This is a genomic window from Burkholderia sp. WSM2230, assembly GCF_000472445.1.
Classification (GTDB): domain Bacteria; phylum Pseudomonadota; class Gammaproteobacteria; order Burkholderiales; family Burkholderiaceae; genus Paraburkholderia.
The window spans coordinates 859,010-916,680 of the sequence record NZ_AXAJ01000001.1; the positions used below are offsets into that span (position 1 = coordinate 859,010).

The window sequence follows — 57,671 nt, forward strand, 5'->3', positions numbered from 1 at the left end:
GAACCGGACCGCATCGTGACCCCGCCGGGTGCGGCCGACGACGATGGCCTCGACGAGGACCCGAGCGGCCTCTAGACGGCTCGCGCAGTTCGCTTTACGTTGCGCCGCCGGGCCCGCCTGCTGGGCCACGCGGCGCGCGGAAGCTCACGCCTGAGCGGCAGGCACATGCCTTGCTGCGACTCAGTTGACGAACAGCTAGTGACGGGGGCAGGCGCTGCGCGCGCGGCCCCGCATTCGAACGAAGGAGAGAACACATGGCTAACAGCCTCGACGGTCTGAAGGTAGCGGTACTCGCAGTGGATGGTTTCGAGCAGGCGGAACTGGTCGAGCCCAAACGCGCGCTGGCCCAAGCCGGCGCGACCGTGCATGTGATTTCAGAGAAGCCCGGCAAGATTCAGGGCTTCAGGCATGTCGATAAAGGCGACGCGGTCGAGGTCGATGCGACTTTCGACAAGGCCAGCGCGGACGACTACGACGCCGTCGTGTTGCCCGGCGGCGTGGTGAACGGCGATGCGATTCGTCTGCTGCCGCAGGCGCAGGCGTTCGTCAAAGCAGCCGACAGCGCGCAAAAGCCGATCGCGGTGATCTGCCACGGCACGTGGCTGCCCGTGTCGGCGGGAATCATCAAGGGCCGCACGGTGACGAGCTGGCCTAGTCTGCAGGACGACATTCGCAACGCGGGCGGCACATGGGTCGACCAGGAAGTGGTGGAGGACAGCAACCTGATTTCGAGCCGCAAGCCCGACGACATTCCCGCATTCAACAAGGCGCTGATCGGGCAACTGTCGAAACGCAAGGCGGCATGAGCGGCGCGATGCGCGTCGCGCAGGCGCGAGGTCGGTGCGGATGTGTGTGCTCGAGCAGCGCGGATGACTCCGTAAGCAAGGGAGAAAAAGCATGAAACTACGGTATTCCCTACAGGTGATGGCGGTCGCGCTAGGTCTCGGCGTGGCGTCGGCCGGCGCGGTGCATGCGCAGGCAAGCGACGCCCCGGCGAGCGCCGCGCCCGCGGGCGGCACGAGCCTCTCTCCGGCGGATCAGCAATTCATTCAGGACGCCTCGCAATCCGACGCTACCGAAATCGCAGCGAGCAAGATCGCGCTGAAGAATTCGCGCGATCCGCGTGTGAAGAAATTCGCGCAGCAGATGATCACCGATCACACCAGGCTCTCGCGCAGCATGGCCGCGCTTACGGCGAAGAAGCGTTTGCCCGCGGTGCCTGCGGCCGATTCGGCGCTCGTCGGCAAGCTGCAAACGCTCAAGGGGCAGCAGTTCGACGAAGCGTACGTCGAGCAGATCGGCGTCGAGGCGCATCAGCGGGCGGTCGATCTGTTCCAGCAGCAGAGCCAGAGCGGCACCGACTCGCAACTGAAGGCCGCAGCCGCGCGCGCGTTGCCGATCATCCAGCATCATCTCGAGATGGCGAAGCAGCTCGCCGGCGCCATGAAGGGTTCTTCATCATGAATGCAATCCTGCCGCGGCCTGCCTACGAGGACTCCCTTATGCAGATCACTTTTCCCGACGAGGAACCGACCTTCGATGGCGCGAACCTGACGGTTCGCTTCATGGCGCGCGTAGACGGCGAACCGGTTGTTTGCGCGATTACCGTCGAAGCGCTCGAGGATCATTTCGGCGCCGAGTCGCCGCTCGAAAGCGCGTTGATGGAGGCCTTCGAAAAAGGCCGCAACCGGATCCGCTCGGTATGCGCCGAGGCGCTCGACCAGAACAACGGCGAGGGCGTCATCCTGCATAGCGGACTGTTCAGGGTGGAAGGCATGGAACCCGATCGCGGCACCGCCGCGTAGCGCCGGCACTTCAGTCGCGACTCAACGCGCCGTTCAGTCGCCGTTCAGTCGCCGTTCAGTCGCCGCTCAGTCGCCGCTCAGTCGCCGCTCAAGCCGCCGCTCCTCGCCAGAAGGCGCAACGCCGTTCGCGAGCGTCGTCCGTAAAATCGCTATCACGATGCAAGGAGGCCTTATGTCACTCATCGTTGCAGCACGCTTTACGACTTTCCCAGCCGCGGAAGAAGCGGCGCAAAAACTCTTTAATGCAGGCTTCGTCGAAGAGGACGTCACGCTCTTCTTCGTCAACCCGCGCGGCCAGCACGCGCGTTTTCCGATTGGCGGCGACACGAGCACCGACGCGGGTGCGAAAGGCGCGCCGAAGGGCGCGGGTCTTGGCGTGACCATCGGCGCGGTGGTGGGTGCGATCATCGGCGTCGGCATCTTCGCTGCGTTCTCGGCGCCGTTGCTGGTTTCGGTAATCGCCGCAGGCGTCGGGGCCTATATCGGGTCGCTGGCCGGCGCGATGTGGCGCACGCGAGAGAGCGCCGAGGCCGGGCACCGCACGCCGTTTCATGAAGAGACGCGCGATTCGGGCGTGCTCGTCGCCGTGCACGTGTCGACGGACAACCAGCTCGAGGCGGCGCGCGTGTTGCGCGAAGCAGGCGGCGTGTCCATCGAACGCGCGACGGGACGTTGGCAACAAGGCCGCTGGGCCGACTTCGATCCGCTGAAGCAGCCTGTGCCGCTCAACGAATACAACGAAAAGCGCGCTTGAGGACGCGAGTTTGGTGCGAAAACGGCAAGGGCCCGACTGTGTCGGGCTCTTCGTCTTCTGGCTCTGGCCGACGACAGGCAGCGCGTGCCGTGCTGTTCGCAGCCGCTCGCCGCTAAACCCAGATGCGTGCAGCGCCACGCTGCGGCAGCGGCGGCGCATGTTCCGCCGGACGTTGCTGGCGCGCCGGTTCGCATGACGCCGGCATGACGCCGCTGCGAAGACTTCCGCACGACGAAGGCGCTATGTCGACGCTTTGCGGCGCGCTCGTCGCCACGCTGTCATCGGGTCGGACGTGCTGCTGAAGCTGCGCTACCGCGGCTGACGTGACTATGGCCACGGCGGCGAGAAACTCTGCGCTGCTGATCTTCATGATGTTGTTCTCCCTGTCGTTGTTGCGTGCCCATTCTTTTCAATTCGTCTGTACGTCATGCAGTTTTTCGCTTGATGCGCTGCATGACATAGCGCGGGCCAAGCGGCTTGAGCAACGCATATGCCAACGCGAAAAGCCTTGCCGCGCCGGGCGTGCACGCGGCTGATCGAAGATCGCGCCGCGCAACATTTACTCTTGCTTGCAGGAACGGCCGCGGCGCGCTCGCGGCACACGCGCAGGCGCGTCACGCAACGTTCCAGGCACGCGCCATGCGGGTATCGAATGAACCCCGTTGCTGATGCAGCTCATGGCCGACGACACCCGCGTCCGCTAGGGCATACATGCAGGCCGGCGACGGAATTCGCGATCAACGAAACCCCTGGAGGTAATGAATGGCTACGAACGTTGTTTCCGTGCTGAACGATCTGGTCGAAACATCGAAGGATGGAGAGAAGGGCTTTCGCAAGGCAGCCGAAGATGCGCGCGACGCCCAGTTGAAAACCCTGTTCCTCGCGCGAGCCGAAGATTGCGCGCGCGGCGCACGCGAACTGCAGGACGTGGTGCAGCGCCTGGGCGGCAAGCCGGAGACGGGCGGCAGTGTAAGCGGTGCGTTGCACCGCGGCTGGGTCGATGTGAAGTCGGCCGTGACGGACCGCAGCGACCATCAGATACTCGTCGAGGTGGAGAAGGGCGAGGACGTCGCGAAGAAGAACTATCACGACGCGCTGGAAAAGGAATTGCCGGCGGACGTGCGCGCGATTGTTGAACGCCAGTATCAGGGCGTGCTGCAAAATCACGACCGCGTTCGTGATCTGCGCGACCAGTATGCCGCGAAGAGCTAACGCCTGAGCTCACGCGTCACGCAAAAAAGCCGTCCGCATGCGGACGGCTTTCTGTTTACCGGCACGCAATGCACTGAGTGCACCATGAGTGCACCACGCGCTGGCGCGCCACAACCGGACTTATTCAGCCGCGACTTTCAGGCGGTTCTTCACGCTGCTCACGCCCTTCACGCCTTCCACGACTTCCTGCGCGGCGAGCTTGTCGTCGGCGGAAGGCACCGTGCCCGTGAGCCAGACCACGCCCTTACGCGTCTTCACGTGGATGTGCGTGGACTTCACGTTCTTCGCGCCCAGCAGTTCTGCCTTGACCTTGGTGGTGATGGTGCCGTCGTCGATATGCTGGCCGAGGCTTTCGGATGCAGCGGGCGGTGCCGAGGCGCTGGTTTGTGCCGTCGCGTTCAGCGCGAATGCAAAACACGCGATGGTGCCTGCGGTCTTCAACATCTGGATGGTCTTCATGGTCTCTCCTTCGGGTGTTGATGAAAATTGCGGTCTTGTTGCCTGCGGTCGATCGCGGCGAAAGCCGCCGATGACTCGCGTGGGATCGTTGCCGCTACGGTTCCGTCAGGGCCCGTTATCGACACCGGCCGGGTCCCCGCAGTCGTTGCGCGATTCGCGCGGGATGCGAGGAAACGCGTCCGCTCCACAACCAGCGAGGCGCAAAGTCCGTGCCCGGCGTTCGCTTACGTCCGCACGAGGCGTGGCGAGCCCGTCGAGACGAACGCTTTCAACTGATGAATTCGCGGAGGGCGCGTTGTCAAAGGCTTCGCGGTCGAGTGCGGGCGAACCCGTATTTGCCGCCTCGCTTGTAAAAATGGCGCCGCGCGAGGCCGCAATCCCCGAGCCCGAAAAAACAAAGGCTAGAAAAAACAGCGTGTTGCGAAAGCTGGTACGGCTGTTGCTCCGTACGGGTTGCTCTCTACTTCAGCTATTAACGGGACCTCAACACGATGCCTTCAATTGAACTTCGCACAAGGCAGTCTCTTGCACTCACGCCGCGTTTGCAGCAGTCGGTGCGTCTGTTGCAGCTATCGTCTCTGGAGTTCCAGCAGGAATTGCGAACCGCGCTCGACACCAATCCGTTCCTCGAATACGACTCGTCGGAGACGGAAGACGTCGCGCTCGCAACCCCGACGCCGGGCGACGAAGCCGGCGCGCTGCCCGCCACCGATGCCGTCGCAGCAGCCGAGCCCGATGCGCTGCCGGCAGAAGCGGTGACGAGCGAAACACTCGACAGCGGCGGCCCGGACGATATGCCGGGCGACTTCTCCGGCGACTACAGCAGCCGCAGTTCGGCCCGCCAGAACGGCGACTCTGACGCCAGCGATCCTGCCGAATGGGCGCGTTCGCAGCCGACCTTGCGCGAGCAGTTGCACGACGCACTGCGTCTTTACCGGCTGGACGACCGCGATCGTGCCGTGGCGCGCTTCATCATCGAGGCGCTCGACGACGACGGTTATCTACGTCAGAACCTTGCGGATCTCGCCGACAGCGTCGATCTCGAGCCCGAGTTGACGGAAGAAGAACTGCTGGTCGCTCTGCGCCTCGTGCAGTCGCTCGATCGTCCCGGCCTCGGCGCGCGTTCGCTGTCGGAATGCCTGCTGCTGCAACTGAACGCATTGCCTGCGCAAACGCCGGGGCGCGAGGTCGCGCGGCAGATCGTCGAGCATCATCTCGAGCGACTCGCACGCCGCGAGCAGGCCGAACTACAGAAGCAGATCGGCTGCAGCGCGGAAGAACTGCGCGTGGCCTGCGCGCTCGTGCGCAAGCTCGACCCGAAGCCGGGCAACTGTTATGGCCGTACCGAGGACAACTACGTCGTGCCAGACGTGATCGTGCGTCAGGTGCGCAACAAGTGGGTCGTGACGATCAACCCGGCAGTGCAGCCGCGCGCGCGGATTCACCGCATGTACGCCGAGCTGTTCGCGCAGTCCGCGGGTGCAAGCCGTTCGCCGCTCGCCCAGCAGCTTCAGGAAGCCCGCTGGTTGATCAGGAATGCACAGCAACGTTTCGATACGATCCAACGTGTGGCCGAATGCATCGTCGCGCACCAGAAGGCGTTCTTCCAGTACGGCGAGATCGCATTGAAGCCGATGGTATTGCGCGATGTCGCCGACGAACTCGGCTTGCATGAATCGACCATCTCGCGCGCGACCGGCAATAAATATATGGCCACGCCCCGCGGCATTTTCGAGTTCAAGCATTTCTTCCCGCGCGAACTCGGCACGGAAAGCGGCGGCACCTGTTCGGCGGCTGCGGTGCGGGCACTGCTCAAGGAAATGATCGCTGCGGAAAACGCCCGCGATCCACTCTCCGACGTGACGCTTGCCAAGATGCTCGCGGACCAGGGCGTGCTGGTCGCGCGCCGCACGGTCGCCAAGTATCGTCATCTGATGAAGGTGCCGCCGGCGGAACTGCGCCGCCAGGTGTGAACTCGCTGAGTCCCTGCACGCAGGGACCCGACCGAAACTGAAGCGCCACGCGAGGCTGTCCGCTCGCGTGGCGCTTTTTCGTATCTGGACGTTTCGCGCTGGCCCCATTACATTGGCGGGTCAAATCGAAAATGGGTGAGCGCGATGAAGTATTCGAGTCGGGTCGAGGGTCTGCAAGGCAGGCGCACGTCGGCGTGGGAAATTCATCGTGTGGCGCAGCAGGCCGAGGCGAAGGGCGAGGACGTGATCGTGCTGAGCGTGGGCGACCCCGACTTCGCGACGCCCGCCCCTATCGTCGAACGCGCGATTGAAGCGCTACGCGGCGGCGACACTCACTACAGCGCAGTGTCCGGCCGCGATCCGCTACGCGCGGCGATTGCCGGCGAACACTCGCGCATGAGCGGTTGCGCCGTCACGGCGGCTAACGTCATTCTGACGGCTGGCGCGCAAAACGGCGTGTTTGCCGCGTCGCTGTGTTTGCTCGAAGCAGGCGACGAGGTCATCGTTCCCGAGCCGATGTACCTCACTTACGAAGCCTGCGTGCGTGCAGCCGGCGCGACGCTCGTGCCGGTGCCGGTCGACCCTGCGCGTGCCTTCCACCTGAACTGCGATGCGCTCGAACGCGCCGTCAGCCCGCGCACGAAGGCCATTTTCTTCGCGACGCCGTGCAACCCGACGGGCGTCGTGATGCCGCGCGCGGACCTGGAGCGGATTGCGCGGCTCGCGTGCAAGCACGATCTGTGGGTGCTGTCCGACGAGGTCTACGCCGACCTCACATTCGAGCGCGAACATGTGAGCATCATGTCGATGTCCGGCATGGGCGAGCGCACCGTCACGCTCGGTAGTCTGTCGAAATCTCATGCCATGGCGGGTTGGCGCGTGGGCTGGGCAATCGGCCCGACGCAGCTCATAGAGCACATGGGGCGGCTTGCGCTCGCCATGCTGTACGGCTTGCCGGGTTTCATCCAGCAGGCTGCACTGACGGCGCTGCACGACAAGGCGCGCATAGTCGCCGGAATGCGCGAGATTTACCGGCGCCGCCGCGACGTCGTATTCGAGCATTTGAGCCGCATTCCTGGTTTGCGCTGCCTGCTTCCCGAAGCCGGCATGTTCATGATGGTCGACGTGAGCGGCACAGGCCTCGATACGGTGGATTTCACGTGGCGGCTGTTCCGCGCGCAAGGCGTGTCGGTGCTCGACGCGAGCGCTTTCGGCGAGACGGCGAACGGCTTCGTGAGATTGGGCTTCGTGGTCGACGAAGCGCGACTGGCAGAGGCGTGCAAGCGCATTGCGGCGTTTGTCGCGACGGTATAATTCATGCGCCACGCGCAGCTACCTTGTGCTCGCTAACGCACCGCCCTGAACAATCCGGCTTTATTAGCCGCAGCTTATGCACTTTCGCCCGATCCAGTCCTTCACGCGCAAACGGCTTTCCGACGTGGTTGCCGATCAGATCAAGCAATTGATCTCGGACGGCACGCTGATGCCGGGCGACCGTTTGCCGGCTGAACGCGATCTGGCCACGCAGCTTGCGGTGTCGCGGCCTTCGCTGCGCGAGGCGTTGATCCGGCTTGAATCGGACGGCTATATCGCCACTTCGGGGCGGGGCGGCTTTACCGTGGTCGACCTCACGGCGCCGATCATTTCGCGGCCGCTCGCCGAGCTGCTTTTGCAGAATCCGCGCACCAGTGCCGACATTCTGGAGCTCCGCCAGGGGCTCGAATCCATTGCGACCGTATATGCCGCTGAGCGCGCCACCGCGGCCGACCTTCGCAAGATCAGGGCGGCGTTCGAGGCATTGAAGGCGGCGTCGCAGTCGCAGGACCGCGTGAATCTCGCGGAACTGGATGCCGCGTTTCATCTCGCGATTGCCGACTCCACGCACAACATCGCGCTCGCGCATGTGATGCATGGCATCCATACGCTGATTGGCGAAGGCATGCGCCAATATCATCGGCTGATCGACTACGACGAGGCGATGGAAAAGCAGTTGATGAGCCAGCACCAGGCCATCTACGACGCGGTCATGGCGCGCGACGCACAAAAAGCGCGCAAGGCCGCCGAACGGCATCTTGCGTTTGTGCGCGAGATCTATCAGGAGGATGCGGCGAAGCTGTAGGCTTCGCGCGCGCCTGTCTTTTCTCCTTTATCTCTGTCGGAGCGCATCGGCCACGCGCGACGTGCGCCCGATTGTTTGGACACGCCCGTCGCCAGCCAACATCTTCCAATTGACACCCACCGGCGACTTCCCTATATTTTGGTCTGACCACGCTGACCAGCCTTGCCGTCATGGCCGGGTCGTATCCGCTCACACCGCGTTTTCCCCGTGAACTCATGAACTGATGAAAGTCGCCCTCTTTATCCCGTGTTTTATCGACGCGTTCTATCCGGAAGTCGGCATCGCCACGCTCGAGTTGCTCGAACGCTTCGGCATTTGCGTCGACTATCCGCAGGAGCAGACCTGTTGCGGCCAACCGATGGCCAATAGCGGCGCGCACGCCGACGCTGCCGGCGCCGAACGCGTGTTCGCGCGCAACTTCGCGGGCTACGACTACATCGTCGGTCCCTCGGCAAGCTGCATCCACCACGTGCGCGAGCATCTCACCGCAATCGGGCAGACGGACGAAGTCAGGAAGGTGCGTGCAAGCGCTTATGAACTGGTCGAGTTTCTGCATGACGTGGTGGGTGCGCGCGAATTTCCGTGGGCTGAATTTCCGTATCGCGTTGGCCTGCACAACAGTTGCAGCGCGTTGCGGCATCTCAAGGAAGCGTCGATCTCGGAAGTGGCGGGGCAGCCGTTTTCAAAACCGCGTACTTTGCTCGAAGGCGTCAAGGGCATCGAATTCGTGAAGCCGTCGCGGCCCGACGAATGCTGCGGCTTCGGCGGCACCTTCTCGGTGACCGAAGAGCCGGTCTCCGTGCGCATGGGGCAGGACAAGGTGCGCGATCATCTGAACGCGGGCGCGCAATACATCGTATCGGGCGACATGTCGTGCCTGATGCACCAGCAAGGCTGCGCGGAACGCATGAAGGCGGACGCCCGTTTCATCCATATCGCGCAAGTGCTGAACGGAGCGCGCGCATGAGCCGCATTGACCACGAGAAGGCAGCCGGCGAGTTCATCAAAAAGACGGAGCACGTTGCGTTTCACGACAGACGTCTGTGGGATTTGCGCGAAAAGCGCGATGCGCAGGCGCACGGCATTGCCGAATGGGAGACGTTGCGCGAGTTGGCCTCGGGCATCAAGGAACATACGCTGTCGCATCTGTCCGAGTACCTCGAACAGTTTGCCGCGGCGGCTGAGGCGAACGGCGTGGTGGTGCATTGGGCGTCGACTGCCGAAGAACACAACGCGCTCGTGCACCAGATCATGTCGGAGCGCGGCATGACCACACTCGTCAAAAGCAAGTCGATGCTCACCGACGAATGCCGGATGCGCGAATATCTGGAACCGCGCGGCATTACGGTCATGGAAACCGATCTCGGCGAGCGCATCCAGCAGCTCGATCATCAGGACCCGAGCCATATGGTCGTGCCCGCGGTTCACAAGCTGCGCGCCGATGTCGCGCAACTGTTCGGCCGAACCATCGGCACCGATCCGGGCAATAGCGACATTCACTACCTCGCGGAAAGCCAGCGCATGAATACGCGGCCTTATTTCGTGCGCGACAAGACAGCGGGTATGACCGGCTGCAATTTCGCCGTGGCCGAGACGGGTACGGTCGTGGTGTGCACGAACGAAGGCAACGCCGATCTTTCGGCGAATGTGCCGCCGTTGCATATCGCGTCGATTGGTATCGAGAAGCTGATTCCCAAGGTCGCCGATCTGGGCGTGTTCATCCGCATGCTGTCGCGCAGCGCCCTCGGTTCGCCGATCACGCAATACACGTCGCATTTTCGCGCGCCGCGTCCGGGCACGGAGATGCATTTCATCCTCGTCGATCATGGCCGCTCCGAACGGCTCGCGATGGACGACTTCTGGTACTCGCTGAAATGCATCCGCTGCGGCGCATGCATGAATACGTGTCCGGTGTACCGGCGCAGCGGCGGGCTCTCGTATGGCGGCACGTATTCGGGGCCGATCGGCGCGATCATCAACCCGACGTTCGATCTGAAACGCTATAGCGCGCTGCCTTTTGCGTCGACGCTCAACGGCAGTTGCACGAACGTGTGTCCGGTGAAGATCAACATTCATGAGCAGATCTACAAATGGCGCACGGTGATTGCCGAGCGTCACGAAGTGCCCTTTGTGAAGCAGGAAGTGTTGAAGATGGCAGGGCGCCTGCTGGCGAGTCCAACCTTGTATCGCGCGACGGTCGCGTCGATGAGCGGTGCATTGCGGCGGCTGCCGAACTTCCTCCTGTATAACCCCCTGAATATCTGGGGCAGGCAACGCGAGTTGCCCGAAGCACCCAGGCAGACCTTCCACGCCTGGTACAAGAAAAACCGCGGAGGTGACAATGGGAACGCGTGAGGCTTTTCTCGCCAAGGTGCGGCAGGCGCAACCGGCCGCGCGGGCGCGTCCCCAAGTGCCGCTGTTCGACGCAACAGGCGGCGATCTGCGCGCCCGCTTTACGGCTGCGTTGCAAACGATGGGCGGTACATGCGTGGAAGTGCAGGCCGCATCCGATGTGCTGGACGTGATCCGCGAGCGCTTTGGCGCAACGGTGTCTATCGCCTCGGCCACCGCTGAAGTGCCTGGCACCCGCGAACTGACCGCCAACACCGAGCCAGCGTCGTTGCACGACGTCGATGTCGGCGTGGTGCGCGCACGTTTCGGTGTCGCGGAGACGGGCTCCGTGTGGTTCAGCGAACGCGAGTACGTAGTCAACGCGTTGGGCTACATCGTGCAGCATCTGGTGGTGCTGCTCGATCCGTCGCAACTGGTGGACGGCTTGCAGGACGTCTACCGGCGCGACGACTTCCGCGACGCCCGCTACGCGGCGCTCGTCACGGGGCCTTCCGCGACTGCTGACATAGAAGGCGTGCTGATTCGCGGCGCGCAGGGCGTGCGTTCGCTGACAGTCGTGTGGCTGCCGGGCAACCCGTAGCAGCAGTGGAGTTTGCTATCATCACTGTATAAACATACAGGTCATGCAAACTCCGTGGCAACCGATGCTCCGCCGGATTCCCTCGCCGGCGTTCCTTACTATCTGCTGAACTTAGAGCGTGCGCTCGCATGGCTCGCGCAACGTTACGACGACTTGCTCGATGCAGGCGAGCGAGCGTTTTTCGGCGCGTTTGCATTACTGCCTCAGGCTTCGCGGGCCTTGCTGGTTCGCATGCTGATGCGCAAGGGCACGCTGTTTCGCGCGAGCCGCCTCGCTTATGAGGAAATCGGCTGCCCCTTGCAAGCGGCCGCGCCGATCATCGCGCTTGGCTGGCTGGACGCGGCGCCTAACCTGACTCTCGACGATCTGTTCGCGCTCACCACGCGTGCCGAACTGCTGGATATTTTCGCGGATGCACTCGCATTGATTCCCGGCGCGCGCAGCCTGCGCAAGCCCGAGTTGCTGGACGCATTGCGTCCGTTTCATGCCCAACGGGATGAGCGCGAGTGCGGCAACGACAGCGGCGGCGCTGCGCGTCCGTTGTCCGCGTGGCATCCTCATTCGGGCGATTGCGTGTTTCGCGTGGACATCGCGCCGCTGTGCGAGCGTTTGCGGCTGATGTTCTTCGGCAATTTGCAGCAGGATTGGTCCGAGTTCGTGCTCGCGGATCTTGGCGTGTTCCAGTATGAGAAGGTCGCGTTCGCGCCGTCATCGCGTGCATTCCAGCGGCGCGCGGATGTCGACGTGTATCTCGCGTTGCATGCATGTCGCGAGGAACTGGAGTCGATAGAGTCGTTCGGATCGCTGATCAATTGCGAAGAAGAGGAGGCGGCGCTCAATGAGCTCGTCGCGCGCGTTCGGGCAGTAGAGGCCTCAAATTCATGGCTTGAAATGCGCCGCGCGAAGCTGCTCTTTCGCATCGGCCAGCATTGCGAACGGCGGCAGATGTGGCCTGCGGCACTGGCCGTCTACGAGCTATGCGCCTGGCCCGGCGCGCGTCATCGACGCATGCGCGTGCTCGAGCGCAGCGAGCGTTTCGACGCAGCGCTTGCGCTCGCGTCACAGGCTGCCGCGTCGCCTGAGAGCGAGGAAGAGGCGCAGCGCATCGCGCGTATGCTGCCGCGCTTGCGGCGCAAGCTGGGTGAGCCGGCGGTCCGCGTGCGTGCTGCACGCGCCGCTGAACGCAGCATGTTGATCTTGCCGAGGCCGCAAGCGCCGCACGCGGGGCAGCCGTCGCACGCGCCGCAGACGGTCGAATATGTCGTGCGCGATCATCTGACTTGCGAAGCGGCGCCGGTTCATTACGTAGAGAACGCGCTGATCAACTCGCTGTTCGGCTTGCTTTGCTGGGAACCGGTGTTTGCGGCGCTGCCGGGTGCGTTTTTCCATCCGTTTCAGCGCGGTCCGGCCGATCTTCACGCGCCGGACTTTCATGCGCGCCGCGCCGTACAATTCGCCGCGTGCCTTGGGCAACTCGATAGAAACGTGTATCGCGAGACAATTTTGCGGCATCTGCATGAGAAGGCCGGTGTGCAGTCGCCGTTCGTATTCTGGGGACTGCTCACGCCCGAACTCGTCACGACCGCGCTCGACTGTCTGCCGGCCGCTCATCTGAAGCTGTGGTTCGAGCGTTTGCTAAGGGACGTGCGCGCCAATCGCTCCGGTCTGCCGGACCTGATACGCTTCTGGCCCGCCGAACGCCGTTACGAACTGATCGAAGTGAAGGGCCCGGGCGATCGTCTGCAGGACAACCAGATCCGCTGGCTCGCGTACTGTGTGCAGCACGGCATGCCGGTGCGCGTGCTGGACGTGCGTTGGGCCGACGAAGCGCAGGGCGATACGTGCGACGATTCAGCTATAGATAAAGCCGTCGATGCAGCCCTCGATCCAACCGCGTCTGCCGCGTCCATAGCGGAGCGCGCCACATGACCTACGTCGTCGCCGTTCGAGCGATGTGCGAGTTCACCGCAAGACGGGGCGACCTCGATCTGCGCTTCACTCCGGCGCCCACTTCGCTGGAAGGCATGGCGGGCCATGTGACCGTCGCCGGGCGCCGCACGAGCGGCTACGAAAGCGAAATCGCGCTGACAGGTACGCATCGCAACCTGACCGTTCGAGGCCGCGCAGACGGCTACGATCCAGCGGCGAACCGTCTCGAAGAGATCAAGACGCATCGCGGCGATCTCGAGCGGATGCCCGCCAATCACCGCGCGCTGCATTGGGCGCAGGCACTGGTGTACGGCCACTTGCTGTGCCGCGCGCGAGCCCTTGCGGAGTTGAATGTGGCGCTCGTGTACTTCGACGTCGGCAGTCAGAAAGAAACGGTGCTCACGCAAAAGCATACGGCGCGCGAGTTGGAGATTTTTTTCGTCGAGCACTGCGAGCGGTTTCTCGATTGGGCCGTGCAGGAGGAAGCGCACCGTGCCGCGCGCAACGCGGCGCTCAGCGCATTGCAGTTTCCGCATGCGCAATTTCGCAGCGGGCAGCGGGAACTGGCGGTGTCCGTCTATCGCGCCGCGCGCGACGGCAAACCGCTGATGGCGCAGGCGCCTACCGGCATCGGCAAGACGCTCGCCACGATTTTTCCGTTGCTGAAGGCGTGCGCGGCGGATCACATCGACCGGGTGTTTTTCCTCACCGCAAAAACGCCGGGTCGCGCGCTGGCGCTCGACGCAATCGACACGCTGCACCAGAGCGCGGCGCCCTTGCCATTGCGAACTCTCGAACTGGTCGCACGCGACAAAGCCTGCGAACATCCGGACAAAGCCTGCAATGGCGAGTCGTGTCCGCTCGCGCGCGGCTTTTATGACCGGCTCGACGCGGCTCGCAGTACGGCGCTCGCGCGAGCGCGTCTGGATCGTGCGGCGGTGCGCGAAGCGGCGCTCGCGCATGACGTCTGTCCGTATTACCTGGCGCAGGAACTCGCGCGCTGGGCCGACGTCGTGGTGGGCGACTACAACTATTACTACGACAGCAGTGCGATGCTCCATGCGCTCACGCAGATCAACCAGTGGCGCGTCGGCGTGCTCGTCGACGAGGCGCACAATCTTTTGGACCGCGCGCGCCGCATGTACACGGCGTCCCTGGATCAGGCGGCGTTGCGGCTTGCGCGCAAGACTGCGCCGCTCGCGTTGCGCAAGCCGCTCGAACGTTTGCAACGCGAATGGAATGCGGTCAAGCGCGGGCAAGACGCGCCGTATCAGGTCTATGCCGACGTGCCGGCCAAGCTGCTCGCGGCCGCGCAGAATCTGATCGGCGCGGTTACGGATCAGCTTGCCGAAGCGCCGCTTTCAATCGACGAGGCATCGCTGCGGTTTTTCTTCGACGCTATGCATTTTGTTGCGTTGGCCGAGCAGTTCGGCGAGCATTCGATTTTCGACATCACGCTCAGCACGGATCGCCACGCGCCGCGAGACAAAACGAGCTGCGTGCTGTGCGTGCGCAACGTGATTCCCGCGCCGTTTCTCGCGCCGCGGTATGCAGCGGCGCGTACCACCGTCCTGTTTTCCGGCACGCTCACGCCACATCATTTCTACCGTGACACGCTCGGGCTCGCCCAGGATACGCAATGGCTCGACGTAGAAGGACCGTTTCGCGCGGAGCAGTTGCGCGTACGGGTGGCGGGCAATGTATCCACGCGTTGGCGCGATCGCAACCGTTCGCTGGAGCCCATTGTCGATCTGATCGCGGCGCAGTACTCGGCGCAGCCCGGAAATTACCTGGGGTTCCTGAGCAGTTTCGAGTATTTGCAGCAGGTGGTTGCGCTAATGCGCGAGCGGCATCCCGGCCTGCCCGTGTGGGCCCAGGAACCGCGCATGGACGAGGCGGCCCGCGACGCCTTCCTCGCGCGCTTTCGCACCACGAATCAGGGCGTCGGCTTCGCGGTGCTCGGCGGCGCGTTTTCAGAAGGCGTCGATCTGGTCGGACAGCAGTTGATCGGCGCCTTCATCGCGACGCTCGGCTTGCCGCAAATGAACGAGGTGAACGAACAGATGCGCCGCACGATGGAGGCGCGTTTTGGCAACGGTTACGAATACATGTACCTGTACCCCGGTTTGCAAAAAGTCGTGCAGGCGGCCGGGCGGGTAATACGCACGGAGCACGACGAGGGCGTCGTGCATCTGATCGACGACCGTTACAGGCGGCCCGAGGTGCGCCGCCTGTTGCCCCGCTGGTGGCAGGTTCACTAGAGCGTTAGCGTCCGCCCGGTGCGTCACTCATGCGGCGAGGTCGAACCTGGATTCGCGGGCGTACCTGGGCCGCCTGCTGGCTTCGAGTCGACAGGAATCTGATCTTCCACTGGCGCGTCGCCTTTTGACGCGCCATCGGACGAAGCACCGTCGGCGGACGAATGGCTCGAAGGCGATTGTGCCGATTCTGGCGGCCGCTGCGATTCCTGCTTCGGCGGCTCGGCTGCTTCGACGCGCGGCGCGACGCTTTCCGGGTCCCACGTCAGCAGGTTGCGTTGCGGGTTCGCGATCTCGATGCCACGCTCTCGGAACTGGTCGAGAATGCGCCGGTTGAATTCGCGCTGAACGCCCCAGCGTGCGGAGTCGCGGCATTGCATCTGGCCGGCCAGCGTCACAGCCGAGCCGTCTACTGCATCGACACCCCAGAAGCTGAAGTCGGACAGAATGCCGTCCTTGAACTTCTCGTCCTCGCGCAGCGCGGCGCCGATTTCCTTGAGCGTATCGATTGCGAGATCCACATCCTGTCCGAACACGATGTTCACGCGCACCGCCGCATTGCCGATGCCACGATTCGTATTGTTGACCGTCGACACCGAACTGAACGGCACGGTGAACAGCGAACCGTCGCTGCCGCGCAAACGTACCGTGCGGATCGACAGATACTCGACGGTGCCGGACACGCCCGCGACCGTCACCCAGTCGCCGACCTGCATGGCGTTTTCCATCAGCAGAAAAATGCCGGTAATGAAGTCCTGCACGAGCTTTTGCGAGCCGAAGCCGAGCGCCACCCCGAAGATACTGGCGCCCGCAAGAAGCGGCCCGATGTTCACGCCGAGTTCGCTCAAGCCGGTCAGCACGACCACAAGCGCGATCGCGCAGAAGAGGGCGGTACGCAGCATCGGCAGCAGTGTGCGCAAACGCGCGGCGCGCACCAGATCGCCGCTCGTGGTCCAGCGGTCGAGCCGCCGTTCCACCGACACGTTCACGCTCTCCCACACGAGCAGCGCGATCACGGCCGCCACGCCGATCGTGACGAGGGCCGACGCGAGGCGGTGGCCGATACTGCCTTCGCGGAACAGTTCGCCGATGTCCACGCCCCACACCGCCAGCAGCGCAAACGCGGTCACGATACCGATGATCCACGAAACGACCCGCCTGAGCAGCGGGTAGTAGCGGTACGCGTGCTGATGCACGAGCGACCTGTCGGCGTCTTCGCGCCCGTTGAAGAGCCGCGCCAGTCCGCCGAAGATCACGATGGCGAGCACGCGCGCGCCAACCAGAACCGCGAGCGACATGCCGCCCAGCTGCAGCAACGCGTGGTACCCGTTCTGCACGTCGAGCGCCCAGATGAACCACAGCGCCATCACGACGAACACCGCGAGCCATGCCCACGCATCGGCGAGTGCATTGCCGGCCATTTCAAGCGACTTGCGCGCGGCGGCGCGCTGCCGGATCAGCTCGCCCACCGGCTTCGCGCATTGCACGATGAGGATCGACAGCATCACATGGCCGGCGAGCGCGACGACCTTCATCAAAGCGAGGTGCGCGGCCTCGTTCAGGCCGAGCGACCTGGCGATTTCCGCCATCGCCGAGCCGACGCCCACCACGCTGACAATGCGGATCACCCAGCGATGCAGGAAGACGGACCACGCATCGCTCATGCGCAACAGACGCAGACGCGGCGCAGCCGGCTGCAGGAAGAAGGCGCTGACGATCACGACCAGGCGGCACAGCACATAAATGTCGACGAGCGAATCGAGTGCGCGGTCTTGCGGCGTGTTGTCGTTGGTGAAGAGCGACATGAGGGCACTCGAGGCGCCGACGAACACCGCCAGCGGCACGAGCCGCAGCACCGTGACCAGCAGCGCGCGGGGCAGGCGCTGCAGGAGTGTCCAGTGATGCGTGGCGTTCTGCTTGCCTTTCGCCTCGGCTGCCTTGCCGGTGGCGGCGGACGGCGCGGGAGTGGGCGTCACCGGAGGCTGGCCGGTTGCGGGTGTAGATGGCGCGCTCGTCGCCGCCGTTGCCGCGGCTTGCTTTGCCGCCGCTTTGGACTCTGCGTCGGCCCGCGCCTCGGCGACCGGCGGCGCGGGCAAAGGCGGCGCGCCGTGTGCCGCGTCGGCAGGCTGTGGTTTGACGTCGACCGGCAAGTCGGTGCGCGGCGCATCCGCGGGATCGCCGTGTTCGCGGCGCGCGGCGAGGGCACGATATGCGCGACGCAGCAGACGCCGCGCGAGCCATTCGAGCGCAAGCGCCGGCAACAGCGCGGCCAGCAGCGACCATGCGACGTGCGCGAGGATGGAGCGCGCTTGCGGACTGGTCGATTGCCAGTTCCACCACGCGCGCACCGATGCCACGTCGAGCAGCGCTGCCACCGAGTTGCGCAGCGACGCGCCCAGATGGACGGCCCAGTGTGCGCCCTGACGCGCGAGTTGCGAGGCCAGGCCATTGGACTTGAACGCGGCGGGCACGAGCGCGGCGGCGCCGCTCGCGGCCGCCGGCGCCGAGGCGGGCGTCGCGGCGGATGCCGGTGCGCTGAGCGCGCCGGCCGCGGCGATGGCCTGCAAGGTGTCGGCGACCTGTGCGCGGCGTTTTGGATCGTTGAGCACCGAGAGCGCCTGGCGCGCCTGGTCGGGAGTCAGGGTAACGGCGGTGCCGGAAGCCGCCGAGGCGGGCGTGGCGGGCGTCACCGCGGCAAAAACGGGCGGAGCGCCGAGAGTCAGCAGAACGACGAAGCAGGCGTGTAGTAGTTTGCGCATAAGGTATGAGACGGGGCTGCGGAGTGCGAGGGCTCGCAGGACGCATGCGCCGGTCTGGCGATTTTTGGCTCGGCCTTGACCGACACGGCTTTAGCGGTACAAGTTCCTGCGGGGGGCGTTGCTGGGTGACGACTGCCGGCTCGCGAAGGCGCGCGGCGTCGGCAAGAGGCGGTAGCAAATTGCTTGCCTGTACGTCGTCGGCAGGGCGGGAGGTGGCCGACGGGCCGGTTGCTCGTCGGTCGTTACGAGGTCGAGGGGTGTGGATGGATGTGGGTGCGCGGGGCCGAGCCTGGGTGGGCGGATGGGCGCGAATGGACGTGGGCGCGCGTGGCTGGGTCTCGGCGGGCGCGAACGGGCGCTAGGGCCTTGGGTGGGTACTTGCACAGCCCCCCGGCGCTTCCAACACCCCCATCGCGCAGCAAGCCGCAACGCAGCCCGCTGCGTTAGGGGGTACCCTCCAATCGCCCAGCAAGCCGCAACGCGACCCGCTCAATATAACGCCAAAACCCTAAGCCGAAGCCGCCGACACCAACGAAGGCGCGCGCCTCTCCGCTTCGCCGTCGCCGTCCGCATCTGTGCCGCCGTTCGACCCGCCGTTCGACCCGTGGCCGCCCGACGGCTCCGGATGCAGCCGGTCCGCGTGCATCAGCCGGTACAGCGTGGCGCGCGAAATGCCAAGCTCAGCCGCCGCCTCCGACAACTTGTAGCCATGCCGCTGCAATGCATGTTCAATTGCGTCTTTCTCGGCCTTGCTGCGGATCTCCGCGAGCGTGACGGCCGGCCCATTGTCCGTGGCCGGCAAGCCGAGGTCGCTCGCGGTGATGAAACGGCCCTCGCTCATCACCACGGCGCGGCGCACGCAGTTGATCAGCTCGCGCACATTGCCCGGCCACGCGTAGTTCGACATGGCGACGATCGCGTCGCTCGACAGTCCGCGCAGTTTGCGCGCGCCGTCCTGCTTGTACATGCTGAGCGCATAGTTGGCGAGCAGTTTGATATCGCCGCCGCGCTCGCGCAGCGGCGGCTCGACGAGACGCAGCACACATAGCCGGTGATACAGGTCGGCGCGGAAGCGCCCTTCCTCTACAGCCCTGTCGAGGTCGACGTGGGTCGCGGAGATGACGCGCACATCGACGTGAATCGGGCCGTTGCCGCCAAGCCGCTCGATCGTGCCTTCCTGCAGGAAGCGCAGCAGCACGGCCTGGCATTCGTGCGGCATGTCGCCGATCTCGTCCAGAAAGAGCGTGCCTTCATGCGCGCTTTCGATCCGGCCGATCTTGCGTTGAAGCGCGCCGGTGAAAGCGCCGCGTTCGTGCCCGAAGAGTTCCGCCTGCAACAGGCTCGGCGGTATCGCCGCGCAATTGATCGCGACAAACTGGCGGCCTGCGCGCGGCGAGCGTTCGTGGATGGCGCGCGCGGTCAGCTCCTTGCCCGTGCCCGATTCGCCGGCGATGAACACCGGCGCCTGTGTCGCGCCGCATTTGTCTATGCGCCGGTACAACTGCTGCATGGCCTCGCATTGACCGACCATGCCGTGCCGCCCGAGCGACGGTTCCGGCGCCACCTGCGCATGCCGCAGCGCCGACAGCCCATGCGCGTGGCCGAGCGCGAACACGAGCCGCTCGTTCAGCCACGGCCGCGTGATGAAGTCGAAGCAGTAATCGAGGATGAACCGGCTGACCAGTTCGTTATTTGCCTGGCCCGGCGCGATCTGCGCGACCCAGTTGGTTTCCGGACGGCGCATGCATGAGGCCAGCGCGGACAGCTGCTGCGATGTGCAGTCTTCCGGCAGTTCGACGAGACCGACCTTGATATTGTCGCGTTCGATCATGCGTTCCGCGCTTGCGGTGTTTTTCGCGTGAACGGCGTGCCAGCCGGTTGCCGCTAGAAAGTCGGCAAGTTTCTGATCGGGCGAGTTCGATACGTAAAGAACGGTGCGTTCGATGTCCCCAGATGCGAAAGTCATTTTCATTTCCCCCGATTCCGTGCTGGTCCCGCGACTGCTGTTCGACGTTGTTCAAAACCGGCAAGTCGCACCGGCCTCCGGATCAAGCGAGTCAGCCAGACTATGTGCGAGGTCCGGCGCAAAGCTCTCATGCCAGCGGCGCCCGCTCTTTTCTCAGCGCGGGCGATGGCGGATTCACAATCGACGTTCAAGCCGGGCAGGCAAGTTGCGGCGCATGCCGCGAGGTGCCGCAACTTCGCGAAGGCGGGAGCATGGACCACGTTGCAACCGCCGGGGTGTTCATCCCCGAATCACTTGTACCGCTTTTTAACCCGTACGCCATTTTTGTCGCGCTCTGAGCGGCACGTGACTTAAACATAAGCGAAAGCGCTTTGGAATGCTATACAAACAGATCAGTAGCGGAAAACTTTCTTGATTGAGTCACGATTATTCAGTAATCGCCTGATATTCAGGGCACTGCGCGGCTAATCCATTGCCGTTGCAATTGCATTGCGTCAAGCCCCGTTATGCGTGGTGGAGTACGCAGCGCGTGAACGAGTGTCCCGCGCGCATGTGCTCGCCGCGAATTTCGATGTTTCAGGCATGCAACAAAATCGACGCTCTGCGTTTGCGGCCTATTCGCACCTTTTGAATGCAGAGAGCTGCCGGCATATTTGACCGACGCATTCGCACAAAGCGCGAAGGCGCGCGGTGCGGCACGATGCGGTGCTCATATGAAACGCGTATTACAGGCGCTTTATTCGCGTCTCGCGTACCTTCTGGAGGCCGCAACGCGTCTCGAATACGAATCATTGGGCGTTCCCGAATGCTGCGGCGAAGCGGGCGGTCGCGGCGCATTCTGGGAGATGCCTTGCGCGGCAACACCTGCGCATGCATGGCATAGCCATTGCAATAAGCGAGTCACAGCGAATGTGTTGCTGCCCGTCAGCTGAGGAAGATGAGGTCGAAGCGAGGGGAAAGCCGAAACGGCGGCAGCAACAGAACGACTTCGTGGACGCGGCCGGGGAATGCCAATGCGTCGTACGAGGCTGCGGCGGGGCCATGACAGACGGACGTCAAACAACAAAGCCGAACTACCGATGCGAAGCGGTGGTTCGTCAACCGACGACGCAAAGCTCTGACCTCGCCGGTTTTTTCGTCTGTGAAGGTGCGGGTGCGGGGGACATATAACGACAGGTACCTCGCGCGGCAACGTTTGCGCGAGCGACGTGCATAACAGGGAAGGGGCAGCGTACGGTCTGGACCAACCGGCGCGACGAAGCGGGGAGAAGGCCGGAGCCTCCATAGAGAGGCGAATATGCGAGTGGACCGGGCGCCGTGTTCGCGCATTCGCGTGGGCACGGCGGACCTGGAAGGCTGCAACGCAGCCGCTTGCGAGTCAGCGTATCAGCGTGTCATTCGTACGGGGGAAGTCATGAAAACGCCTGTTTCCGGGCCGGCCTGCGTGCCGCGCCACGATCAATCAGCCATGTCAGTCACTTTGTCTGAGGCGAATGTCGTGCGCCTTCGTTATCGGACACGTGTCGGCGCGAAGCGCGCATTGTTCGCCGCGCCGCCGGTCGATCTGACAACGCTCGTGATTGCCGAGGCCATCAAGCGCCGCTCGCAGGCGGAGATTCAACGCCACGTGCTGCGCGATGCATACGAATTGCCGGTGTCGCATGAGAGGAACGGCGATCGCGATGCGGATATCCGCCCGCCACAATACGGCGAGTCCGACTGAAGACTGTCGTCGGACAGCGAGCGGGCGGCTCGTCGAATCCGCGCGAGCGGCGAACTACTGGTAACAGCAGCCGCTCTCCGCCCGCAGCATGCTCGTGGCATCATTAAAGCCAGGTACTGTCAGCGAGCCGAGTGCGGGGTTTCTTCATGGTCAACGAGTTCAGCGGTCGTGGCGGCGGTTGCGCGATCCTCTCGAATCCGATTCTCAACACGGATTCATACAAGGCATCGCACTTTCTTCAGTACCCGCCGGAAGCATCGGCGATGTTTTCATACATCGAATCGCGCGGTGGGCGCTACGACCGCACGCTCTTTTTCGGCTTGCAGATGCTGATCAAGGAGTATCTGTGCCGGCCCATCACGGCGTCGATGATCGACGAAGCCAAGGCGTTTTTCGGCGCGCACGGCGAACCGTTCAACGAAGCGGGCTGGCGTCATATCGTCGAGCGTCACAGCGGTTATCTGCCGGTGCGCATTCGTGCGGTGCCCGAAGGTTCGGTGGTGCCCACGCATAACGTGCTGGTTACCGTGGAATGCGACGACCCCAAGGTGTTCTGGCTCGCCTCATACTTGGAGACCATGCTGCTGCGCGTGTGGTATCCGGTCACGGTCGCGACGCAAAGCTGGCATCTGCGCCAGACGATTCGCGAGTATCTGCAAAAGACAAGCGACGATCTCACGCAACTGCCGTTCAAGCTGCACGACTTCGGTGCGCGCGGCGTGTCGAGCGCGGAATCGGCGGCGATTGGCGGCGCGGCGCATCTCGTGAGCTTCATGGGATCGGATACGGTGCTTGGCGTCGTGGCCGCGAATCACTACTACAACGAGAGCATGGCCGCCTTCTCGGTGCCTGCCGCTGAGCACAGCACGATCACGTCATGGGGCCGCGAGCGCGAGACCGATGCGTATCGCAACATGCTCGCGAAGTTCGCGAGACCGGGCGCAATCATTTCCGTGGTGTCGGACTCTTACGATCTGTTCGCTGCGCTGAAGGTATGGGGCACGGAGCTGAGGCAGGCGGTGCTCGATTCCGGTGGCACGCTGGTGATTCGCCCCGATTCGGGCGATCCGCGGAGCATCGTATTGCAGACCTTGCGTGCCCTGGAGGCGTCGTTTGGATCCAGCGTGAACAACAAGGGCTGGCGCGTGCTCAACAATGTGCGCGTGATTCAGGGCGACGGCGTGAACCCGGACTCGCTCGTGGCCATTCTCGCCGCGATGGAGCAGGCGGGCTTTGCGGCGGACAACATCATGTTCGGCATGGGCGGGGCGCTGCTGCAGCAGATCAATCGCGACACGCAGCGCTTCGCGATGAAGTGTTCGGCGATCCGCCTTGGCCACACGTGGCATGACGTATCCAAAGACCCCGTTACGGACACCACCAAGCGCTCGATGAAAGGCCGGCTCACGCTGCTCGTGAATCGGCGCACGGGCGAGTACCGCACGGCGACGCTGCCGCTCGCGCCGCAAGAAAACACCCGCGCCGCGGATGCCGATTGGCAGGACGCAATGGTGACCATGTTCGATTCGGGTCAACTGCTCGTCGACGTTTCGTTGTCCGAGGTACGCGCTCGCGCTCATGCGCACGAGGGGTAGCCGTCGCGGCTGCCGGAGCGTGCGCGACGATTGGATACAATCCGGCTTCCATACGCTTTAAGTCGCGGACTTCCTCATCGGCTTAAACAGGCTCAAAACCCGCTCAAAACCCGCTTCAATGCCGGCAACTCAAGTACCAGAACAAATGAGACATCCGAATATCCAACTGATCGAACGCTTCTACACGGCGTTCCAGCGGCGCGACGCCGACACCATGATTGCCTGCTATGCCGACGACATCGTCTTCAGTGATCCCGCATTCGGAGAACTGCGCGGCGACGAAGTGCGCGACATGTGGCGCATGCTGGTTACGCGCGCGCAGGATTTCTCGCTGACCTTCGACAGCGTGGAAGCCGACGAGCACACCGGCCGCGCGCACTGGACCGCGGGCTACGTGTTCAGTCAGACCGGCCGCCCGGTCGTGAACCAGATCGAAGCGCGCTTTGCGTTTCGCGATGGACTCATCGTCGAGCATCGCGACAGCTTCGATTTGTGGGCGTGGATGCGTCAGGCACTGGGCGCACGAGGCGCGCTGCTCGGGTGGTCGCCGCTCGTGCAGCGCTCGATTCGCGCGCGCGCGAGAAAAGGGCTCGCCATTTACCGGCGCCAGGACCATCACGCCTGAGTGCGCGGGCCCTGGCCGATGCACTATTCTTGTTCTATCCAACAGCGGGGAAAGGTATGCCGGTAGTGGATGCCGCATGGCAGGAATGGCTGCGCACCAACGCAGCACGTGGCTGCACGATGGAGTCGATGATCGAGGCCATGGTGCAGGCTGGTTTCGCCTCCGACGCAGCCGCCGGAGCGGTGCGCGGCGCGTTCGGCTTGACTGCGATGGGCGCGGCGCCGTTGCCGGCCTCCGCGGGCGGGACCGAAGCCGCTTTGCCGCTAGATCTGCAAGAGTCACAGAAGGCGCGTTCAGCGTACGAATATGACGACGGACCCGTCGAGCGCGGCAATACGATCCGCGCCTTCGACCGCGACGTGCAAGTGCTGATGCGCTGCGACCGCCCGCAGGTGATTGTGTTCGGGAACGTGCTTTCGCCCGAGGAATGCGGCGAGATGATCGAGCGTTCGCGCCATAGGCTGAAACGCTCGACTATCGTCGATCCGGCGACCGGCCGCGAAGACGTGATCCGCAACCGTACGAGCGAAGGCATCTGGTATCAGCGCGGCGAAGACGCGTTTATAGAGCGGATCGACCAGCGGATCGCGAGCCTGATGAACTGGCCGGTCGAAAACGGCGAAGGCTTGCAGATTCTCCACTACGGCCGGACCGGCGAATACCGGCCGCATTTCGACTATTTCCCGCCCGACCAGCCCGGCAGCGCAGTGCATACCGCTCGCGGCGGGCAACGCGTGGCGACGCTCGTCGTCTATCTGAACGACGTGCCCGAGGGCGGCGAAACAATTTTTCCTGAAGCGGGCTTGTCTGTGGCGGCGAGGCAGGGCGGCGCCGTGTACTTCCGCTATATGAATGGCCAGCGTCAACTCGATCCGCTGACCTTGCACGGCGGCGCGCCGGTGCTGGCCGGCGACAAGTGGATCATGACGAAGTGGATGCGCGAGCGCGCGTACGTCTGAACGACGCCCCGGCGCGCGTGGCGGCCAGCGCACGCGCGCGTGTTCGTGATTGCGCCCGGTGCATCAGGCGCTCGTGTAGACGTCGGGGTTGTGCAGTTCCATGAAAAGCGCGGGATTCGACAAAGGCTCGAAGCCGTGCGGCCGATACACGTGATGCGCGTCGGTTGTCGCCAGCATGATTCTTCTGAGGCCCTGCAGCGACTCGCTCGCGAACAACTGCGTAAGCAGCGCGTGCGCATAACCTTTGCCGCGATGTTCAGGCAGCACGAAGACGTCGCATAGATAGGCAAAAGTCGCGTGGTCCGTGACGACCCGCGCGAACGCCACCTGCTTGCCGCCGACGTAGCCGCCGAAACACAGCGACCCCGCAATCGCGCGTTCCAGCGTTTCGCGCGGCATGCCCTTCGCCCACGGCGTTTCCTGCGAGAGGAATGCATGCACCATGTCGACGTCGAGCTCGTTCTTGTCGCTCGAAATTCTCAGGTCGTTGAAAGTCGTCACTTTGTCTCCTGACGTGCGTCAGCCCTTCGCGGGATCTTCCGCGCCCCGCGAGCCGCCGCCGATGCTCTGGCCCGCATCGCGCGAGAGACCCATGTAGCCGATCACCGACAGCAGCGTCAACACGCCTGCCAGCAGGAACGCGAGGCGGAAGTCGTCGAGCGTGAACGCGTGGCCCGAGGTCTCGCCGTTGAAGAATGCGGCGGCGCGCAGCGACACCGCGCCGAACGCAATGCCGAGCCCGATCGTCATTTGCGCGGCCGCGCTCCACAGCGTGCTGGCCGCGCTCATTTGCGGCTGTGCGACGTCGGCGTAAGCGAGCGTCGCCAGCGTCGAAAACTGCATGGAGCGCGCGACGCCGTACACGAACACCACGATCAGCACGAGCGCGAGCGGCACCTCAGGCGTGAGCAATCCGCACGCGATGATGAAGATGCCCGCCACCGTCACGTCGACGATCGACACCATACGAAAGCCGAAGCGCTGCAGGATGCGCGTGGTCAGCGCCTTCATGCCGAGATTGCCGAGCGCGCTTGCGAGCAGCAGCAGCCCCGACTTGAACGCCGACAGGCCGAAGCCGACCTGGAATAGCAGCGGCATCAGATAAGGCACGGCGCCTATGCCGATGCGCGTGAAGGAACCGGTCACCACGGTGACGGAGAAGGTCGGAATTTTCAGCGTGGAGACGTCGATCAGCGGATGCGGATGCCGCTTCGCGTGCTGGAACGCGACCACGCCGACCAGCAGGCCCGCGGCGATGATCGCGCCGGCCACCCACGGATTCTCGGCGGGCTGGCTCGCCAGTTCCGCGCCGTACAGGATCGCGGTGAGCGCCGTGCCGCTCAGCAGGAGACCCACCACGTCGAGCGGCCTGCGTTCGCTGCCGCGCAGGTTCGGCACCATGGCAAGGGCAACGGCCATTGCCGCGAGGCCGAACGGCACATTGAGCAGAAAGATCCAGCGCCACGACGCGTAGGTCGTGATGAAGCCGCCTATCGGCGGGCCGACCACCGGCGCGGCGATGGCCGGCCAGGTGATGGTGGAAATAGCCTGCATCATGCGGCTTTTTTCGGTGCTGCGAACCACGATCAGCCGGCCCACCGGCACCATCATCGCGCCGCCGATGCCTTGCAGCAGACGCGCGGCGGTGAATTCGGCGACGTTCTGCGACAGTCCGCACAAGATCGAAGCCACGGTGAACACGCCGATCGCGCTGAAGAACACGGTGCGCGAGCCGCAGCGGTCGGCGACCCAGCCGCTCGCCGGAATGAAGATCGCCAGCGCCAGCATATAGGCCGTCATGCCGAGGCTGATGCTATTCGGCCCGACGCCGAACGAGTGCGCCATTTGCGGCAACGCGGTTGCGATGACCGTGGTGTCGAGATACTCCATGAAAAACGTGGCCGCGACGATATAAGGCAGCCAGCCGACATGCTTCTGAGGCGCATTGGCTGCGCTCATCGCGAGGCTCCCGGCAATTTGCGAGGAGCTGCGTCGTCAACAATGCTGTGAGCGTGTGGGCGAACGCCGCCCGCCGGACGCGCGATGAGCGATGTGATGGGCTTCATTTTTTGACTACCTTTCGAATGCGTGTTTGCGCCGTGCCGATAAGGCGGACGTGCGGTAGCGGTGAGGCTGGCGCAGCCCGCCCGCCACGCCGCGCGCGGTTTCGCCATGTGACGACGTCGCGCGACGATGGCCGGTTTCTACGTTTCCAGGCCGGCCCTGAATCCTAGCGCAATCCGGCCCGCCGTATCGACGAGCCATGCACGCTGGCCGTGACCTCACCGCCGACCCTCACACGCAGCACGGCGCATGCCGTCCCGCGCGCGACGGCAACACGCTTCGAGCGATGCACGCCGCTTAATCTTTCGCCGCGTATTCGCGGTCGAGGCGGTCGTACAGCGGCTTGTTCACGAGACGCTGGCGCTCGCTGAACGGCGCGACGAGCGACGCATCTTCATCGAGGCGGCCGTTCGTCTGCAGACTGCCGAGCGCGCGCTGCATGCCGAGCACCGCGCCTTGCAGCGCCGCGTTCGCGTAGAGCACGATGCCGTAGCCGAGCTTCGCGAGCGCCTCGCGCGACTGCACCGGCGTCTTGCCCCCAATCACGATGTTGATCAACTGGGGCTTGTCGAAGAGCGACGGCAGGCGTTCGATGTCCGCGAGCGATTCGGTCGCCTCGATGAACAGAATGTCGGCGCCTGCCTCGATGAAGCGATGACCGCGCTCGATGGCGTCTTCGATGCCATGCACGGCCGCGGCATCGGTGCGGGCCATGATCTGCAGGTTGCCGTCCTCGCGAGCGTCGACGGCCGCGCGGATCTTGCCGACCATCTCGCTCGTGCTGACGACTTCCTTGCCTGAAAAGTGGCCGCACTTCTTCGGCATGATCTGGTCTTCGAACTGGATCACGTCTGCTCCGCTGCGCTCCAGCACGCGTACGGTCTGGCGCACGTTCAGCGCGTTGCCGAAGCCGGTGTCGGCGTCGACGATCAGCGGCAGCGCGACCGCGTCGCGAATCCGCGCGGTGTGCTCGGCGACTTCGGCCAGACCGATAAAGCCGAGGTCGGGCAAGCCGAGCGACATGTTCGTGACGCCCGCGCCCGTGATGTAGACGGCCTCGAAGCCGCCGTCCTCGATCACGCGGGCGCTCATCGCGTTGAACGCGCCGGGCACCAGCAGCCCCTGACGTTGATTGACCCTGGTGCGGAAGGCGGCGCGGCGCGTAGCGGAAGTGGTCATGATGGTAGCTCCGGAAAAGTGAGGGATGGTTGACGGAAGCTGGTAGCGCAGGAAGCGTGCCATTCGGCGCGTCGCGGCGTTTTCGCCGGCGTATCAGACACTTGCGACACATGAGGAGGCAGCGGCGTTTCGTGGCAAAATGCGCGAACGTTTCGGTGAAACGTTTCGCGGACGTTTCATCGCCGTTTTAGCCAGGACCGTCTGGAGCTAGCCTTGCCCACTTTCACGCCGTCCTTGAACAACGCGGACCCGGGCCGGCCGGGCGTCGCACTCGTCAGTATCAGCCGCCTGCAGTCGCTTTGCGAGACTATCGCGCCGCGCTATGCCGGCCGCGCGAGGTTTTTCGCGGTCCACGAAGGCTACGGCGCCGCAGTCACGGCGCTGCAGCGCTATGTGGATGCGGGCTCGGTCGACGTCGTCCTCGCAGCGGGCTCCAATGGCGCTTATTTGAGCGACCACCTGAGCGTGCCGGTCGTCATGGTCAAGGTGAACGGCTTCGACGTGCTGAGCGCAATCACCCACGCCACCACCACGTGGCCGGGTGCGCCTATCGGCCTCGTGCTGCACGAAACGATCTCGCACGAACTTGCCGATCTGGGCGGCTGGTTGAAGGTCAGCCTGACGCAGCGCGCCTACCGCTCGGCCGACGAGGTGAGAGCTGTCGTGAAAAACCTCGCCGACGAAGGCTGCCGGGTCATCATCGGTCCGGGCATGGCTTGCGACCTCGCGCAGCAGACGGGGCTCGCGAGCGTGTTCCTGTACTCGCTCGGCGCGGTGGAAGAAGCGTTCGAGCGTTCGGTCGAACTCGCGCGCGTGAGCCGGCAAAAGGAGTCGAAGCGCGTGCGCCTGAACACGATCGTCGCGCATCTGCGCGACGGCGTGGCCGCTTTCGACGAGGCCGGTCAGCTGGAAGCCGTCAATCCCGCGATGCTCGAACTGCTGGGCCTCGAACGCGATCGCGACGTGTCTGCCGGGCTCGCCCGAACGATCGGCCCGTGGCTGCGCGACGCGCTGGAACGCGGCGGCGCCGTCGACGAGCGTATCCAGCAGATAGGCGAACGCTCGCTGATCGTCAATTGCGTGCCGATTCTCGAGCAGGGCTCGCGTTCGGGCTCCGTCGTCACGGTGCAGGACGCGCTTGTCGCGCAGCGGATCGACCGGTCGCTGCGCACGAGCCAGCGGCCGAAGCATCTGGTCGCGCGGCATCGGCTGGAGGATCTGGTCGGCGGGTCGACGGCACTGGAACGCGTGCGGCGGCTCGCGCGCGCCGGCGCGGCGCATGACGCCACCGTCCTGCTGAGTGGCGAGAGCGGCACCGGCAAGGAGCTGGTCGCTCAGGGCATCCACAACGCAAGCCGGCGGCGCGGCAATCCGTTCGTCGCGTTCAATTGCGCGGCGCTGCCGGAAGGCTTGATCGAAAGCGAGTTGTTCGGCCATGAGGAGGGCGCGTTCACCGGCGCGCGGCGCGGCGGCAAGCCGGGCCTTTTCGAGATTGCGCACACGGGCACCATCTTTCTCGACGAAATCGGCGAGATGCCGGCGTCGCTGCAAAGCCGGCTGCTGCGAGTGCTGCAGGAGCGCGAGGTGATGAAGCTCGGCTCGGGCCGCGCGACGCCTGTCGATGTGCGGGTGATCGCCGCCACGCATCGCGATCTGCATGCGCTCGTCGAGCAGGGCGCGTTTCGTGCGGACCTGTATTTTCGTCTGAACCTGCTTCAGATAGAATTGCCGCCGCTGCGCGAGCGGCGCGCCGACATCGCTCCGCTGGCCCGCCACTTGTTAAGCCGCAGCGCGCGCCAATATGGGTTGTCCGAGGCGGCGATCGAGCGGGTGCTGCGGTTTCTGGCGCCGCTGTTCGGCGGTTATGCATGGCCCGGCAATGTGCGCGAGCTGGAAAATCTGTTGGCGCGCGCGGCAATTTATCTCGACGCCACCGCAGGCAGCGTCAAGGGCGACAGCGGGCCGGATCTGCGCGCGCTTTTCCCCGAATTCGAGCGGATGAAGCGGGAAGGCGGGCGCGACACGCCGGTAAGTGCTGCCACCGCCCAAGCCGCGGCCACGACCCTGGCCGTGCCCGCGCCCCGCGCCACACCGAGCCGCGCCGACGTCCTGAGCGCCCTCGAACAATCTGGCGGCAACCGCGCGGCGGCAAGCCGGGCGCTGGGAATAGGCCGAACTACGCTCTGGCGAATCCTGAAAGCCGACGGCAGCCGATAGCCGGAAGGGTCGGAACAGATAGATTGAATCTATCAATAGAATTAAAACAATCCACTTTACCTATTAAGCGTGGTCTGACATACTGACTCCACTTTCCAACCACTCAGAAAGAGGACTCAGCAAATGCCGATCATCAACAGTCAAGTCAAACCGTTCAAGGCACAGGCTTATCACAACGGCGATTTCGTGACCGTCACTGAAGAAAGCCTGAAGGGCAAGTGGTCGGTTTTCGTTTTCTATCCGGCCGACTTCACGTTTGTTTGCCCGACCGAACTGGGTGACCTGGCCGATCGCTACGCCGACTTCCAGAAGCTCGGCGTTGAAATCTACAGCGTGTCGACCGATACGCACTTCACGCACAAGGCCTGGCACGACACGTCGGACACGATCCAGAAGATCAAGTACCCGATGCTCGCCGACCCGACGCTGGCTATTTCGCGCAACTTCGACGTGCTGATCGAAGAAGAAGGCCTGGCGCTGCGCGGCACGTTCGTGATCAACCCGGAAGGCGAGATCAAGCTGTGCGAAATTCACGACAACGGTATCGGCCGTGACGCGGGCGAACTGCTGCGCAAGGTGCAGGCTGCGCAATACATCGCGGCTCACCCGGGTGAAGTCTGCCCCGCCAAGTGGACGCCGGGCGCTGAAACGCTCACGCCGTCGCTCGACCTGATCGGCAAGATCTAAGGTCTCGCTGGCTCAGTAGCTTCAATCAGCTTCAGAGCAATCAGCTTCAAAGCTTCAGGCAGTAGCGCCTTCGCGGCGCATCAACGTGCGGACCGCTTCATGCAGCGGTTCGCGCGTTCCCGGGCCGCACGCGTTCTATCAGCACGCGTGCGGTGCCGGGAACCCAACACCCATCGTCACGGAATCGAATAGCCATGCTTGATGCCAATCTCAAGACTCAGTTGAAAACATACCTCGAAAAGGTTAGCAGGCCTATCGAGATTGTCGCGTCGCTCGACAACAGCGCGAAATCGCAAGAGCTGCTGGCATTGCTGAACGATATCGCGACGTTGTCGGAACGCGTGAGCGTGGTGGAGCGGCGCGACGACAGCGAACGCAAGCCGTCGTTTTCGATCGGCGAGCCGGGCAAGGACATCGGCATCCGCTTCGCGGGCATTCCGATGGGGCATGAATTCACGTCGCTCGTACTTGCGTTGCTGCAGGTCGGCGGCCATCCGGTCAAACTCGACGACGCGGTGATCGAACAGATCCGCAGTCTCGACGGCGACTATCAATTCGAAACGTATTTCTCGCTGTCGTGCCAGAACTGCCCCGAAGTCGTGCAGGCGCTCAATGTGATGGCGCTGATCAATCCGCGCATCCGCCACGTGGCGATTGACGGCGCGCTGTTCCAGAACGAAGTCGAAGCGCGCCAGATCATGGCTGTGCCGACCATGTTCCTGAATGGCGAAGTGTTCGGCCAGGGCCGCAGCGGCGTGAAGGAAATTCTCGCGAAGCTCGACACCAACGCCGGCGCGCGTGCCGCGAAGGAACTGGAAAAGAAGCCGGTGTTCGACACGCTGATCGTCGGCGGCGGGCCTGCCGGCGCAGCTGCCGCGATCTATTCCGCGCGTAAGGGCATTGTCACCGGTGTGGTGGCGGAACGCTTCGGCGGCCAGGTGCTCGACACGCTCGCCATCGAAAACTTCGTATCGGTCACGGAAACCGAAGGCCCGAAATTCGCCACGGCGCTTGAGCAACACGTGAAGACGTATGAAGTCGACATCATGGACGTGCAGCGCGCCGAAGCGCTGATCCCGGGCCGCATCAACGAGGTGCGTCTCGCGAACGGCGCGGTGCTGAAGGCAAAGACGATCATTCTCGCAACCGGTGCGCGCTGGCGCGAAATCAACGTGCCGGGCGAGCGCGAGTACCGCAATCACGGCGTGGCGTACTGCCCGCACTGCGACGGTCCGCTCTTCAAAGGCAAGCGAGTCGCGGTGATCGGCGGCGGCAACTCGGGCGTGGAAGCTGCAATCGACCTCGCGGGCATTGTGCGCGAAGTGACGCTGTTCGAATTCGGCGCGACCTTGCGTGCCGACGAAGTGCTGCAACGCAAGTTGCGCAGTCTCGCGAACGTCACCATCGTCACGCAGGCGCAGACCACAGAAATTACCGGCGACGGCAAGAAGGTAAACGGGCTCGTCTACAAAGACCTGCGTTCGGGCGAAGTAAAAAAGGTCGAACTGGAAGGCGTGTTCGTGCAGATCGGTCTCGTGCCGAACACCGAGTGGCTGAAGGGCACGATCGAGTTGTCGAAGCACGGCGAGATCGTCGTCGACGCACGCGGCGCGACGTCGGTGCCGGGCGTGTTCGCGGCAGGCGACGTGACCACGGTGCCCTTCAAGCAGATCGTGATTGCGGTCGGCGAGGGCGCGAAGGCATCGCTCAGCGCGTTCGATCATCTGATCCGCAACAGCGATGAAACGGAAGCAGTCAGCGAGGTCGAAGCCGAAGCGGCTGTTTGACGATCAGGCTCGACGAGTAGTGAACGACGGCGGCCCGCGGGCCGCCGTTTTTGTTTGCTCGTCGCGCTGGCTGTATACGGTGCTCATGGTGACGCTGGGTGAGAAACGCGGAAAGCGCCGGCGGAAAACACGCGTAAAAAAGCCGCCCGGTGCAAACCGGGCGGCTTTCAACAACGACACCTGAGGTGATAAAGCGCCAGGCCCGCTTAAGCCCACAACTCCGACACCTCGATGTTGCGGAGGTCGAACACCAGCACCTCGGCGTCATGGCCTTGCGCAAAGGTCAGCGCTTCTTCGCCGCGCACCCGCGCGCCGTCGCCTTCGCCGAGTTCGACGCCGTTCACCGTCACGCTGCCGCGCGCCACGTGCACATACGCATAGCGATTGCTCGCCAGTTCGAGCCGCGCCGTTTCATCGCCGTTAAAGAGGCCCGCATAAACGCGTGCGTCCTGTTGCAACGTCAGCGATCCGTTCGCGCCATCCGGCGACAGCACGAGGCGCAGCGCGCCGCGCTTGTCCTCCGCGCTGAAATGCTGTTGCTGATAGCGCGGCACGGTGCCCTTTTGCGCCGGCGCGATCCAGATTTGCAGGAAGTGCACCGGCTCGCTCTTCGAATGGTTGTATTCGCTGTGCGCGACGCCGGTTCCCGCGCTCATCAACTGAATGTCGCCGGGCACGATCACGGAGCCCGTGCCCATCGTGTCCTTGTGCTCCAGTGCGCCCTCCAGCACGTACGAGAAGATCTCCATATCGCGATGCGGGTGCTTGCCGAAGCCCTGGGCCGGCGCGACACGGTCGTCGTTGATCACGAGCAGGTCGGAGAAGCCGTTCTGCTGCGGATCATGGTAGTGCGCGAACGAGAACGTGTGACGCGAACTGAGCCAGCCGTGCTCCGCGCGGCCGCGTTGATTGGCGTGTCTGATTTCAAGCATCTTTTTTCTCCTGTGGAGGCGGCGCTTGCGGCGTCGTGCTCCTCGTTGGATGCAACTTTCGTTGCGGGGTGATCGGGACTGGGTTGTCTGCGATCCATGACTGGAAGTGTAGGTCAACTTCAGTGCGTATAATCGCTTGTCAATCGGAAAGACCGTCTCATGTGAGTGGACAATCAATATGCAACTCGATGACATGCGCATCTTCGTCGCGACCGTCGACGCTCACAACTTCACCGCCGCAGCCAGGCGCCTGTCGCTGTCGAAGCAGTTCGTCAGCCGCCGCGTCATGGCGCTGGAAGAAGCGCTCGGCGTGCCGCTGCTCGTGCGCAATACGCGCAAGCTCGCCGTGACCGAGCTGGGCCAGGAATTCTACGAGCGGGCCAAGCGCATCCTGAGCGAGGTGGAGGATGCCGAGCAGGCCATGTCGCTGCGGCGCGCCGGGCCGCGCGGCCTGCTAAGGGTCAGTGCGCCGATGTCGTTCGGCATGTTGCATCTGTCGCCGCTCGTCGCCGACTTTTTGCGCGAGCATCGCGACGTGCGCTTCGATATGGAGCTTAGCGACCGGACCGTCGACGTGGTCGGCGAGGGCTTCGACATGGCCGTGCGGATCGGCGTGTTGCCGGATTCGACGCTGATCGCGCAGAAACTCGTCGACGTGAGTTTCGTCGCGTGTTGCAGTCCCGGCTATCTGCGCCGTCGCGGCAAGCTGGCGACGCCCGCCGACCTCGCGCGCCATTCATGCCTGCTCTACGGGCACGGCGGCGTAGTGGCGTGGGAGTTCGCCGTGAATGGCGCATTGAAGAGCTTTGAGGTGCACGGGCCGCTGCGGGCCAATAATGGCGATCTGATTCGCGAGGCCGCCGTGGCCGGACTCGGTATAGTTCGGCTTCCTGATTTTATTGTCGCCGACGCGCTGCGAAGCGGCCGCCTCGTCACCGTGCTTGACGAATTCATGCCGAGTGCGACCGGCGTTTATGCAGTTTATCCGCAGCACCGGCAGAGTTCACTGACGATTCGCGCTTTTGTGGACTTTCTGCGCAAGCATTTGAAAAAGCGCCTGACGGTATGAGTGCCAGGCGGCCGCGGCCCGAGATTCAAAGAGAATCCCCGGCCGCCGCGTGATTGCATTTTCAGCCGTCACGGAAAATAAAACTGTAGCCATTCAACGCGGGCACGCCGCCAAGATGCGCATAGAGCACGCGCGAGCCTTCAGGAAACTCGCCGTTGCGTACCATCTCGATCATGCCGTGCATCGACTTGCCCTCGTACACCGGATCGGTAAGCACGCCTTCGAGGCGCGCACACAAGCGGATCGCCTCGAGCGTGCCTGCATTGGGCAGACCATATTCCGGGCCGCCGAAGCGTTCGTCGAGCACCACGTCCTCTGCAGTGATGTCACGCCCCAGGCCGACTTTCTCGGCGGTTTGACGGGCGATTCGCGTGATCTGCTCGCGGGTTTGCGTGGGCTTGGCCGACGCGTCGATGCCGATGACGCGATCGGCGCGGCCGTCGGCGGCAAAGCCCACTACCATGCCGGCTTGTGTGCTGCCCGTTACCGAGCAAACGACGATGTAGTCGAACCTGAAGCCGAGCTCCGCCTCCTGCTGACGCACTTCCTCGGCAAAGCCGACAAAGCCGAGGCCGCCGAGCGGATGGTCCGAGCAGCCGGCCGGGATCGCATAGGGCTTGCCGCCGGCGGCGCGCACGCTTTCCAGTGCGTCTTCCCAGCTTTTTCTAAAGCCGATGTCGAAGCCGTCCGGCACGAGGCGCACATCGGCGCCGAGTATGCGCGACATCTGTATGTTGCCGACGCGGTCATACACCGCGTCCGAATAGTTGACCCAGTTCTCCTGCACGAGCACGCACTTCATGCCGAGATGCGCGGCGACCGCCGCGACCTGGCGCGTCTGATTCGACTGGATGCCGCCAATGGACACCAGCGTGTCGCAGCCTTGCGCGAGCGCTTCGGGAATCAGGTATTCCAGCTTGCGCGTCTTGTTGCCGCCAAACGCGAAGCCGCTGTTGCAATCCTCGCGCTTCGCATACAGATGCACTTTGCCGCCAAGATGATCACTCAGGCGCTTGAGCGGCTGGATCGGCGTCGGTCCGAAAGTCAGCGGGTAGCGGGGAAAGCGTTGCAGGTTCATGGCATCTCCGTGGTCGATGTTCGGCGCGGGCAGGGGCCCCGCGTTCAACACATGGTAGAAAAAACAGCGGGAAATGAGCTTGCGAAGAAAATGCTTCCGGCGTAATTTCCGTAGTACGGAAACCGGCTTCAATTATTTTTAGTTTGGCATGACACCTTTGAACAAAACGAAAGTGCGCCGCACGTCGGCAACTCCCGCTGCCCGGGCCGTTGCAGCGCCCGGCTCGCTTGAGTCGCTCGACCGCATCGACCGCGCGATCCTGCGCCAGTTGCAAACGGACGCGTCTATCTCGAACGTCGCGCTCGCTGCAAAAGTAAAGCTCAGTGCGCCGGCCTGCTTACGGCGTGTCGAGCGTCTGAAGGAATCCGGCCTGATTCGCGGCGTGGTCGCATTGATCGACCCGAAGTCGGCGGGTGCGGGCATGCTGGTGATCATCGGCGTGGTGCTCGATCGCTCCACGCCCGAATCGTTTGCCGATTTCGAAAAAGCCGCGCAGAAAGTGCCTGGCTGCATGGAGTGCCATGTCGTGACCGGCGAGTTCGATTACTTCATGACCATTCGCACGCGCGATAGCGACAGCTTCAACCGTCTGCACGCTGAGCAGTTGCTGTATTTGCCAGGGGTACGGCAAATTCGCTCGTTCATGGTGCTCAAGGAAATCCTGTCGACTACGCGCTTTCCGCTTTGACTTTGTCTCGCACTGCCTGCGTGGGCCTGCGCGAAGCGGGAAACGCGCGCATGCTGTCATTAATGCCGCGTTCGCACGACCAACATCCGGGGCCGTTCGCGTCGGGCAACAGGTGCACAGACACTCGTGAACCGAACGGTATCGCTCTCGTGCAGGTGCAATCAGGACGGACATCATGAACATCGAGAAATGTATCGACAGTAAGCGCTCCGACTCGCGCGCGGCGCGGCGTTTTCCCGGCGGCGGCCTGGGTGCGCTCGCGCTGCTGCTCGGGCTGCTTCTTGCGCAACGCACGGCGTTTTCATCGGAAGACGCGGTGCCTATTGCGCCGCCCGCGCTGGATGAGCCAGTGGCCGCAGCATCGGCTCACGAAGAAACCGCGGTGTTTGCGGGCGGCTGCTTCTGGGGCGTGCAGGGCGTGTTCCAGCATGTGCGCGGCGTGAAGCAGGCCGTGTCGGGCTATTCAGGCGGCCAGCGGGATACCGCGCATTACGAAACAGTGAGCGGTGGTGCAACCGGCCATGCGGAATCGGTGCAAGTCGCGTTCGACCCCGCCCAGGTCACCTACGGGCAGTTGTTGCAGGTGTATTTCTCGGTGATTCACGACCCGACACAGCTTGATCGTCAGGGCCCCGACAGCGGTCCGCAATACCGGTCGGCGGTGTTTCCATTGAACGACACGCAGCGGCGAGTCGCGCAGAGCTATATCGCTCAGCTCGATAAGGCGCATGCATTCGCGGCGCCCATCGTGACGAAGGTGGAAGGGTTCAAAGGCTTTTATCCGGCCGAGTTCTATCACCAGAACTATCTGACGCAGCATCCGAACTCCGCATACATCGCGCTCAACGACATGCCGAAGGTCGCCAACCTGAAGCGCCTGTTCCCCAATCTGTACCGTGACAAGCCGGTGCTCGTTCCAGTGGCGCAATAAGGCCCCCTGCTTCATGCCGCTGGTGCCTTCGACCGGCGCCGCGCCGCGCGGCAGTAGCCGCATGCTGCGGTGTCAGCGGCGCTTTGTCGAACGGTCGAAGCACGCGTCGAGGCTTTAGGCCCACATCTTGCACCAGCAGCTCCGTCGGCAAAACTTTCGTGTTGTCTGTACTGACGAATACCGCAGTGGAAGCTTGTGCACAGCCGCAGGCGGAGGTCGCGCAGTAGCGGGTTTTGCCGGGCAACGCGTGCCGTTTCTGAAAAACTTACATGCTGCGGGTGGCAACGCGGCACTCGCCGGGTCTCTTTGCGTGAAGCGCGAAGAGTCGGGCGAGAAACGTAACCCTCATCGCGATACGCGAGATCGGAGGCATTGGTGTTCAACAGCCGTAGAAAGTGGATCGGGAAGATCCGCAATAAACAAACAGGCATCGCGGCGACTTCCTTGACGGCGCTCGCTGTTGGCGGCATCGCCGCGCTACCGGGGACGGCGCAGGCGCAAACTCCTTCGCCGCTGGGCGAATGGCAGTACTCGGTCGGCATCCCGCTGCAAAAGATCTGGCAGCCGACCATTCCCGACTGGCAGTTGCGCATTGGCGCCGCGACGTCGTTCCAACCGCGCTACGAGGGCTCGGACCGTTATCATCTGATGACGGGACCGAGCATCGACGTGCGCTATAAAGATCTGTTCTTCTTCTCGAGCGGCGAAGGTCTCGGGGTCAACTTCGCGCAGGGGCAGAACTGGCGCGCGAGCCTCGCAGCGGTCTACGACCTTGGTCGTCGCGGCCACGACGATCCGCAGGAACTGAACGGGCTCGGCAATATCAACCCTGCTCCGGGCCTCAAGCTCTCAGGGGAATACGTGGTATCGAAAGACTTTCCGTTGGTATTGCGCGCGGACGTGCGCCGCTATTTTGGTGGCTCCAATGGATGGATCGGCGATTTTGGCGCGTATATGCCGATGCCGGGAAGCTCGAAGAAATTCTTCTGGTTCGCCGGCCCGAATGTGACGCTCGCCGACTCCTCTTATATGAACAGCTGGTTCGGCGTGAATCAGAATCAGGCGGCGCATTCCCAGTATCCGCAATATCACGCAAGCGCGGGCTTCAAGTCGGTGGGCTTCGGCATCAGCGCCGTGTGGCTGTTCGACAAGCACTGGTTTGCCACTGCCGACGGCGCGTTTCAGCAGCTAGTCGGCAGCGCGGGGAATAGTCCGGTCACGCACCGCAAGGCCAACGGCGTGGCGGACATATCGATCAACTACCGGTTCTGAGCGGAGCATGACATAAGCGTAATCGCCACGGTTACGTAATGATCACGCAAAGCTCGCGTAACCGCCGCGATTACGGATTCGCCGGTGCGCCTTGCAGCCGGTGCGTATTTTTCGGCGCCGCCGCGGCGGACGCCGCCGCGGCCGATACGCCCGCCGGGCCTGTGGGAATATCGCTCGGACGCGAAGTACTGACCGCCTGCGGATAAAGCGCGAGCAACGTACGCAATACGCCGTTGGTCCAGCCGAATCCGTCTTGCAATGGATATTCGCCGCCGCCCGCGGACACGCCCGGCGAGGCGGCATCCACATCGTATTTTTCAACCAGCTTGCCGGTGTGCTGATAATAGGAGACGTTGGTCCTGATCCAGCGCGTCGCGATGGTTTGCGCGAGCGCGGGTTCGCTGTAACGGCGCAAGCCAATTACCGCGAGATACTGCAGCGGCGCCCAGCCGTTCGGCGCGTCCCATTGCTGGCCGCTCGCAACCTGTGTGGTGGCGAGGCCGCCGGGGCGCAACAACTCGCGCTGCAAGGTTGCCGCGACGGCTTTGGCCTGCTGCCGGCTGGCGACGCCCGTATAGAGCGGATAAACGGTGGCGGCAGTCAGCTTGTGTGTGAGCGTGCGATGCACGAAGTCATAGTCGCCGAATGCCTGCAATTGCGAATCCCACAGCACGCGGCGAATGGTGTCGGCGCGGGTAGCGGCGCGCTGCGCCATGTTCTCCGCATGCGTGACGTCACCGCGCATGCGGTACGCCTTGGCAAGCGCGCGTTCCAGATCCACCAGCAGGCAATTCAGATCGACGGGCGCGAGCGACGTAACGTCGAGGGAGGCGAGCGTCTTGCCGTCTGCAAACCAGCGCGAGCTGAAATCCCAGCCGGTTTCGCCGCCCGCCCGCAGATTGCGCCACAAGTCCTCGGGATTGCGTTGCGGCGTTTGCTGCGAACTCTCGACGTCCTCGCGATACGACTCGTCGCGCGGCGCCGCACGCTCGTCCCAGTAACGGTTGAGCAGCGTGCCGTCCGCGAGGCGCACGACATGACGGCTCGCATGGCCGGCGGCGAGGCCCTCGCTGCCGTTCATCCAGTATGCGTATTCGCGTTGCAACTGGGGCAGGTATTGGGCATACACGGCGTCGCCGTCCTTGTCGGCCACGAGCCGCACCATCTGTGCAAAGAACGGCGGTTGCGAGCGGCTCAGGTAGTAAGTACGGTTGCCGTTCGGAATGTGGCCGTAACGATCGATCAGGGCTGCGAAGTTCTTCAGGGCGTCGACCACCAGGGCGTGACGTCCGCTCGCTTCCAGGCCGAGCATGATGAAGTACGAGTCCCAGTAATAGATTTCGTCGAAGCGGTCGCCCGGCACGATGTACGGATCGGGCAGCGGCAGCAGCGACGACCAGCGGCTGGCAGTGGAGTCCGGCTCGCGCCGCAAGACGGTCCACAGCGTATCGATATGGCTCACGACGTCCTCGTTCGGATCGGACACATAGCTTTTCGACGCCCTCGCAGGCAGCGCGAAGTTACGCTTGACGAAATCGCCGAGATTGAAGCCCGGCTGCTGCTTCGCGCTCGCATAATTTCCGGCAATCTGCGATGGCGGCTGCAGCGGCACCATGTCGGCGAAAGTCTTGCTGTCCGGAAAGAGGTGAGCGAGCTGCACGTCGCGATAGAGCTCGGGGTATTGCTCGGATGGCGGCAACGGCACAACCGGGGACGCCTGCGCGGGCGGCTCGACATGCACCGCGACATGCGTGATGCCGCTTGTCGTGCTGCTGGCTGTGCCGCTTGGCGGTGGGGCTGCATCGGCATCGGCAGCAAAAGCAGCGGCTGTCAAAGACGCATGCACAAAGAACGCGGCAATGAGCGCACTGCGCAATCGCACTCGGATTAAAGCGGAGGCGTTATCGGTCATCGGCTAAACCAGGTTGAGGAGGGCTGAATGGATGAGCGGGACTGCATTGTCCGCATGATTGACCGCAGCCGGTCCGCCAAAGTTGCGCGAGTCTTTGCACGCCTCGCGCAGCGAGGGGAAACGGTGCTCGCACGCGCAACAGGCAGGACCCGTCAGGTATGATTAAGCGCTTGCGTAACCACGTACGAAAACACACGAAAACGCGCGGGATTCCCGAAAAATATTCCGGATCGCAACGACCCGTCTTGCCGAACATAGAAAAAATGACCGCATCCCAGGTTGTCGACGAACGCTACTTTCGCGGCATCATTCGCCGCAACATCGCGCTGCCCTTATTTGTCGGCCTCATCACGATAGCCGTATTCGTCGGGCTGATTGCATATCTCGTTTCCACCACGAATCTCGCCGAGCACTCGGAGCGCGTGATCGGCAAGGCGAATCAGATGCTGCGCCTCGCGGTGGAACGCGAATCGTCAATGCGCGGCTTCCTGATCACGGGAGACGAAAGTTTTCTCGTCCAATACGAAAACGGCGGACCACAGTTCAAAGCGCAAATGGAGGAATTGCAGGCTCTGGTCTCCGACAACCCGATGCAGGTCGAAAAGCTCAAGCAGATCGCCGCGATTCAGGAGCGCTGGAACCGCTTTGCCGAAAACATGATCGACTCGCGCCGCAGAATGCAGGACGTGGCGAGTGTCGTCGCGAGCGGCCGCGGCAAGATGGAATTCGACGCAATACGAAAGGAGTTCGACGACTTTCTCACCGTGGAATTACGCCTGCGCCAGGAACGCAGCGACGCGTCGCGACGCCTCACGGGAGTACTGGTGAGCGTGTTTCTGCTCTTTAGCATCGGCATAAACAGCCTGCTTGCCTGGATGGGCCGCCGCGAATTGCTCAACCTGGCCGGTGCGTACGACAAGGCCTTGCGTCAGCAGGCGGAACAGACGCAAGCGCTGGAACGACAGGTGTGGCTGCGCTCGGGGCAGCGCATGCTCGCGGAACGCGTGGTCGGGCAGGCCACGCCGCAACTCGTCGGCCGTGCGATGCTCGATTGCCTCGCGCAGTACCTGGACGCGGTGGTTGGCGCGCTTTACGTGCGCGACAAACGGCACGGCACACTGCGCCGCATCGCGACCTACGGATTTAGCCGCGAAAGCGAGCAGGCCGCCGCGCGCGAGTTCACAGAAGCCGACACGCTGGTCGGTCAGGCAGCGGTTTCGCGTCGCATGGTGGTGATGCGCGATGTGCCCGAGAACTACATACAGGTTGTCTCCGCAACGGGCAAAAGCGGGCCGAAGAACCTGATCATCATGCCCGTCGCGAGTGAAGGCGAGGTGAACGGCGTAGTGGAACTCGGCTTTATGCGCGCACTCGCGCCGCGCGACGAAGAGTTCATCGACCTCGTCAGCAACAGCATGGGCGACTTCATCGAGGCAGCGATCTATCGCGAACGCTTGCAGGATGCGTTGATCGAAACGCAGCAGTTGAACGAAGAGCTGCAGGTGCAGCAGGAAGAGCTGCGCGTTTCGAACGAAGGCCTGGAGGAACGCGGCCGCGCGCTGCTCGACTCGCAGACGCGCCTGCAGGCGCAGCAGGCGGAACTCGAACAGACCAACGTGCAGCTCGAGGAGTATGCGCACCGGCTCGAGCGGCAGAAAGCAGACCTGCTGCGCGCCCAGGACGACCTTGCCGCGAACGCAGAGCGTCTTGAGCAATCGAGCCGCTACAAGTCCGAGTTTCTCGCGAACATGTCGCACGAACTGCGCACGCCGCTGAACAGTTCACTGATTCTCGCCAAGCTCCTGCAACAGAACCGCAGCGGCAATCTGACCGAAGAGCAGGTGCGTTATGCGGAAACCATCCACGCATCGAATAGCGATCTGCTGGTGCTGATCAACGACATTCTCGATCTCTCCAAGGTCGAGGCCGGGCAGGTAAGCGTCGAGCTGGAAACCGTTTCTATCGACGCCACGCTGCAATCGCTCGAAGAACTGTTCAGGCCGATGGCGGGCGCAAAGCAACTGAGTCTGGTATTCGACCGTTTGCCGGGCGCGCCGGAGAACATCGTGAGCGACGGGCAGCGTGTCACGCAGATCCTGCGCAATCTGCTGTCGAACGCGGTGAAGTTCACCGAACACGGGGAGGTTGCGCTCTCGGTCGCCCCCGCAGACGACGGCATGCTGCGCATCGATGTGCGCGATTCCGGCATCGGCATTGCGGCCGACAAGCTGGAAATGATCTTCGAAGCATTCCAGCAGGCCGATGGATCGACGAGTCGTCAGTACGGCGGCAGCGGCCTCGGTCTGTCCATTTCGCGCGAGTTCGCCCGCTTGCTAGGCGGGCGCATCACCGTGGCAAGCGAGGTCGGCAAGGGCAGCGTGTTCACACTATGGTTGCCGACCGATGCGCGCGCGGCGCTGGCCGCCGGCGGGGAAGGCGCGGCTGCGGCCTCGCAGCGGCACACGCCCCCGAGTTCTGCAGGCGCAAACGGCGGCGCGGACAATGCGCTGCTCGCCGGCGCGTCGTGGCGCGAGGCGGCGCCCGGGGTCATCACACCCGCCAACGGATTGTTGCCGGCCACGCCCGCTCAGGCCGAGGGCGCCGGCAATGCCGCGCACGCAGGCGGCGCACAGGAGAGCGGCATTGCGGCTATTGCCGATGACCGCGACCATCGCACGCGCGCAGGCCGTCTGATCGTCGCGGTCGAGGACGATCTCGCATTTGCCGAAATCCTGCGCGATCTCGTGCATGAACTCGACTTCGACTTCGTGCATGCAAGCAACGCGGCAAGCGGGCTCGCGCTCGTACGCGACATGCGCCCGGCCGCGGTGCTGCTCGACGTGGGCTTGCCGGACCGCTCGGGCCTCACCGTGCTCGAGTGGCTGAAGAACGATCCGCTCACGCGCCACATCCCGATTCACATCGTGTCGGCCACAGACCACGCCGACAAGGCGCTGCATCTCGGCGCGATAGGCTATACGCTCAAGCCGACCGCGCGCTCGACAATGGAAGCCGCGATTCGCCGTCTCGAAGCGCGCCTGCAGCAGCGTCTGAAGCGCGTGCTGGTGATCGAAGACGACGCGCCGATGCGCGAAAGCATCCGCGCGCTGCTGCAAAGCGAAAACACCGAGATCGTTGCAGTCGCAACGTTGTCGGAGGCGCTGGAGCACCTAGGAAAGCTGTCGTTCGATTGCGTCGTGACCGACCTCGCGCTGCCGGACGGCATGGGCTACGATCTGCTCGAACGTCTCGCGGGCAACGCGGAGCATGCCGCGCTGCCGGTGATCGTCTACACCGGGCGCATGCTGTCCGACGAAGAGGAGCACCGTCTACGCCGCTATTCGAAGTCGATCATCATCAAGGGTGCCAAGTCTCCGGAGCGCCTGCTCGACGAAGTGACGCTGTTTCTGCACAGCGTGGAGTCGTCGCTTGCGCCCGAGCAGCAGCGCATGCTGCGCACCGTGCGCCAGCGCGACAATGCATTCGAGGGCCGCACGATCCTGCTCGCCGAAGACGACGTGCGCAATATCTTCGCGCTTTCGCATGTGATCGAGCCGCTCGGCGCGAAACTGCAGATCGCGCGCAACGGCCGCGAGGCGTTGGAGGCGCTGGAAAATGGCCCTGAGGTGGACCTGATCCTGATGGACATCATGATGCCGGAGATGGACGGTCTGACTGCAATGGGCGAGATCCGGCGCAATCCGCGTTTCGCGCATTTGCCGATCATTGCGTTGACGGCGAAGGCCATGGCGAATGATCGTCTGCGTTGCCTCGAAGCGGGCGCGGACGATTACGTGTCCAAGCCTATCGACGTGGACAAGCTGGTTGCGCTTTGCCGTGTCTGGCTGCGCCAGCGATAGCGATGAACGGGAGGCACATCAGGCAGTGCTGCAAGCTAGCGATACGGACGACGCAATGAGCCAATCCGAACTGGACGCACGGCAACGCATGAGCGATTTCGACATCGAGCTGAAATTGCTGCTGGAGGCTATTTACCTGAAGTACCAGCACGATTTCCGTCACTACGCGATGTCGTCGCTGCGCCGCCGTCTGTCGCAGGCGCTGGATGAATTCGGCCTCAGCACCCTGTCGCAATTGCAGGACCGCATCATGCGCAATGGCGACGAATTCTCGCGGCTCTTCCAGTATCTCACCGTGCAGGTCAGCGATATGTTTCGCGATCCTGCCTATTTTCTGGCGCTGCGCGAACACGTGTTGCCGCGTCTTCGCACGTATCCGTCGATCAAGGTGTGGGTGGCCGGTTGCAGTACCGGCGAAGAACTGTGGTCGCTGAAAATCCTTTTCGATGAAGAGGGCTTGACCGAGCGCACGCTGTTCTACGCGACGGACATCAACCCCGACGCACTGGCGCGCGCCGAGGCCGGCATTTATGCGCTGGACCGGATTCAGGGCTTCACGCAGAACTACCTCGCGGCCGGCGGAACGCGCTCGCTGTCGGACTACTATCATGCAGCGTATAACGGCGCGCGTTTCGCAGGCTCGCTGAAGGGCCGCGTGGTGTTCGCCGACCATAGTCTCTCCACCGACGAAGTTTTTCTCGAAGCGCATCTGGTGTCATGCCGCAATGTGCTGATCTATTTCGACCGCGGCTTGCAGGACCGCGCGCTGGGCCTCTTCGAAAACGCATTGGTGCGGCGCGGCTTTCTCGGTCTCGGCAGCAAGGAAACGCTGCGTTTTTCGCGGCATTACGAAGCCTTCGACGAATTCCGTCCGGGCGAACGTATTTACCAGAAGCGCTGATGCCAACGTGACCACGCGCTCAACCATTCGACCCGACGCCGGCGCAAAGCGGAGCGCGCAGGACGCGCGCGCCTGCGAGCTCGTAGTGATCGGCGGCTCGGCGGGCGGCATGGAGGTCATCAACCTGCTGCTCGATGCATTGCCCGCGACCTTTGCTCCAGCCGTGATGATCGTGATGCACCTGCCGCCCGATCCGCGGAGCTATCTCGTGCACGCGTTGGCGCACCGTTGCCTTTTGCCTGTGATCGAACCGGACGCCGGCGAGCAGATCACGCCGGGGCGCGTGCATGTCGCGCCGCCCGGCTATCACATGCTGGTCGAGTTGGACCGCACGGTTGCACTTTCGACCGATGCAGCCGTGCGCTTTTCGCGGCCTTCCATCGACGTGCTGTTCGAGTCGGCGGCGGCTGTGTATCGCGAGCATCTGCTGGCGCTGTTGCTGTCCGGTGCCAACGACGACGGCGCGCAAGGCTTGCAGCGCGTGCGCGAATTGGGCGGCGTGACATGGGTGCAGGACCCCGGCACCGCTTCTTCGCCCGACATGCCGCGAACCGCGATAGAACGCGGCGCGGCGGATTACATCTATTCTCCCGAAACCATGGCCCGGCGGCTCGCAGCATGGCCGGCCTCTCTTTGACCCGACGCCATGTCGAATCCACCCGTAAATATTCTTATCGTCGACGACATCGCCCACAACATTACCGCGCTCAAGGCTTTATTGACGCGTCCCGATGTTGCCGTGCTGGTGGCCGATTCGGGCACGGCGGCGCTCGATCTGCTGCTCAAGCACGAGGTGGCGCTCGCGATTCTCGACGTCAACATGCCCGGCATGAACGGTTTCGAGCTGGCGGCGCTGATGCGCGGCAGTCCTCGCACATCGCATGTGCCGATCATCTTCCTGACCGCCACCGCGCAGGATGCGTCGCGCACGTTTCGCGGCTACGAAGCGGGCGCGGTGGATTTTCTCTACAAGCCGTTCGACCCGCGCATTCTGCAATCGAAGGTGGACGTGTTCGTTCAGCTCGAACAGCAGAAGCGCCAGCTTGCCGCGCAACTCGTCACCACCCAGCAGATGCTCGAAGCCAACGAGATGCTGATGGCCGTGCTCAGCCACGATCTGCGCACGCCGCTTGGCGCGGTGCTCGCGTCCGCGGAATACCTGATGCGTACTGCCTCCGATCAGCAGTCCGCAACCGTGGCGGCACGCGTGAAAAACAGCTCGCTGCGCATGGCGCGCATGGTCGATCAGTTGCTCAATCTCGCGCGTCTGCAAGGTGGGCGCCTGCCGTTGCAGCCGCGTTCGATCGAACTGGCGTCGTTGTGCCGGTCGGTGATCGACGAATTCGCTTCGCGTGAAAACGGCAAGCGCATCGTGTTCGCGAGCCGCGGCAACACGGCCGGTGCGTGGGACACGGATCTGGTGTGGCAAGCGGTGTCGAATCTGGTGAGCAATGCGCTGCACCACGGCGCGGCCGGCGGCGACGTCAGCGTGGAAGTGGATGGCGAAGCGGCCGACTCCGTGCGCATGAAGGTGGCCAACCGCGGTGTCATTCCTCCCGAAGTTTTCCCGCATCTCTTCAAGGCGTTTGGGCCCAATAACGGCGGCTCGCGTTCGCGCCAGGGTCTTGGCCTCGGCCTGCACATCGTGCACGAAATCGCGCGAATGCATGGCGGCAGTGTCAGTGTGCAGTCCGACGAAACCGACGGTACCGTATTCACCATCGAGCTGCCTCGAATGGTCACGCTGCAACGCGGCTCGTTTTCCGGCAAATGATCGCGACGACTCGCGTCTTAGCCTCGTTTCACTCGCGAATCCGCCTGCGTTTCGCGATCCCAGCGCTTCAGCCACGGCAGCAGAAAGTCCGCGAAGCCCGCAGCGGGCGGTGACAACGCGCGCTCGGTGGAGCGATACAGACACACCTCGCGGATTGTTTCCGGCTCGACGATCCGTTTCATCACCAGCCCGAAAGTGCGTGCGAGCGGCGCCACATAAGCCGGCGCGAGCGTCACCGCGAGGCCGCGTGAAGCGATACCGAAAGCGGTGGTCACATTGTCCACGACATCTACAGGAACGATGCGCGCCTCGACGGGTAAAACCGCGAGCATCTGGTCGACCGCGCGTTCGTGATCGCGCCCGGTCGCGACGATAGGGATATTCCGCAGTTGCTGCCATTGCACGCGCCTGCGTGCGCCAAGCGGATGCGAAGGCGCACACCACATGACCCACGGACTCGCGAATGCAGTGTCCCGGAGCACGCGCGCACCGCTCGGGCGGTCGGGCCCAATGGCCAGATCCACGTCCGCGCTCTCAACACGCTCGACCAGTTGCTCCACCACCGTATCGCAGATGCGCACGACTACCTTGGGCTTGTCGCGCGCATAGTCGGCAATCGCCGCGGGCAGCGCCGTTGACGCGAGCACCAGCGGCGCGCCGATCCGGACGATGCCCGCGGCGCGGTTGCGTATATCGTCGGCGGATTGAGCGGCGACGCGCACATGGCGCAGCACCGATTCCGCTGAGGCGAGGAAATCCTGCCCCGCGCTCGACAGGTTCACGCGCCGCGTAGTCCTGTCGAACAGACGAAAGCCGAGTTCCGCTTCGAGCTCGGCGAGCAGTTGGCTGACTGCCGACGAACTGAGCCCGAGCCGCCCAGCCGCCGCGCCGATGCTCTGAAGATCGACAATGGCGAGAAACGCCTCGAACTGACGAATGGTGACGCGGGTAAGTGCCATCGCGCGATTATAAAGCGCAGCTTACGAATCGTGAAAAATCGGTTGATTGTGATTTGCCGCGCGCTGATCGACACTTGTCCCAATCGACGGGAGCCCGCAAAGGCGCTTAGACTTTCGGTCTCGCCCCGCGGTGCGCGCAATGCCGGTCACTCAGGGCTCAATCAAGGAACCTCCATGTTCGAACATATTCCCGCCTATCCAGGCGACCCGATTCTCAGCCTGAACGAAGACTTCCAGCTCGATCCGCGCCCGAACAAAGTCAATCTGAGCATCGGCATCTATTTCGACGACGCAGGCAGGCTGCCCGTCATGGACGCGGTGCGCCGCGCGGAAACCGCGCTGCTCGATGCGATCGGTCCGCGCTCGTATCTGCCGATGGCGGGCCTGCCGCTCTACCGCGAAGCGGCGCAGACGCTCGTCTTCGGAGCGAACAGCGAAGCGCGTGCAGCGGGCCGCATCGCGACGCTGCAGACCATTGGCGGTTCCGGCGCGCTCAAGGTCGGTGCCGATTTCCTGCGGCGCTATTTTCCGGCTTCACAAATCTGGATCAGCGACCCCAGCTGGGAAAATCACCGGGTCGTGTTCGAGGGCGCGGGTCTAACCGTCAATACCTATCCTTACTACGACGAAGCGACGGGCGGCCTGTGTTTCGCCGATATGATCGACGCGATCGGCCGGCTGCCCGAGCGCAGCGTGGTGCTGTTGCATGCGTGCTGTCACAACCCGACGGGCGTCGATCTGAGCGCCGCGCAATGGGCCGAGCTCGTGCCGGTATTGCAGCGTCGCAAGCTGATCGCGTTCGTCGATATGGCTTACCAGGGCTTCGGCGCGGGCCTGGAGGAAGACGCCGCTTGCGTGCGTCTGCTCGCAGAAGCCGGCATACCGCTCATGGCAGCCAATTCGTTTTCAAAGAATTTCTCACTGTACGGCGAGCGTTGCGGTGCGCTGAGCGTGGTGTGCAACAACGCGGACGAAGCCAGCCGCGTGCTCGGCCAGTTGATGTCCACGGTGCGCGCGAACTACAGCAATCCGCCCACGCATGGCGCACGGCTTGTCGCCAACGTGTTGTCGGATGCGTCGTTGCGCGCTTCGTGGGAAGCGGAGCTGGCCACCATGCGCGAGCGCATTCTCGCGATGCGCGGCACGATTCACGCGGGACTCGCGGGCCGTGTCGATGAAGTGATGCGCGCCCGCTACGTCGCGCAACGCGGCATGTTCACTTATACGGGCCTGAGCGAGAGCCAGGTCGAGCGGCTGCGCAGCGAACACGCGGTGTATGTGCTGCGCTCCGGGCGCATGTGCGTGGCCGGCCTGAATGCGCGCAACGCGGACTACGTGGCTTCGTCGATTGCGGCGGTGGTGGCGAACGCATAACGGCGGCGCGACACGAGCGGCGCCTCGAACGGGCGCAGCGGCAGGCGAGGTGAAGCGCACAGCAACAGATGACCATGGAGACGTCGATGACGACACTTGATATTCCACCGGCGAGTGCGCCGACAAAGGCCGACATGCATCCCGACGAATGGCAGACCCGCGTTGAACTGGCCGCCTGTTACCGCATCTTCGACATGCTCGGCTGGACCGAGATGATCTACAACCACATTACGCTGCGCGTACCGGAGACCGTGAGCGGCGGCGAGCGCCAGTTCCTCATCAATCCATTCGGCTTGCACTACAGCGAGGTCACGGCGAGCAATCTGGTGAAGATCGACGCACAAGGGCGCGTGCTCGACAGCTCTCGCTACCCGGTGAATCCCGCCGGGTTCGTCGTGCACGCGGCGATCCATCAAGGCGTGCCCGGCGCGCATTGCGTGATGCACACGCACACCACGGCGGGCGTCGCCGTCGCGTGTCTGGAAGAGGGCTTGCAGCAGACCAACTTCTACAGCGCGCAGTTGCACGACCGCATTGCGTATCACGACTTCGAAGGCATCACTGTGCATGCGGAAGAAGGGCCGCGGCTCGTCGAACATATCGGCAACAGGCAGGCGGTGATTCTGCGCAATCACGGACTGCTTGCATGGGGCCGCACCTTACCGCAGACTTTTGCGGTTCTATGGACGCTGAACCGCGCATGCGAAATCCAGATGGCGACCTTTTCGATGGGCCGGGCGCGGCCGGTACCGGAAGAGGTGGCGATCCGCTGCTCGCGCGACGCGTTGCAATTCGATCCCCGTCACGGCGCGGGGCAGGACGTGTTCGATGCACTCGTGCGGCGCGTCGAGCGCATCGACGCAAGTTACAAGGAATGAATTCATGAAAGCAGCGATTTACGGCGCGGGCGCCATTGGCGGTTGGATGGGCGTGAAGCTCGCTCAGGCGGGTCACGAGGTCGGCGTGATTGCGCGCGGCGCGACGCTTGCCGCTGTGCGTGAACAAGGCTTGCGCCTGATCGAAGGCGGCAGCACGCATGCAGTGAATGTTCGAGCCGCGGACAATCCAGCCGGGCTCGGCGTGCAGGATCTCGTCGTAATCGCGGTCAAAGGACCGGCCATGGCTTCGGTGGCCGCGCATATCGCGCCGCTACTCGGCCCGCAAACCATCGTGCTGACAGCCATGAACGGCGTGCCCTGGTGGTTTTGCGCGGGACTCGGCGGGGCTTTCGCGGGCAAGCGGCTCAAGTCCATCGACCCCGACGGTGCAATCGCCGCCGCGATTCCCACCGAGCAGACAGTAGGCTGCGTGGTGCACGCGAGTTGCCTCGTGGAAGCACCTGGCGTGATCCGGCATCATCAGGGCAACGGGCTGATTATCGGCGAGGCGGCGGGCCGTCCGAGCGAACGCGTGAAGGCGCTGACCGGCATGCTGGTCGCGGCGGGTTTCAATGCGTCGATGTCGGAGCAGATTCAGCGCGACGTCTGGTACAAGCTGTGGGGCAACATGACGATGAACCCGATCAGCGCGATCACCGGCGCCACCACCGACCGCATTCTCAGCGACGAACTGGCGCGCGGCTTCGTCACGAGCATCATGCTCGAGGCCAAAGAAATCGGCGCGCGTTTCGGCATTCCGATCGATCAGGATCCCGAAGACCGGCACGCGGTCACGCTGAAACTCGGCGCGATGAAAACGTCGATGTTGCAGGACGTGCAGGCCGGCAAGGCGGTGGAACTGGACGCACTGGTGAGCGCCGTCCGCGAACTCGGGCAATTGACCGGTGTGAAGACGCCTTATACAGACGCGCTGCTCGGTCTCGCGCGTCTGCATGCACGCACGCTGGGTTTGTATTGAAGGCGGTGGTTTCGCCCGCAGCGAGCGAACCTCTTACTCGGCAGCGCCGGCGACATGCGAATGCGGACGCGTGTGCAATACGGAGGCAGCCACCTGGCATTCCTCGATCATCGCGCGGAACGTCGGCGCGGAATGCGCAGCGGCGGTCGTGCCCATTCCCGCGTCGGGGCCGTTTTCCGCGGTGCCGCCCACGCCGACCACGAGCGTTGCTCTCGGCCGCCATTCGCGCGTGCGCCGGAGCATATTGCGCAGATACGGCGGTGAGTCCGGAGCGTCGAGCGTGACGATGCAAATGATCGCTGCATTCCTGAAGCTCGGTTCGTCGGCGCGAGCGCTACGGTAGCCGGAGTGCGTCGCCATGATCGGCGCGAAGCCGAGGCGCCCCAGCAGTTGTACTGCAATGGCGGTCGTCACTTCGTCGAACGCGCCGCGCCCCGGCACGCACAGCACTGCGGTTTTCTCGCCGTCGTTGTTCGTGGACGAATGAGCGCGCGCATGAGTGTCGTGCCGCTCCGACAGATCCGCCGACGAAGCAGCGTGTAGCGCGAAGGCGTCGTGGGCTTCGGGCCGCGCGAGCCGGTCCGGCAAACCCTCCGCGATTTCCAGGTTTTCCACGATGTCCACCAGCGCTTCGTTCACCCGCGCCAACTGGTCGGGCATGAGCACGCCGCGCATTGCGTCGTTGCGCGCGAGTTTCAATCCTTCGAGCGCGACCTTGTCGTAGTAGTCGATCAGCGACATCTCGCGCAACAGACGCTCGGCCTGCACGATCGCCTCGTGTGGATCGTCGGCGAGCAGCCGCTGATAGAAGGTTTGCGCGGGCGTGAGCGCCGGCTGATCGCCGAGCAGCACCGTGAGAAAGTTGAGGCGGTCGGCGTAACGCCCGAGCGTCACGACGCAGAGCGTGAGCGGCGTGGAGAGCACGAGGCCAATCGGCCCCCACAGCCAGCTCCAGAAAATAGCAGCCACCACCACGGCTAGCGGCGAAAGCCCCGAGCGGTGCCCATAGAGCAGCGGCTCCGCAATCTGCCCGGCCACCACATCGACGACGATGAACAGAATCAGCGTGTACACCGCCATGGTCCATTGCGGCTGTATTGCGGCGGCGAGAAACACCGCGAGAATCGCCGCGATCCAGATGCCGATATATGGCACGAAGCGCAGCAGTGCCGCAATCACGCCGAACAGCAGCGCGCCCGGCACGCCGATGATCGCAAGACCGATTGCGATTACGCCGCCCGCGCTCAGGTTCACGCCGAGTTGCGCGACGAAGTAGCGGGAGAGACGCACGGCGGCGTCGTTGATCGCGGTAGTCGTGCGATGCAGGTCGCGTGAGCCGAACAGACTGATCAGGCGGTCGCGCAAGTCCTCGCGTTGCAGCAGGATGAAGATCGTCACCACCAGCACGATGAAAGTGGTTTCTATCGGCGCAATGGCCGGCGACAACGCGCGCTGCGCAAGTTGCAGCGGCGTGGGCGACGGCTCGTGCACTTCGACGGGCGTGGGCACCGCGGGCGCATTGCGCGCCGCGCGGCCGGTGGGCCGCGGCGGCGGCGGCTTCGAGGGCGCGACGCGTTGCAGCGTGGCGGCCGCGCGGGTCATCAACGAATCGGCGCGGCCAATCGTTTTCTCCTGCACGGTTTCGATCTTCTGCTCGATCGCCACCTGATACTGCGGCAAGTCGCTTGCCAGCTGCACGAGCTGCGCGCCGATCAGCGCGCCGATCGCAAGCAGCGCGGCGAGCGCGAACAGCACTGCAATGAAGATAGATGGCAACTGCCCCATATGCAGGCGCCTTAGCGTCTGCACGAGCGGCGCGAGCAGAAAGCTGAGCAGCACCGAAAGCGTGATGGGAATCAGCACCGCGCGGCCGAAGTAAAGCGCGCACACCACCACGACGCCGGTGATCACCGAGGCGAGACCATGCAGACCGGGCGCGCCGGGAGGATAAACGCGATTCGGCCGCCCATGCGGCGGTAAGGATATTTTCATAAGCACACTGTCCGATTGAGCGGCGTGGTCGCTTCTGGTCCGGCACGTGATAAACGCGCGGCGGCGTGGGCCATATTGGGCCACTGCGAGAGAGCAAACCTTATGCCCGGATTGTAGGCGTTTTGCGCTGCGATGCCATAACGAGCGCGCCTAGCCGAGCTGCATGCGCAGCAAGTCGAATAGTTGCGAACTCACATAGAGCAGCAAGCCGATAAAGCCGCCCACCACCGTTCCGTTGATGCGGATATATTGCAGATCGCGGCCGATGTTCAACTCGATCTGCCGCGACATCTCCTGTGCGTTCCAGTTCTTCACGGTATCGCTGATATGCCGCGTGAGGAAACGCGCGAACTCCGGCGCCATGCCGCGCGCGGCTTCTTCGAGGTGGTCGTTGAACGACTGGCGCAGCGCCGGATCGTTCGCGAGCTCGCGTCCCACCCATTGACCGGCCGCGACGACCCGTGCGTGCAACGCCGAGTCGGTGCTGTGCAGATCGCGTTTGAGCCACGCCCGCAATTCGCCCCATACGTCCTTCACGTAGGAGGCGAGCGCCTCGCCTTCCACGAGATAACGCTTGAGTTCCTCGCCTTTTTGCAGGATCGCAGGATCGCTCTTGAGCTTGACGATCAGCTTATGTGCGGCTTCATCGAATTTCTGGCGCAGCTCGTGCGTGGGATTTTCGCTGATCTGTTCAAGCATCCGGTTCACGGCTTTCGCTATCGCCTCGGCGCCTTTTTCGCCGAGCCACGCGGACGGCAGAATCTTTTCCATCTTCGGGTACTCGCTCTTCACCCAATCGACGATACGCTCCGCGATAAACTCGCGCGCTTCGGCTTGCCGCAGCAGCGCGAGAACCTGTTCGATGCCGGCGTCGAGCAGCTCCTGGTGGCGGCCGTCCTTCGTGAGCGTGTCGAGGATCGAGCCCATCGACTGCGAGAGGTCGACCTTGCCGAGCACGTCGCGCAGCGCGTCCTTGATGAACGTCTGGATGCGCACGTCGTCGGTGAGATCGAGCATGCCGCCTGTCACCTTCACCACGTAATCGGCGATGCGTGCGCTGTTGGCAGGCTCGGAGAGCCAGCGCGTGATGCTCTGCGCCGGGTCGTGCTTTTTGATCAGACCGACGAGCGACGGCACGTCGAGAAACTTGTCCTGCACGAACACGGCCAGGTTGTCGGCAATCTTGTGCTTGTTGCGCGGAATGATCGCCGTATGCGCGGAGACTAGCGGAATCGGCACGCGCCTGAAGAGCGCGGCGACGGCGAACCAGTCGGCGAGCGCGCCCACCATCGCCGCCTCGGCCACCGCCTTGATACCGTCGATCCACAAACCGCGCGGCAGCAGCGCGGTCGCGACGAAGACGCAGGCCGCGGCCGCGAGCAGCAGCAAGGGCGTGCGTTTGGCTTTCTTCAGTTCGAGTGCTTTGTTCATCGGCGCGAGAGCCCGGGTCTGGAACCGCGAGTTTAGCGCCGTGCGGGGCGCGGGGTGAACGGATCCGCTCATGTGTGCAGGCACACGCCGCTCGCTTTGCCGCGTGCGCGCGGTAACATGCACGGTTGAACCGCCGCGACGACGGCTGCCGCGTTTCTGCGGCGCACGTCGCGCGGCAACGCAATTTGATGCAATTGAACGCGAGCAAATGCAACGCAATGGAGGCACAGTGATCAGGTTTCTGCACACCGCGGACTGGCAGATCGGCACGCAGTTCGGGCAGTTCGAGCCGGATGAGGCGGCGCATCTCGCGCAGGCGCGCTTCGATACGGTGCGCCGCATCGCCGAAGAGGCCGCCGCGCGCGGCGTCGACGCAGTGCTCGTGGCCGGCGACGTCTTCGATCTGCAAACGGTCTCCGACACGGTGATCCGGCGGCTCTTCGGCGCGCTGCAAGCGTTCACGGGCCCGTGGATCATGCTGCCGGGCAATCACGATGCGGCGCTCGTCGAAAGCGTATGGACGCGCGCGCAGCGCCTGAATTGCGTGCCGCCGAACGTGCGTGTGGTGCTCGAACCGGGCGTCGTCCTGCTCGACGCATGCCGGTCGGCGCTGCTGTGCGCGCCGCTCACGCAACGCATTACGTACGACGACACCACCAGCTTCTTCGACACTGCGCAAACGCCGCCGGGCTATCACCGCATCGGCCTCGCGCATGGCAGCGTAAGCGGCATTCTGCAGGAAGGCATCGACTCGTCCAATCCAATTGCGCCGACGCGCGCGGCGAGCGCGCGCCTCGACTACCTCGCGCTCGGCGACTGGCATGGTCACCTGCGCGTCGATGATCGCACGTGGTATTCCGGCACGCACGAGCAGGACCGTTTCCGCGCGAACGATCCGGGCTTCATACTGGAAGTGAGCCTGAGCGAACCCGGCGCGGCGCCGGTAGTGCAGCCGCTGCGCGTCGGTCAATACCAATGGCATCGCTGGGATGAAACGATTGCTGTGCCGACCGACGTTGATGCACTGAAGACCCGGCTCGCCACCCTGGGCGGCAGCGACGTACTGCGGATCACGGTGAGCGGCACCGCCGCGTTGGCCGACGCCGAAGCGCTGCACGTCGCCGTCGAGGAAACCCGTGCGCGCGTGCGCGCGTTGCGCGTCGATCTGAGCGCGCTGCATGTGCTCCCCACCACCGAAGATCTGGCCGAACTCGGCGCGCAAAGCGGCTATCTGGCGAAAGTGGTGGCGCGTCTGCGCGGCATGCAGGAGGACCCGCAGTCCGATCCGCAACAGGTCAAACGCGCGGCCGAGGCGTTGTTGTTGCTGGCGCGTTTTCAACGTGAACTGCCGCGTGAGGCGAGGACCGCATGAAGCTTCAGAGCATCGCGATACAGGAATTCAAGCAGTTCACCGGGCGGCTTTTTATCGACGATTTGCAGCCAGGACTCAATCTTTTCGTAGGGCCGAACGAAGCCGGCAAAAGCACCATTGCCGAGGCCGTGCGCGCCGTGTTCCTCGAACGCTACAAGGCTTCGCATCTGAAAGATCTGCTGCCGTGGGGCAAGGCGAGCGGGCAGCCTTCGGTGGAAGTGAGTTTCGATCTGGACGGCGTTGCCTGCCGTCTGTCGAAGCAGTTCGTCACGCGTCCGCGCTGCGAATTGAAGATCGGCCAAAGCGTATTCGGCGAGGACGAAGCGGAAGACAGGCTTGCCGCCTTGCTCGGTTTCTCGCGCCCCGCGCGCGGACCGCTTAAGGCCGAAAACGCGGGCGTGCCAGGCTTGCTGTGGGTGCAGCAGGGCGGCACCCAGGATATGCGGGATTCCACCGGCCACGCGGCGCAGTACTTGCGCGATGCGTTGTCGCAACTGTCTGGCAGCCGCGAATCTGCGGGAGAAGACGCGTTGATCGCCGTCGTGCAGCGCGAGCTTCGGCAACTGCTGACCGCACGCACGCAGAAATCCACGGGACCGCTTGCGGAAGCGGAAGCGGCACTGAGCGCGTTGAGTGCCGAGCGCGACGACCTCGTGCGGCAGCGCGAGCAGTTTGAAGAAAACATCGCGCGCCTCGCCGCACAGCAGGAAGCTTTCGACGACGCCGAACGCAAGCGCCCTTGGGCGCTTCACGACGAGAAGGCCGTGCTCGCGCAACAGCGCGCGGATGCGGCCGCGGACCTGGAGCGCAACGTTCAGGGGCTCGTGCAGGCGCTGAAAGTCAGCGAAGCTGAACTCGCGCTGTCGTTGCAGCGCGAACAGGCTGCAGTGGAACTGGAAACGGCCGTCGCGCGCGAGCGTCAGCAGCTCGACGCGGCGCGCGCCAACGTATCGGCAGCCGAGACCGAACATGCCCAGGCGGCGAGCCGCGTCGCACAACTGGAGCAGGCCTCAGCCGATGCAAACCGCGCGCTCGAACTCGCCAACGCAGCGGTGAGCGCGGCGGATTTGCGCAGCCAGATCGGCCTGCATCGCGCGGAACTCGAACGGCTGCAAGCGGCGATCGGTGCTGCGAGCGAAGCGCATGGCGCGCTCGTCGAAGCGACCCGCGCTGCGGCCGCGCTCGAAATCGACGAGGCGAAGCTGAAGCAGCTGGCGGCGCTGGATGCCTCGTTGACCGTGCTGCGCGCGCGCACCGAAGCGGCGAT

The 57,671-nt window shown here is 63.8% G+C and carries 46 protein-coding genes (2 of these 46 running past the window's edge); 34 read left to right on the top strand and 12 right to left on the bottom strand.

Features of this window, described 5'->3' with window-relative positions:
• The 6 genes from A3AC_RS0103935 to A3AC_RS0103965 form a co-directional block, all read left to right on the top strand.
• Positions 1-75 carry the 3' portion of a hypothetical protein gene (locus tag A3AC_RS0103935; RefSeq protein ID WP_025597492.1) on the top strand. The gene continues 270 nt to the left of window position 1, outside the view, so only the last 75 of its 345 coding nucleotides appear in the window; its start codon lies off the left edge, out of view; the stop codon is at positions 73-75.
• A 179-nt stretch (positions 76-254) separates the two neighbouring features.
• A complete protein-coding gene (locus A3AC_RS0103940; RefSeq protein WP_025597494.1) occupies positions 255-806 on the top strand; it encodes a type 1 glutamine amidotransferase domain-containing protein in 552 nt (183 codons plus the stop codon).
• A 91-nt stretch (positions 807-897) separates the two neighbouring features.
• Complete coding sequence (locus A3AC_RS0103945; RefSeq protein WP_025597496.1) at positions 898-1,464, top strand: DUF4142 domain-containing protein; 567 nt, start codon at positions 898-900, stop codon at positions 1,462-1,464.
• The gene (locus A3AC_RS0103950; RefSeq protein WP_025597498.1) at positions 1,461-1,805 is read left to right on the top strand and encodes a DUF1488 domain-containing protein; all 345 of its coding nucleotides are present in this window, start codon (positions 1,461-1,463) and stop codon (positions 1,803-1,805) included. Before A3AC_RS0103945 ends, A3AC_RS0103950 begins: the two co-directional genes overlap by 4 nt.
• 172 nt (positions 1,806-1,977) lie before the next feature.
• A complete protein-coding gene (locus A3AC_RS0103955; protein ID WP_025597499.1) occupies positions 1,978-2,559 on the top strand; it encodes a membrane protein in 582 nt (193 codons plus the stop codon).
• A gap of 762 nt (positions 2,560-3,321) precedes the next feature.
• A complete protein-coding gene (locus A3AC_RS0103965; RefSeq protein WP_025597503.1) occupies positions 3,322-3,771 on the top strand; it encodes a ferritin-like domain-containing protein in 450 nt (149 codons plus the stop codon).
• Positions 3,772-3,891: 120 nt separating this feature from the next.
• On the opposite strand, the gene A3AC_RS0103970 is transcribed toward A3AC_RS0103965, so the two are convergent.
• Entirely contained in the window at positions 3,892-4,230 is a 339-nt protein-coding gene (locus A3AC_RS0103970) for a BON domain-containing protein (RefSeq protein WP_025597504.1), read from the bottom strand.
• A 491-nt stretch (positions 4,231-4,721) separates the two neighbouring features.
• On the opposite strand from A3AC_RS0103970, the gene A3AC_RS0103975 reads away from it, so the two are divergent.
• The 8 genes from A3AC_RS0103975 to A3AC_RS0104010 all read left to right on the top strand — a co-directional run bounded on the left by A3AC_RS0103975 (position 4,722) and on the right by A3AC_RS0104010 (position 15,444).
• The gene (locus tag A3AC_RS0103975) at positions 4,722-6,203 is read left to right on the top strand and encodes an RNA polymerase factor sigma-54 (RefSeq protein ID WP_025597506.1); all 1,482 of its coding nucleotides are present in this window, start codon (positions 4,722-4,724) and stop codon (positions 6,201-6,203) included.
• 144 nt (positions 6,204-6,347) lie between these two features.
• Positions 6,348-7,517 carry a pyridoxal phosphate-dependent aminotransferase gene (locus tag A3AC_RS0103980; RefSeq protein ID WP_025597508.1) on the top strand — a complete coding sequence of 390 codons (1,170 nt, stop codon included), beginning with the start codon at positions 6,348-6,350 and terminating at the stop codon, positions 7,515-7,517.
• A gap of 76 nt (positions 7,518-7,593) precedes the next feature.
• A complete protein-coding gene (locus A3AC_RS0103985; protein ID WP_025597510.1) occupies positions 7,594-8,322 on the top strand; it encodes a FadR/GntR family transcriptional regulator in 729 nt (242 codons plus the stop codon).
• 223 nt (positions 8,323-8,545) lie between these two features.
• Entirely contained in the window at positions 8,546-9,289 is a 744-nt protein-coding gene (locus A3AC_RS0103990; protein WP_025597512.1) for a (Fe-S)-binding protein, read from the top strand.
• Positions 9,286-10,677, top strand: coding sequence for a lactate utilization protein B (locus A3AC_RS0103995; RefSeq protein ID WP_025597513.1), 1,392 nt, complete (start codon positions 9,286-9,288; stop codon positions 10,675-10,677). The genes A3AC_RS0103990 and A3AC_RS0103995 overlap by 4 nt, the downstream gene beginning before the upstream one ends.
• Positions 10,664-11,254: a LutC/YkgG family protein gene (locus A3AC_RS0104000; RefSeq protein ID WP_025597515.1), complete on the top strand. Its 591-nt coding sequence runs from the start codon at positions 10,664-10,666 to the stop codon at positions 11,252-11,254. The genes A3AC_RS0103995 and A3AC_RS0104000 overlap by 14 nt, the downstream gene beginning before the upstream one ends.
• Before the next feature lie 54 nt (positions 11,255-11,308).
• On the top strand, positions 11,309-13,183 hold the full coding sequence (locus A3AC_RS0104005) for a VRR-NUC domain-containing protein (RefSeq protein ID WP_025597517.1): 1,875 nt from the start codon (positions 11,309-11,311) through the stop codon (positions 13,181-13,183).
• Complete coding sequence (locus A3AC_RS0104010; RefSeq protein WP_025597519.1) at positions 13,180-15,444, top strand: ATP-dependent DNA helicase; 2,265 nt, start codon at positions 13,180-13,182, stop codon at positions 15,442-15,444. The genes A3AC_RS0104005 and A3AC_RS0104010 overlap by 4 nt, the downstream gene beginning before the upstream one ends.
• Before the next feature lie 23 nt (positions 15,445-15,467).
• Here A3AC_RS0104010 and A3AC_RS0104015 read toward each other — a convergent pair whose 3' ends face one another.
• A complete protein-coding gene (locus A3AC_RS0104015) occupies positions 15,468-18,200 on the bottom strand; it encodes a mechanosensitive ion channel family protein (protein ID WP_025597520.1) in 2,733 nt (910 codons plus the stop codon).
• 508 nt (positions 18,201-18,708) lie between these two features.
• The gene (locus tag A3AC_RS0104020) at positions 18,709-20,172 is read right to left on the bottom strand and encodes a sigma-54-dependent transcriptional regulator (protein WP_025597522.1); all 1,464 of its coding nucleotides are present in this window, start codon (positions 20,170-20,172) and stop codon (positions 18,709-18,711) included.
• Between the two features lie 1,462 nt (positions 20,173-21,634).
• Here A3AC_RS0104020 and A3AC_RS0104030 point away from each other — a divergent pair.
• The 4 genes from A3AC_RS0104030 (at position 21,635) to A3AC_RS0104045 (ending at position 25,068) form a co-directional block, all read left to right on the top strand.
• Positions 21,635-21,889, top strand: coding sequence for a hypothetical protein (locus A3AC_RS0104030; RefSeq protein WP_442856458.1), 255 nt, complete (start codon positions 21,635-21,637; stop codon positions 21,887-21,889).
• Between the two features lie 146 nt (positions 21,890-22,035).
• A complete protein-coding gene (locus tag A3AC_RS0104035; protein ID WP_025597526.1) occupies positions 22,036-23,484 on the top strand; it encodes a nicotinate phosphoribosyltransferase in 1,449 nt (482 codons plus the stop codon).
• A gap of 145 nt (positions 23,485-23,629) precedes the next feature.
• Complete coding sequence (locus tag A3AC_RS0104040; RefSeq protein ID WP_025597528.1) at positions 23,630-24,109, top strand: nuclear transport factor 2 family protein; 480 nt, start codon at positions 23,630-23,632, stop codon at positions 24,107-24,109.
• A 56-nt stretch (positions 24,110-24,165) separates the two neighbouring features.
• On the top strand, positions 24,166-25,068 hold the full coding sequence (locus tag A3AC_RS0104045; protein WP_025597530.1) for a 2OG-Fe(II) oxygenase: 903 nt from the start codon (positions 24,166-24,168) through the stop codon (positions 25,066-25,068).
• Positions 25,069-25,131: 63 nt separating this feature from the next.
• On the opposite strand, the gene A3AC_RS0104050 is transcribed toward A3AC_RS0104045, so the two are convergent.
• The 3 genes from A3AC_RS0104050 to A3AC_RS0104060 form a co-directional block, all read right to left on the bottom strand.
• Complete coding sequence (locus A3AC_RS0104050) at positions 25,132-25,569, bottom strand: GNAT family N-acetyltransferase (protein ID WP_025597531.1); 438 nt, start codon at positions 25,567-25,569, stop codon at positions 25,132-25,134.
• A gap of 18 nt (positions 25,570-25,587) precedes the next feature.
• Positions 25,588-27,027: an MFS transporter gene (locus A3AC_RS0104055; protein ID WP_025597533.1), complete on the bottom strand. Its 1,440-nt coding sequence runs from the start codon at positions 27,025-27,027 to the stop codon at positions 25,588-25,590.
• 402 nt (positions 27,028-27,429) lie between these two features.
• Positions 27,430-28,311: an isocitrate lyase/PEP mutase family protein gene (locus A3AC_RS0104060; RefSeq protein WP_025597535.1), complete on the bottom strand. Its 882-nt coding sequence runs from the start codon at positions 28,309-28,311 to the stop codon at positions 27,430-27,432.
• 213 nt (positions 28,312-28,524) lie between these two features.
• Between A3AC_RS0104060 and prpR the strand changes: the two genes are divergently transcribed.
• From prpR to ahpF, 3 genes are all read left to right on the top strand, one after another.
• Entirely contained in the window at positions 28,525-30,528 is a 2,004-nt protein-coding gene (gene prpR / locus A3AC_RS0104065; RefSeq protein ID WP_025597537.1) for a propionate catabolism operon regulatory protein PrpR, read from the top strand.
• A 123-nt stretch (positions 30,529-30,651) separates the two neighbouring features.
• Positions 30,652-31,215 (top strand): alkyl hydroperoxide reductase subunit C, encoded by a 564-nt coding sequence (ahpC, locus tag A3AC_RS0104070; protein WP_013341239.1) that lies wholly within the window; start codon positions 30,652-30,654, stop codon positions 31,213-31,215.
• Between the two features lie 194 nt (positions 31,216-31,409).
• Entirely contained in the window at positions 31,410-33,002 is a 1,593-nt protein-coding gene (gene ahpF, locus A3AC_RS0104075) for an alkyl hydroperoxide reductase subunit F (protein ID WP_025597541.1), read from the top strand.
• A 206-nt stretch (positions 33,003-33,208) separates the two neighbouring features.
• Here the strand turns inward: ahpF and A3AC_RS0104080 are convergent, their stop codons facing one another.
• Positions 33,209-33,934 (bottom strand): pirin family protein, encoded by a 726-nt coding sequence (locus A3AC_RS0104080; RefSeq protein ID WP_025597542.1) that lies wholly within the window; start codon positions 33,932-33,934, stop codon positions 33,209-33,211.
• A gap of 178 nt (positions 33,935-34,112) precedes the next feature.
• Here A3AC_RS0104080 and A3AC_RS0104085 point away from each other — a divergent pair, with 178 nt between their 5' ends.
• Positions 34,113-35,003, top strand: coding sequence for a LysR family transcriptional regulator (locus tag A3AC_RS0104085; RefSeq protein WP_025597543.1), 891 nt, complete (start codon positions 34,113-34,115; stop codon positions 35,001-35,003).
• Positions 35,004-35,064: 61 nt separating this feature from the next.
• Here A3AC_RS0104085 and A3AC_RS0104090 read toward each other — a convergent pair whose 3' ends face one another.
• Positions 35,065-36,081 (bottom strand): 1-aminocyclopropane-1-carboxylate deaminase, encoded by a 1,017-nt coding sequence (locus A3AC_RS0104090; RefSeq protein WP_025597544.1) that lies wholly within the window; start codon positions 36,079-36,081, stop codon positions 35,065-35,067.
• A gap of 157 nt (positions 36,082-36,238) precedes the next feature.
• Between A3AC_RS0104090 and A3AC_RS0104095 the strand changes: the two genes are divergently transcribed.
• The 3 genes from A3AC_RS0104095 to A3AC_RS0104105 all read left to right on the top strand — a co-directional run bounded on the left by A3AC_RS0104095 (position 36,239) and on the right by A3AC_RS0104105 (position 38,972).
• Complete coding sequence (locus tag A3AC_RS0104095; RefSeq protein ID WP_025597545.1) at positions 36,239-36,769, top strand: Lrp/AsnC family transcriptional regulator; 531 nt, start codon at positions 36,239-36,241, stop codon at positions 36,767-36,769.
• 175 nt (positions 36,770-36,944) lie between these two features.
• Positions 36,945-37,700 (top strand): peptide-methionine (S)-S-oxide reductase MsrA, encoded by a 756-nt coding sequence (gene msrA / locus A3AC_RS0104100; RefSeq protein ID WP_025597546.1) that lies wholly within the window; start codon positions 36,945-36,947, stop codon positions 37,698-37,700.
• A gap of 375 nt (positions 37,701-38,075) precedes the next feature.
• Entirely contained in the window at positions 38,076-38,972 is an 897-nt protein-coding gene (locus tag A3AC_RS0104105; RefSeq protein ID WP_025597547.1) for a MipA/OmpV family protein, read from the top strand.
• Between the two features lie 70 nt (positions 38,973-39,042).
• On the opposite strand, the gene treF is transcribed toward A3AC_RS0104105, so the two are convergent.
• Entirely contained in the window at positions 39,043-40,884 is a 1,842-nt protein-coding gene (gene treF, locus A3AC_RS0104110; RefSeq protein ID WP_025597548.1) for an alpha,alpha-trehalase TreF, read from the bottom strand.
• A 263-nt stretch (positions 40,885-41,147) separates the two neighbouring features.
• On the opposite strand from treF, the gene A3AC_RS0104115 reads away from it, so the two are divergent.
• The 4 genes from A3AC_RS0104115 to A3AC_RS0104130 are packed head-to-tail and all read left to right on the top strand — an operon-like array spanning position 41,148 to position 47,419.
• Positions 41,148-44,744, top strand: a complete 3,597-nt coding sequence (locus A3AC_RS0104115) for a response regulator (RefSeq protein ID WP_025597549.1) — start codon at positions 41,148-41,150, stop codon at positions 44,742-44,744.
• A gap of 55 nt (positions 44,745-44,799) precedes the next feature.
• Positions 44,800-45,645 carry a CheR family methyltransferase gene (locus tag A3AC_RS0104120; RefSeq protein WP_025597550.1) on the top strand — a complete coding sequence of 282 codons (846 nt, stop codon included), beginning with the start codon at positions 44,800-44,802 and terminating at the stop codon, positions 45,643-45,645.
• A gap of 7 nt (positions 45,646-45,652) precedes the next feature.
• Positions 45,653-46,282 carry a chemotaxis protein CheB gene (locus A3AC_RS0104125; protein ID WP_025597551.1) on the top strand — a complete coding sequence of 210 codons (630 nt, stop codon included), beginning with the start codon at positions 45,653-45,655 and terminating at the stop codon, positions 46,280-46,282.
• A gap of 9 nt (positions 46,283-46,291) precedes the next feature.
• Entirely contained in the window at positions 46,292-47,419 is a 1,128-nt protein-coding gene (locus A3AC_RS0104130; protein WP_025597552.1) for a hybrid sensor histidine kinase/response regulator, read from the top strand.
• A gap of 17 nt (positions 47,420-47,436) precedes the next feature.
• Here A3AC_RS0104130 and A3AC_RS0104135 read toward each other — a convergent pair whose 3' ends face one another.
• Complete coding sequence (locus A3AC_RS0104135; RefSeq protein ID WP_025597553.1) at positions 47,437-48,378, bottom strand: LysR family transcriptional regulator; 942 nt, start codon at positions 48,376-48,378, stop codon at positions 47,437-47,439.
• A gap of 174 nt (positions 48,379-48,552) precedes the next feature.
• Here A3AC_RS0104135 and A3AC_RS0104140 point away from each other — a divergent pair, with 174 nt between their 5' ends.
• The 3 genes from A3AC_RS0104140 (at position 48,553) to A3AC_RS0104150 (ending at position 51,609) form a co-directional block, all read left to right on the top strand.
• On the top strand, positions 48,553-49,752 hold the full coding sequence (locus A3AC_RS0104140) for an amino acid aminotransferase (protein ID WP_025597554.1): 1,200 nt from the start codon (positions 48,553-48,555) through the stop codon (positions 49,750-49,752).
• Positions 49,753-49,838: 86 nt separating this feature from the next.
• Positions 49,839-50,630, top strand: coding sequence for a class II aldolase/adducin family protein (locus A3AC_RS0104145; protein WP_025597555.1), 792 nt, complete (start codon positions 49,839-49,841; stop codon positions 50,628-50,630).
• Positions 50,631-50,634: 4 nt separating this feature from the next.
• Entirely contained in the window at positions 50,635-51,609 is a 975-nt protein-coding gene (locus A3AC_RS0104150; RefSeq protein ID WP_025597556.1) for a 2-dehydropantoate 2-reductase, read from the top strand.
• A gap of 33 nt (positions 51,610-51,642) precedes the next feature.
• On the opposite strand, the gene A3AC_RS0104155 is transcribed toward A3AC_RS0104150, so the two are convergent.
• Both A3AC_RS0104155 and A3AC_RS0104160 read right to left on the bottom strand, forming a co-directional pair.
• A complete protein-coding gene (locus A3AC_RS0104155) occupies positions 51,643-53,601 on the bottom strand; it encodes an AI-2E family transporter (protein ID WP_025597557.1) in 1,959 nt (652 codons plus the stop codon).
• A 150-nt stretch (positions 53,602-53,751) separates the two neighbouring features.
• Entirely contained in the window at positions 53,752-55,032 is a 1,281-nt protein-coding gene (locus A3AC_RS0104160) for a DUF445 domain-containing protein (RefSeq protein WP_025597558.1), read from the bottom strand.
• A 229-nt stretch (positions 55,033-55,261) separates the two neighbouring features.
• On the opposite strand from A3AC_RS0104160, the gene A3AC_RS0104170 reads away from it, so the two are divergent.
• Positions 55,262-56,404 carry a metallophosphoesterase family protein gene (locus A3AC_RS0104170; RefSeq protein ID WP_025597559.1) on the top strand — a complete coding sequence of 381 codons (1,143 nt, stop codon included), beginning with the start codon at positions 55,262-55,264 and terminating at the stop codon, positions 56,402-56,404.
• Positions 56,401-57,671, top strand: partial view of an AAA family ATPase gene (locus A3AC_RS0104175; RefSeq protein WP_025597560.1) — the 5' end (the start) only. Its footprint extends 1,354 nt past the window's final position; only the first 1,271 of its 2,625 coding nucleotides appear in the window; the start codon lies at positions 56,401-56,403; its stop codon lies off the right edge, out of view. Before A3AC_RS0104170 ends, A3AC_RS0104175 begins: the two co-directional genes overlap by 4 nt.

What these genes read in the sequence shown, in the direction of transcription:
- A3AC_RS0103945 (WP_025597496.1), top strand. Translation starts at nt 898, where the DNA reads ATGAAACTACGGTATTCCCTACAGGTGATGGCGGTCGCGCTAGGTCTC.
- msrA (WP_025597546.1), top strand. Translation starts at nt 36,945, where the DNA reads ATGAACATCGAGAAATGTATCGACAGTAAGCGCTCCGACTCGCGCGCG.
- A3AC_RS0103950 (WP_025597498.1), top strand. Translation starts at nt 1,461, where the DNA reads ATGAATGCAATCCTGCCGCGGCCTGCCTACGAGGACTCCCTTATGCAG.
- A3AC_RS0104150 (WP_025597556.1), top strand. Translation starts at nt 50,635, where the DNA reads ATGAAAGCAGCGATTTACGGCGCGGGCGCCATTGGCGGTTGGATGGGC.
- A3AC_RS0104030 (WP_442856458.1), top strand. Translation starts at nt 21,635, where the DNA reads ATGTCAGTCACTTTGTCTGAGGCGAATGTCGTGCGCCTTCGTTATCGG.
- A3AC_RS0103955 (WP_025597499.1), top strand. Translation starts at nt 1,978, where the DNA reads ATGTCACTCATCGTTGCAGCACGCTTTACGACTTTCCCAGCCGCGGAA.
- A3AC_RS0103965 (WP_025597503.1), top strand. Translation starts at nt 3,322, where the DNA reads ATGGCTACGAACGTTGTTTCCGTGCTGAACGATCTGGTCGAAACATCG.
- A3AC_RS0103970 (WP_025597504.1), bottom strand. Translation starts at nt 4,230, where the DNA reads ATGAAGACCATCCAGATGTTGAAGACCGCAGGCACCATCGCGTGTTTT.
- A3AC_RS0104055 (WP_025597533.1), bottom strand. Translation starts at nt 27,027, where the DNA reads ATGAGCGCAGCCAATGCGCCTCAGAAGCATGTCGGCTGGCTGCCTTAT.
- A3AC_RS0104120 (WP_025597550.1), top strand. Translation starts at nt 44,800, where the DNA reads ATGAGCCAATCCGAACTGGACGCACGGCAACGCATGAGCGATTTCGAC.
- A3AC_RS0104140 (WP_025597554.1), top strand. Translation starts at nt 48,553, where the DNA reads ATGTTCGAACATATTCCCGCCTATCCAGGCGACCCGATTCTCAGCCTG.
- A3AC_RS0104015 (WP_025597520.1), bottom strand. Translation starts at nt 18,200, where the DNA reads ATGCGCAAACTACTACACGCCTGCTTCGTCGTTCTGCTGACTCTCGGC.
- A3AC_RS0104000 (WP_025597515.1), top strand. Translation starts at nt 10,664, where the DNA reads ATGGGAACGCGTGAGGCTTTTCTCGCCAAGGTGCGGCAGGCGCAACCG.
- A3AC_RS0103940 (WP_025597494.1), top strand. Translation starts at nt 255, where the DNA reads ATGGCTAACAGCCTCGACGGTCTGAAGGTAGCGGTACTCGCAGTGGAT.
- A3AC_RS0103980 (WP_025597508.1), top strand. Translation starts at nt 6,348, where the DNA reads ATGAAGTATTCGAGTCGGGTCGAGGGTCTGCAAGGCAGGCGCACGTCG.
- A3AC_RS0104090 (WP_025597544.1), bottom strand. Translation starts at nt 36,081, where the DNA reads ATGAACCTGCAACGCTTTCCCCGCTACCCGCTGACTTTCGGACCGACG.
- A3AC_RS0103995 (WP_025597513.1), top strand. Translation starts at nt 9,286, where the DNA reads ATGAGCCGCATTGACCACGAGAAGGCAGCCGGCGAGTTCATCAAAAAG.
- A3AC_RS0104160 (WP_025597558.1), bottom strand. Translation starts at nt 55,032, where the DNA reads ATGAACAAAGCACTCGAACTGAAGAAAGCCAAACGCACGCCCTTGCTG.
- A3AC_RS0104135 (WP_025597553.1), bottom strand. Translation starts at nt 48,378, where the DNA reads ATGGCACTTACCCGCGTCACCATTCGTCAGTTCGAGGCGTTTCTCGCC.
- A3AC_RS0104040 (WP_025597528.1), top strand. Translation starts at nt 23,630, where the DNA reads ATGAGACATCCGAATATCCAACTGATCGAACGCTTCTACACGGCGTTC.
- A3AC_RS0104060 (WP_025597535.1), bottom strand. Translation starts at nt 28,311, where the DNA reads ATGACCACTTCCGCTACGCGCCGCGCCGCCTTCCGCACCAGGGTCAAT.
- treF (WP_025597548.1), bottom strand. Translation starts at nt 40,884, where the DNA reads ATGACCGATAACGCCTCCGCTTTAATCCGAGTGCGATTGCGCAGTGCG.
- A3AC_RS0103990 (WP_025597512.1), top strand. Translation starts at nt 8,546, where the DNA reads ATGAAAGTCGCCCTCTTTATCCCGTGTTTTATCGACGCGTTCTATCCG.
- A3AC_RS0104115 (WP_025597549.1), top strand. Translation starts at nt 41,148, where the DNA reads ATGACCGCATCCCAGGTTGTCGACGAACGCTACTTTCGCGGCATCATT.
- A3AC_RS0104010 (WP_025597519.1), top strand. Translation starts at nt 13,180, where the DNA reads ATGACCTACGTCGTCGCCGTTCGAGCGATGTGCGAGTTCACCGCAAGA.
- A3AC_RS0104145 (WP_025597555.1), top strand. Translation starts at nt 49,839, where the DNA reads ATGACGACACTTGATATTCCACCGGCGAGTGCGCCGACAAAGGCCGAC.
- A3AC_RS0104155 (WP_025597557.1), bottom strand. Translation starts at nt 53,601, where the DNA reads ATGAAAATATCCTTACCGCCGCATGGGCGGCCGAATCGCGTTTATCCT.
- A3AC_RS0104080 (WP_025597542.1), bottom strand. Translation starts at nt 33,934, where the DNA reads ATGCTTGAAATCAGACACGCCAATCAACGCGGCCGCGCGGAGCACGGC.
- A3AC_RS0104130 (WP_025597552.1), top strand. Translation starts at nt 46,292, where the DNA reads ATGTCGAATCCACCCGTAAATATTCTTATCGTCGACGACATCGCCCAC.
- A3AC_RS0104035 (WP_025597526.1), top strand. Translation starts at nt 22,036, where the DNA reads ATGGTCAACGAGTTCAGCGGTCGTGGCGGCGGTTGCGCGATCCTCTCG.
- ahpF (WP_025597541.1), top strand. Translation starts at nt 31,410, where the DNA reads ATGCTTGATGCCAATCTCAAGACTCAGTTGAAAACATACCTCGAAAAG.
- A3AC_RS0103985 (WP_025597510.1), top strand. Translation starts at nt 7,594, where the DNA reads ATGCACTTTCGCCCGATCCAGTCCTTCACGCGCAAACGGCTTTCCGAC.
- ahpC (WP_013341239.1), top strand. Translation starts at nt 30,652, where the DNA reads ATGCCGATCATCAACAGTCAAGTCAAACCGTTCAAGGCACAGGCTTAT.
- A3AC_RS0104020 (WP_025597522.1), bottom strand. Translation starts at nt 20,172, where the DNA reads ATGAAAATGACTTTCGCATCTGGGGACATCGAACGCACCGTTCTTTAC.
- A3AC_RS0104045 (WP_025597530.1), top strand. Translation starts at nt 24,166, where the DNA reads ATGCCGGTAGTGGATGCCGCATGGCAGGAATGGCTGCGCACCAACGCA.
- A3AC_RS0104085 (WP_025597543.1), top strand. Translation starts at nt 34,113, where the DNA reads ATGCAACTCGATGACATGCGCATCTTCGTCGCGACCGTCGACGCTCAC.
- A3AC_RS0103975 (WP_025597506.1), top strand. Translation starts at nt 4,722, where the DNA reads ATGCCTTCAATTGAACTTCGCACAAGGCAGTCTCTTGCACTCACGCCG.